We start from the raw sequence: 57,671 nt of genomic DNA, 5'->3' as shown, positions 1-57,671 counted from the left end.
CCCTCTCCGAGTTCGAACGCCTCCGCGCCGAGCAGAAGGGCACGAGCAAGACCGTCGGCGAGGTGATGGGGCGTCTCGGCGCCGCGAAGAAGGCCGGTGCCGCGCCCGAGGACGTCCACGCCCTCGAGAAGGTGGCCAACGAGGCCCGCCGCGCCGCCGGCGACCTCTCCGACCGCGTCAAGGGGCTCCAGGCCGCCGCCGACGAGGCCGAGGCCGAATTGGGCGCCCTCATGCGAAGGATGCCCAACATCGTCATCGAGGGCGTGCCCGCGGGCGGCGAGGAGGACTTCGTCGAACTCACCACCGCGGGTCGAAGCCCCCGCGACTTCGCGGCCGAGGGCTTCGAGCCCAAGGACCACCTCGAGATCGCCGAGCACCTCGGCCTCCTCGACATGGCCCGCGGCGTCAAGGTCGCCGAGTCGCGCTTCTACTACACCGTCGGCCAGGGCGCTCGCCTCGAGAACGCCCTCATGCAACTCGCCCTGCAGACCGCCTACGACAACGGGTTCACCCAGATCGGCGTGCCCACCCTCGTCAACCCGACGGTGATGACCGGCGCCGGGTTCCTCGACTCGCACGCCGACGAGGTCTACAAGCTCGGTACCGACGACCTGTACCTCACCGGCACCTCCGAGGTCGCGCTCGCGGGCTTCCACGCCGACGAGATCATCGACCTCACCGACGGCCCGCTTCGCTACACCGCGCTGTCGACGTGCTACCGACGCGAGGCGGGCAGCTACGGCAAGGACACCCGCGGCATCATCCGCGTGCACCAGTTCCAGAAGGTCGAGATGTTCGTCTACTGCCGTCCCGAGGACGCCGAGGCCGAGCACGAGCGGCTCCTCGAGCACGAGCGCGGGATGCTCGACGCGATGGAGATCCCCTATCGCGTCATCGACGTCGCCGCCGGCGACCTCGGCGGCCCGGCCGCCCGCAAGTTCGACTGCGAGGCGTGGGTCCCCACGCAGGGCAAGTACCGCGAACTCACCTCGACGTCGAACTGCACGACGTTCCAGGCCCGCCGGCTCGGCACGCGGGAGCGCACCGAGAACGGCACCCGCATCGTCGCGACCCTCAACGGCACCCTCGCGACCACCCGGTGGATCGTCGCCCTGCTCGAGAACCACCAGCAGGCCGACGGCACCGTCCGTGTCCCCGCCGCCCTCGTCCCCTTCCTCGGCACCGAGGTCCTCGTTCCCGACGGTCGCTGAGGTGCGGCGGGTCGATCGGGACGAGGCCGGACAACTACTCCGCGAGGAACGCCCCGGTGCAGCGGTGCACGAGGTGATCGTCGGGCAGATCCGCCCGGATCTGCGCGATCGACAGGTGCCCGGTGCGCAGGAGCCTCCCGACGTGCACGAGTACGCCTACACCGACGGCGGGGGCTACTCGTGGAGCTGGGCCACGCCGCAGCTCATCCGTGCGGGCAGTCGGCTGTGGTGCACCACTCCCGTCGACGACGAGGTTCTGTGCGTGCGCGGTGAGACGGCGCTCGGGACTCCCGAGGTCCTCCGGTCACGACGGGGCACGCTGGCCCTCCTTCGCAGTCGGTTCAGCACGCCGCAACCGACCCTCGTCGACCCCGCGGTCGTCGCCCCCGCCGACCCCACCCACGGGACGGCGATGACCGAGGAGGAGGCGCTGCTCGTCCTCCGCAGCCACCACGCCGGACTCACGCGCACGGGTCGGGCGTGGGTCGGCGCCTCACTCGCCACCGTCCCCGTGGTGGCCAACATGTTCAGCGTGTGGGTGGGGTCGGGAGGGGGGACGGCGTGGGTCGCGCTCGGACTCCTCGCCCTGGGGCCCGTCGCGCTCGCCTCGGCGATGTACGCCGGGCCCGGACGCCGTCGTCGCCTGCGCCTGACGAGGCCCGTCGCCGAGGGATTCCTCGACCTCGTCGATGTCACGACGTGGACGGACGCCGTCGTCACCGTCACGGATGTCGACGGGCGGCGGTGGAGCTGGCAGGTGCGCCCCGAGTCCGACACCCGGCTGCCGGAGGGCGCCAGGGTCTGGGCCACCCCACTTCGCGAGGGCGGGTTCGTGCATCTCGTCGGGCAGCGCGCGAGTGACGGCGTCCCTCGAGTCATCGAGGCCCGCTCATCCGCCTCGATCGTGCTCCCACCGCGTTCGGAGATCCAGGACGTGCTCCGTTCCCGCTGAGGGGTGAGATCGCCACGGGGCCGTGCGGCACGTGGCCCGCACCCGGCGCGGGCGACGGACGTGACCCCCGGGTAGGGCGCGGGCCCCGATGACGAGCCCGCGACGAGGGTGCGCGTTGTTCAAGAAAGGCGTTCGACCTGGTCGCGGATGTGCCCAACTGGACGCAGGACGATCGCACGACTTGAATTCCCGAGCCTCGGCGAATAGAAGTCATACGATTGAGAACCCTTGTGGCACAGGGCATTTGAGGAAGCGGCGAGACTTCTCGCGAGAGGTTTCAGAATAGGTGTAGAAAGGTCGTCGACGGGCGATAGGGAGAGGGCCGAATAAGCTACCGCTCCGCCACCGCACACGAATGGGTCTCAAGAAAGGTCAGGGGTCGTCATGGATGACGCACGGCACAGCTCGACGGATCGCTTGAACTCCACCGAGCACATGAGGGAGTTCGCCGACCTCTACTCGCACCACCTCTACCTCGCGGGCTTCGTGCGCGAGTGGGCCGAGGCGACCAAGCGCGACGCCGAGGCCGAGAAGGGCATCCTCGAGGCGGAGTACCTCGAGGGCTACGCGAGGGCGCTGCGCGACATCACCGAGCACCTCGAGGCCGGAGAGGCTCTTCCCGGGGGACCCCTGTACACCCGGGTCGTCGAACGCATCGCCCAGGGCGAGCGGTACGCCTGAGCGGGCACACCGCCGGAGCAGACACCGCCTGAGCAGGACACGTCTCGGCGTGATGCTCACGCAGGGATGGGATGCTGGTGCACGTCATGGAGACGATCACCAGCCCCGCCAACCCCCGCCTGCGCGCCCTCGTCCGCCTGCGGCGACGCCGCGACCGTGACGCCGCGGGCGTGACGCTCGTCGACGGGGTGGAGGAGACGAGTCTCGCGCTGCGTTCCGGTGCCCGTGTGCGCGAGGCGTACTGGTGCCCCGATCTCGACGACGGCCGCGCCGCGCCCCTGATCGACGACCTCACCGACCGGGGGGTGCCGCTGATCCGGCTCTCCCGGGTCGCCTTCGAGAAGATCGCCTACCGCGAGGGCCCGGACGGCATGCTCGCGGTCCTCGAGACGCCGGGCCGGACGCTGGCCGGGTTCGAACCGCCCACGCCCGCGTTCCTGCTCGTCGCCGAACACGTCGAGAAGCCCGGCAACCTCGGTGCGATCCTGCGCACCGCCGACGCCGCGGGCGTGGACGGGGTCATCGCCGCCGATCCGGTGACCGACTGGGGCAATCCCAACGTCGTCCGGGGTAGCAAGGGCGCGGTGTTCTCCGTCCCCGTCGTCTCGGCCGGCAGCGAGGAGACGCTCACGTGGCTGCGGGATCGGGGGATCGCGCTGCTCGCCGCCACCCCCGACACCGACGTCCTGCACACCGAGGCCGATCTCACCGGCCCCGTCGCGATCGCCGTCGGCGCCGAGAAGGAGGGGCTGTCGGAGGCGCTGCTCGAGGCCGCCGACATCCGCGTCCGCATCCCGATGGTGGGACGCGTCGACTCCCTCAACGTCGCGACCTCCGCGGCGATCCTCCTGTACGAGGCGGTGCGTCAGCGGGCCGGCGCCGAACGCTGACGGGGGTCGGCCACTCGGTCCGGCGTGGCTCGCCGAGGGTGGTGCCCTTCGTCCCGGCCGCCGGGGTCTCGTGGTCGGAGGCCTGCTCACGCTGTGCCACCATGAGCGCATGCGAGTCGACCATGTCTCCTATGCCGCCGAGCAGGACGGCCTGCGCGCCACCGCGGACCGGCTGGCCGAGAAGCTCGGTGTCCGTGCGGTCAACGGCGGGGTGCACCCCAGCTTCGGCACGCGGAACATCATCCTGCCGATGGCCCACGAACGGTACGTCGAGGTCGTCGAGGTGCTCGACCACCCCGCCTCGGACAAGGCCCCGTTCGGCCAGGCCGTCCGGGCGGCCTCGGCCCGGGGTGGTGGCTGGATGGGCTGGGTGCTGCGGGTGGAGGACCTCGAACCCGTCTCGCAGCGCCTGGGTCGCGAACCGGTGCCGGGGTATCGCCGGTTCCCCGACGGACGGGAACTGCGCTGGCGGCAGCTCGGGGTCAACGGACTCATCAACGATCCCCAGCTGCCGTTCTTCGTGTGCTTCGAGAACCCCGAGCTGCACCCGTCGGGGGCGATCGGTGAGGTCCCCAGGGTGAACATCTCCGGGCTCACGATCGCGGGCGACCCCGATCGTGTCTGCGAGTGGCTCGGCCTGTCGCCGAACCAGACCTCCACGGTCATCGACTTCACGTTCATCGCGCCGCACGGCACCGCGGGCCTGCTCTCGGTCACCTTCGACGGACCCGACGGCCGCATCACCATCTGAGCGCCACCCGACCCGCCCCACCGACCCGCCGCGGTCCGTGGGGCGTCGTCGTCGGTGCCGGCCGGGGCGGCGGGAGACATCGGCGGCGGACATCGGGGGCGGGACCGGGAGCCCCGGTCGTCACCCTCGTACCGACCCGGCGGGTTTGCGGGGGGACGACCGAACCTGAGAGGATGGCGACGACTTAGGTGAGCCTTCGCTAAGTGTGCCGCTGTTCGACGATGTCAGGAGACACATGTCCATTCGCCTTCGCCCCCTCGCCACGCTCTCGGCCCTGGCCACCGGCGCGACCTTGATGCTCACGGGGTGTGGCACCGGCGAATCGGCGCCCGCCGACACGGCCGCGGCCGGCGGCACCTCCGCGGCCGCCGACCACAAGGTCGTCCTCTACAGCGGTCGGAACGAGAAGCTCGTCCGTCCGATCCTGGAGAAGTTCACCGCCGACACCGGCATCCAGGTCGAGGCCCGGTACGGTTCCACCGCCGAGATGGCCGCCCAGATGATGGAGGAGGGGGACCGCACCCCGGCCGAGGTCTTCCTCGCCCAGGACGCGGGCGCCCTCGGCGCGGTCGCCCGCGAGGGCCTCGTCGCCAAGCTCCCCGCGACCACCCTCGACGCCGTCCCCGCCGACTACCGCGACGACGAGGGCCGCTGGGTCGGCGTCACCGGCCGCGCGCGCGTGCTCGTCTACGACGGCAAGGCGCTGAAGTCCGACCAGCTTCCCCAGCACGTCGCCGAGCTCACCGCCCCGGAGTGGAAGGGCAAGGTCGGCGTCGCGCCCACGAACGCCTCGTTCCAGTCCTTCGTCACCGCGATGCGCGTCACCGAGGGGGAGGACAAGACCCAGGCGTTCCTCGAGGGCCTCGCCGCGAACGAGCCCCAGATCCGCGAGAAGAACGGCCAGATCGTCGCCGACGTCGACGCCGGCAAGATCCCGGTCGGTCTCGTCAACCACTACTACCTGGGCGAGCTGGCCAAGGAGAAGGGGGCGAAGGTCGAGGACCTCAACGCCAAGCTCCACTTCTTCCCCGGCGGTGACCTCGGTGGTCTCGTCAACGTCTCGGGGGTCGCCCTCGCCACCCACCAGCCCGACGAGGACGGCCAGAAGCTCGTCGACTACCTCCTCTCCGCGGAGGCGCAGAAGGCGTTCGTCGACGAGACCAGCGAGTACCCGCTGGTTGCAGGCGTCGAGGGTCCTGCGGGCCTGCCCGCGCTCAAGGACCTCACGCAGCCGGACGTCGACCTCAACGACCTCGACTCCCTCGCCGAGACGGTCGACATGGTGAAGAAGGCGGGTCTGAGCTGACCAGGGCCACGCCCGTCCTCTCCCGACGTGGTGGGCAGGGCCACCGCCTCCTGACGCTCCTCTCGTGCGTCGCGGTGGCGGTGGCCCTGCTGCCCGTCGTCTACCTGCTCGTGCGCGCGGCCGAACTCGGCTGGAGCGACGTGCTCGCCGAGTTCGCCACGCCGCGCATCGCCCGCCTCGCCGCGACGAGCCTCGCGCTCGCCGCCGTCGTCACGGCCGGGTCGCTGCTCCTCGCGGTGCCCCTCGCGTTCCTCCTCACCCGCACCGACCTGCCCGGACGCCGCCTTCTCGCCGTCCTCGCCGCGCTGCCCCTCGCCGTCCCGAGTTACGTCGCGGCGCTGTCGTGGCTCGTCGCGGGTGACGCGGTCGGGGTCCGCGCCGAGGGCTTCGCCGCGGCGGCCCTCGTGCTCGTCCTCTACACCTATCCCTACGCCTACCTCACGGTCGTCGGGGTGCTCGCCCGGACCGATCCCGCCCAGGAGGAGGTCGCGTGGGCGGCCGGGCGCGGACCGTGGCACACGTTCGTCACCGTGACCCTCGCCCAGGTGCGTCCGGCCATCGGCGCGGGCGCGCTGCTCGTCGCCTCGTACACGCTGTCGGACTTCGGCGCCGTCTCCATCCTGCGTCTCGACACCTTCACCCGCGCCGTGTTCACCGCCCTGCGGGTCGGCTTCGACCGCACCGGTGCCCTCGCGCTCTCCCTCGGTCTCCTCGCCGCCACGGCGGTGCTCCTGACCGGCGCCCACCTGCTCGGCCAGCGCGCGGCGCGCTACGGCATCCGCGAGGGTCGCACCCCGCGCCCTCAGCCCGTCATCGGTCTCGGCCCCTGGCGTCTTCCCGCGTTCGTGGGGGTCGTCACCGTCCTTGCCGCCGCGCTGGGCGTGCCCGCCTGGACGCTCCTGCGGTGGACCCTCGACGGCGTGTCCCGCCCGGGGGCTCCCGCGGAGATCGCCACCGCGGCCGGATGGACGCTCGCCGCGGGGCTCGGCGGCGGCGCCCTCGTCGTCGTCCTCGCCCTGCCCGTCGGGGTCCTCCTCGCGCGCACCCACGGGCCGCTCGCGCGCCTGCTCGAACGCCTCACCTACCTCGCCCACTCCCTGCCGGGGGTCGTCGTCGGGTTGTCACTCGTGTCGTTCGGCATCGCCGTCGCCCCCGCGCTCTACCAACGGTGGCCGCTCCTCCTGCTCGCCTACGCGACCCTGTTCCTCCCCCTGGGGATCGGGGCCGTGACGGCCGCCGCGGACCGCGCCGCCCCCGTCCTGCACCATGTCGCCCAGAGCCTCGGGGTCCACCCCCTCCTCGCGTGGTGGCGGGTCACCGTCCCCCTCGTGCTCCCCGGCGCCGCGGCCGGTGGGGCGCTCGCAGTGCTCGCGGTGATGAAGGAGCTCCCCGCCACCCTGCTGCTGCGGCCCACCGGTGTCGAGACCCTCGCGACCCGTCTGTGGACCCACACCGACGTCGGCGCCCACGCGGCCGCCGCGCCGTACGCGGCCCTGCTCGTCGCGCTCGCGGCCGTCCCGACCGCGGTGCTCGTCCTCCGCTCGGGCATCCTGGCGGCGACCCCGTCCGCCCGCGCGGACGGCTCGTCCGCCGCGCGCCCCACCCCTACCGACACCACCCTCACCGACACCCACGCCGAAGGAGACCGATCATGGCGGCCCATGTCGAGATCGACGGTCTGACCAAGCGGTTCGCCGACGTCACCGCACTCGCCGGGGTGGACCTCACCGTCGAGGCGGGACATCTGCTCGCGGTCCTCGGCCCCTCGGGGTGCGGCAAGACGACGCTGTTGCGGATCGTCGCCGGCTTCGAACGCGCCGACGCCGGTCGGGTCAGTCTCGCCGGGCGGGAGGTGGACGGTGCGTGCGTCGTGCCCCCGCATCGCCGTGGGGTCGCCGTCGTGCCGCAGGAGGGCGCGCTGTTCCCGCATCTGCGGGTGGGGGAGAACGTCGGATTCGGGTTGCCTCGGGGGCGCGAGTCGGCCCGGCGGGTCGAGGAGGTCCTCGAGCTCGTCGGTCTCGTCGGTCTCGAGAAGCGCTACCCGCACGAGCTGTCGGGTGGCCAGCAGCAGCGGGTCGCGGTCGCGCGGGCGCTCGCCCCTCGGCCCACCCTCGTCCTGCTCGACGAGCCGTTCGCCGCGCTCGACGCCGCACTCCGCGCCGACCTGCGGGCCGACGTGCGGGCCGCGCTCGCCGAGGACCACGCGACCGCCCTCCTCGTCACCCACGACCAGGAGGAGGCGCTGTCGATCGCCGACGAGGTCGCGGTGATGCGCGACGGACGCGTGCGGCAGTGCGCCGCGCCGGAGCTCGTGTACCGGCAGCCCGTCGACCCGTGGGTCGCCTCGTTCGTGGGGGAGGCCACGGTGTTCCGAGCACGCGTGCGCGACGGTATGGCCACCACCGTCGTCGGGAACGTCCCGGTGCTCGACCCCGCCCGTGGCACGGACTCCTCCGCGGGTCCCGACCGCCGCGTTCTCGTGCGCCCGGAGCAGGTGATCCTCGGTGACCACGGGACACAGGCCGTCGTCTCCGAGGTGACCTACTACGGCCACGACGCCACCGTGGTCGCCCGCCTCCTCGACGGCACGCCGATCATCGTCCGCGTGCAGACCGGCCATCGTCTCCCCGTGGTGGGGCAGCAGGTGCAGCTCCGCATCGAGGGCGCCGGTCATGTGCTCGCCGACGACCCCGACGCCACTCCCCGGTCATCGGGGCTCACGGGTTCACGGGGCTGACGAGTTGACGGCGTCACCGACTCAGGTGGTCGCCGGATCGGCGCCGCGGGCGTAGCTGCGCGGACGGAGCGAGTTGATCGTCACGAGCACCGGCAGGGCGGCGCCGACGAGCGCCGCGACCTCGGGGCGCACGAGGTCCGCGACGGCGCCGAGGAAGCCGAGGATCCCCACGACCGCCGCGAGCAGCACCGACTGCATCGAGACGCGTGACGCCTTGCGGGCGAGCCCGACCGCACGGAGCGCGCCGCTCAGGTCGCCGTTGGCGGTCCGTAGGCCCTCTGCCGGGCCGCCCTCGCGCATCCCGCCCGCAGGAGCGAGGGGTGCCGCGGGCGAGAGTCCGGGGGGCTGGGACGCCGGGTCGGAGGTCTCGTCCCCCGCACCGTGCGACCGGGACGCAGACGCGGACAGGGGTGGAGCCGCCGACGAGTCGTCGTGACCCGCAGACGCGGACGGGTCGTCGGGCGTCGCACCGACCACTCGGTCGGCGCCGGACAGCCCGGATCGGACGACGATGACGGAGCGGTCGGCCACGACGGGCACGGCGTGACTCACGGGCTGAGGGCGGTCCGCGTCCCGAGCCTGCGCTGTCGGGCCGTCCGCCGTCGGGCCGTCCGCGTTCGAGTCGCCCGCGTTCGGGTCGTCCGCCGTCGGGTCCTTCGCCCCCCGGCGGCGCGCCAGGACCTGCGAGACCTCGGCGCCGAGGCCCAGGGAGTCGGTGAGCGGGGAGTCGAGCACGAGGACGACGCCGTCGGCGGCCTCCTGGGCGAGAACGTCCGCGAGCGTCTCCTCGCCCAGGTCACGGCGGTGGCGAGGCGGGATCTCGAGGGTCTCACCGACGTGACGGAGGTCGGCGGGGACGTGACCGACGAGGATCGGTCGGAGTCCGAGTGCGTCGAGGTCGGAGCGGTCGGCAAGTGCCTGCGACCGGACGAGGGGCACGAGGTCGAAGCCGGCACGGGCGATCCCGCCCCACCCGACGTACATCTGGTGGCCGGAGATCTCGTCGGGGACATCTTCGACGTCCTCCGCACGTCCGAGGGTGACGACCGTGCCCTTGATCGCGGCACTGCGCGCGGGGGGAACGCCGTCCGCGGGGCACACCGACGACGGTGAGGTCTTGGGGGCCGCCGTCGTCGGCCGGAGCACGAGACCGCGTTCGCGCGCGGCGCGGGTGATGGCCCGGTGGGCGGGCGCCTCGCTGCCCGCGGCGACGGAGGCGGCCGCCTGGAGTGCCGCCGTGACCTGGAGTCGACCCGCGGGGTGGATGCGGGCGAGTCGCGGCTGCGGGTCGCAGACGGCTTGGGGGGTGAGGACGACGCTCGTGACGCCGGCCACCTGCCGCAGGTCGACGCCGTCGTACCCGACACCGAGGTCGCGGCCCCGGTCGCGGGCGGCGCGGCCGGGGAGGTCGCGGGCGATGTGGAACGCCGCCGGGGACGCGACGAGGAGGGCGGCGAGCGCGCGCGACAGCCCCTCGGGGGCCGTGCCCACGTTCGCGAGCACGAGGACGACCGACGCGGCCGCGGCGCCGACCGCGAGCGGCACCCACCCTCGGGCGCCCCAGTCGGCCCAGTGCCGGGGGCCGCGCCGGTCGGCGGGAGGCGGTGGGTCCGGGTCGCCGCCCGGCAGGGCGCTGAGGAGACTGCGTGAGACGCGGCCCGCGACGAGGTGCACACTCACCGCCAGGCCGGTCGCCGACACGAGGGAGGAGATCCCCCACTGAAGGAGCGCCCATGCGCCACCGACGAGCCCCACGATCATCGCCAGGGTGAGGATGAGCGCCCCGCCGGTGTGCTGGTCACGACCACGGCCGTCACGACCGCGGAGTCCGCGCAGGAGGCGACGGAACGTCGGGGTGAACCCGGTGACGACGGCGACGAACGGGAGGGCGAGGAGCAGGCCGACGCGCCACACCGACGGGACGGGGTCGCCGACCGGAGTGGCGAGGACGGGCGCGGCGAGGCCCGTGAGCACCGCCGCCCACCACTGCCACGCCGGCATCGCGTCGACGACGTCTCCGGGCTGTTCACCGGCTCCCGTGACGACGGACCGCTCGACCATGTGCGTCGCGCTCCTTCGGCTCGTGTGCGGAGAGGTCAGAGGTGGCGGCGGACGAGGTCGGGAGCGAGGCCCACGTAGGTCTGCGGGGTGAGGTCGAGCATGCGCGCCTCCACCTCGGCCGGCAGACCGAGACCGCGGACGAACTCCCGCAGGTCGTCGCCGGTGATGCGCCGACCCCGGGTGAGCTCCTTGAGCCGCTCGTACGGGTTCTCCATCCCGGGCACGCCCTGGGCACCGAGCGCGCGCATCGCCGACTGGATCGGTTCGCCGAGCACCTCCCAGTTGGCGTCGAGGTCGGCCGCCATCGCCTCGGGGACGGGGTCGAGGCCCGCGAGACCGCGCTGGACGTTGTCGAGCGCGAGGAGGGAGTGACCGAACGCGGTGCCGATGTTGCGCTGCATCGAGGAGTCGGTGAGGTCGCGCTGCATCCGGGACTGCACGAGGGTGCCGCCGAGCACGTCGAAGAGGGCGCTGCTCACCTCGAGGTTGGCCTCGGCGTTCTCGAAACGGATGGGGTTGACCTTGTGCGGCATCGTGCTCGAGCCGACCGTGCCCTGCCCTCGCACCTGCGCGAAGTAGCCGAGGGAGATGTAGGTCCACATGTCGGTGCAGAGGTTGTGGAGGATGCGGTTGAAGCGGGCGACGTCGGCGTAGAGCTCGGCCTGCCAGTCGTGGCTCTCGATCTGCGTCGTGAGCGGGTTCCACGTGAGTCCGAGGCGGTCGGTGACGAACGTCTGCGAGATCGCCGGCCAGTCGGCGCCCGGCACGGCCGCGACGTGCGCCCCGTAGGTGCCGGTGGCGCCGTTGAGCTTGCCGAGGTACTCGGCCCCGGCGATCCGCCGGACCTGACGCCGCAGGCGGTGGGCGAGGACGGCGATCTCCTTGCCCATCGTCGAGGGGGTGGCCGCCTGACCGTGGGTGCGGGAGAGCAGAGGGACCTCGGCGAGGTCGTTCGCCATGGCCGTGAGCTGGTCGAGGAGGTCCTCGGCCGCGGGCAGCCACACGGTCTCGACCGCGCCCTTGACCATGAGCGCATAACAGAGGTTGTTGACGTCCTCGCTCGTGCAGCAGAAGTGGACGAGTTCGGACAGCTGCGCGGAGTCCTCACCGAGGATCGCGGGCATGCGGCGCTTGAGGTAGTACTCGACGGCCTTGACGTCGTGGACGGTCTCCCGCTCGATCTCGGCGAGTTCGGCGATGTCCTCGGCGCCGAACTCCGCGACGATGGCCCGCAGTCGGGCGATCTCGGTCTCGGTGAGCTGTCGGACGCCCGGCACCACCCGACGGTCGGTGAGGTGGATGAGCCACTCGATCTCGACGTGGACCCGCGCCCGGTTGAGCGCCGCCTCGCTGAGGTGGTCGACGAGCGGGGCGACGGCCTTGCGGTAGCGGCCGTCGAGGGCGCCGAGGGCGATCGGAGGGGTGATGTCCGCGAGCGAGGTCATGCCCGGCATTCTGTCACTCGCGGCCGACGATCCTTCCGCCGTCCCGTCCGGCCCCTCGGGGGCGACGACCCCGTGCGACGCCGGACGCACCCACGCGCGACGGACGTTCGGGCTCAGCGCTGTTCGAGCTCTCCGCTGACGAACTCGACGATGCCGTCCGCGGCCGCCTCGACCTCCGCGAGGCAGCGGTCGAAACCGGCGTCGTCGCCGTAATAGGGGTCGTCGAGGTCGAGCGTGCCCGCCTCCACCGCCGCCGGGTCGAAACCGCGCAGCAGGCGCACGTGGGTGGTGTCGGTACCACGGGCGAGGCGACGCACGTCGCGCAGGTGGCCCGAGTCGGCGACGAGCACGAGGTCCCGGCCGCCCACCCACGCGTCCTCGAACTGGTGGGCGCGGTGGGCGGATCCGTCGTAGCCGGCCGAGCGCAGGGCCCGCACGGTGCGCGGGTCGGCGCCGTGACCGACGTGCCAGTCGCCCGTGCCCGCCGAGTCGACGATCACGTCGTCGGCGAGGCCCGCCTCCTCGAAGCGGCGTCGCAAGACGATCTCGCCCATCGGGGAGCGGCAGATGTTGCCCGAGCACACGACGCAGATGCGATAGGGATCGCTCACGACTCCTCGCCCGCGCGGTCGGGACCCGTGCCGTCGTCCTCGTGGCCGTGGGTGAGCGAACCGTCGCGGCGGCGCCGGATGCGGGGGATCGGGCCGGTGAGATGGTTGCCCGGGGTGCCCCAGGGGGCGGTGACGACCGGCCACGACGAGGAGACCGGCTCCTCGACGAGGGTGCCGTCGCGGTCGGTGCGACCATCGGGCGTTCGCGCCGGCGTGGCCGTGGGATCCACCGGACCCTCCGCGCCGGGGATGGGCGATTCGGCGTCGGACATGGGACCTCCAACCTGATTCGGGCTCCGCCCACTGTGACACAGCACGGTGCAGGTGGGCGTTCGCCGTGGATGTGACGTCCTCGGGCGACGGGTGGTGACGCAGGTGAGCGGACGCGTCGACCCCGGGCTCGGTCGGCGCGTCGTCGCGACTGGGCGATCATGGACGACGACCCGGTCACACGACCGGACGGCCGCGGCGATCGACGGGAGGACACGGTGCGGGTCCTCGTCGTCGACAACCACGACTCGTTCACGGGCAACCTCGTCCACGACATCGCCCGGGTGACCGGCCGGGTTCCGGACGTCGTCCTCGCCGACGCCACCCCACCCGACCCCCTGGAAGACTGGCTGGGCGGCTACGACGCGGTCGTCGTCTCCCCCGGCCCCGGCACCCCCGAGAACCCGGCCGATCTGGGCCTGTCCGCCGCCGTCGTCCGCCAGGCCGAGGTGCCGGTCCTCGGGGTGTGCCTCGGGATGCAGGCCCTCGCCCACGCGGCCGGCGCCCGCGTCGTCCGCGCCCCCTCGCCCGTGCACGGCGAGATCGGGGACGTCCGTCACGACGGCTCGGGCCTGTTCGCCGGGCTTCCCGACCCGCTCCCGATGGTGCGCTACCACTCCCTCGTCGTCACCGACCTGCCCGAGACCCTCGTCGTCGACGCGACCTCCGACGGGCTCGTCATGGCGCTCCACCACCGCGACCGGCCGCTGTGGGGCATCCAGACCCACCCCGAGTCGATCTGCTCCGTCGGTGGCCGAGACCTCATGCGGACCTTCCTCCAGCTCGCCGATCGCTGGAACGCCGATCGTCGCCGGGGGACCCAGGATCGCGCGGGCACCGGGAGCGGCGCGGTCGAGGGGGATCGCTCGACCGAGGGGGAACGCTCGACCGAGGCGGACCATTCGTCCCCGCAGGAGCGGTCGCTCACGACTACGGGCGGAGGCCCGTCCGGGGCCTCGGTCCCGGCCCCGTCCCCGGGCCGCCGATGGCGGGCGGTGGCGACACGGGTGGGCTTCTCCGGTTCCGCCGAGGCCGTGTACGACGCGGTCTTCCGAGGTGAGGCGTACTCGTGGTGGCTCGACTCGGCGACAGCCCCCGGCGTCGGTGGTGTCTCCGCCTGCGGGTCCGGTTCCGGACCGCTCGCCCGGATCGCGACCGTCGACGGCGACGGCCACCTCGTCGTGCACGACGCCTCGGGGGTGCCGTTCGCGGACGTCGGCGACGGAGACGTCCTCGACGTCGTCGCATCCGACCTCGGTGTCCTCGAGGTCGAAGTGGTCGACGTCGAGGTGGTCGACGTTGCGGACGGGGCGGAGCCGCGGGGCTTCCCTGATCCGGACACCCGCGAGGGCGGCGCCGGCTTCCCGCTCCCGTTCCAGCCGGGCTGGGTGGGGTACATCGGCTACGAGGAGGCGTGCGCGATGCTCCTTCCGGGCGACGCCCCGGCGGTGGACGCCGGAGGTCCGCCCCGGGCCGTCCTCGTGCGCACCGATCGCCTCGTGGCCCTCGACCACGTGGGCGCGGCCTGGGTCGTCGCGCTCGTCGACGCCTCGTGCGAGGAGCAGCAGCGGGCCTGGCTGCGGGCGACCGCCGCCAGGCTCGACGCGCTCGTCCGGGACACGACGCCCGACGACACCACGCCCGACTGCGCCGACGTCGTCGCGGTCGCCGAGGCCGACGCCGATGCGGACGTCGACACCCTGGCCTCCGTCGACGTCGTCGACGTCACGCTGCGGCACGACCGGGCGGCCTACCTCGACCTCATCGCCCGGGCGCAGGAGTTCATCGCCGCCGGTGAGAGCTACGAGCTGTGTCTCACCAACCGCATCGAGGTCGACGCCGCGCCCGACCCGTTCGCCCTCTACCGGCGCCTGCGGGAGACCTCGCCGCGCCCGTTCGCCGCCTACCTCGACCTCGGCGGGACGCAGGTCCTGTCCGCCTCCCCGGAGCGGTTCCTGCGGGTCCGTCCCGAGGGTGGCGTGCGCCGCGTCGAGGCCAAACCCATCAAGGGCACGAGGCGGCGGGGAATCACGCCCGCAGAGGACGCGGCGCTCGCCGAGGAGCTGCGCACCGACGTCAAGGAGCGGGCCGAGAACCTCATGATCGTCGACCTCCTGCGCCACGACCTCTCCCGGGTGTGCACCCCGGGCACCGTCGAGGTGCCCCTGCTCTTCGACGTCGAGACCCACGCGGGGGTGCATCAGCTCGTCAGCACGATCACCGGTGACCTCGCCGCCGATCGGACACCGGTCGACGCGATCCGTGCCGCCCTGCCCGGCGGGTCGATGACCGGCGCGCCGAAGGAACGGTCGGTGCGGCTGCTGCGTGAGCTCGAGGGGGGACCGCGGGGGGTGTACTCCGGGGTCCTCGGGTACGTGTCGGTGACGGGGGTGGTCGATCTGTCGATCGTCATCCGGACCGTCGTCGCGCACGGCGGCCGGCTCACCTACGGCGTCGGCGGCGCGATCACGGCGCGCAGCGACCCGGCGGCCGAATGGCACGAGACCTCCGTCAAAGCCGGCACCCTCGCCCGGGCGCTCGACGTCGACCTCGGGCCCGTCTTCGAGGAGGATGCCGCGTTCGGAGCGCCGGGCGTCACTCCCGCCGCTCCCGACGACGACCCCGACGGAGGCCCCTCGCTCGACGAGACGAGCGAGGGGAGACCCCGGTGAGCAGCCATCGCTGGGACGGGTCACGTTTCGTCCCCCTGCCGGGTGCGGTCGACGAAGCGCGGGTCCTCGACGTGCTGCTCGCCGAGTCGTGGCGCGAGGTCGACGGCCACGTCCGGGCCCTCGAGGCGCACCGGGATCGGTTCGCCGCCTCCCTCGCGGGCCGTGCCTCGGATGCCGTCGGTGCCCCGGCCCTCGGCGGTGGCGAGGGTCTCGATGCCGCAGCGATCATCGACGCGGCCGCGGACCTCGCCTCCCTCGACGGCGAATGGTTCCCCCGTGTCCGCATCGTCGTGCGCGACGCCGGTGACGAGACCGGTCGGGAGCCGGGACGCGAGGGGGACGCGACGCCGATCCGGGAGGTGCTCCTCGACGTCCGGCCGGGTCCGCCGCGGCAGGCCGAGGTCGCCGTGGCCGTGCGCGACCCGGGCGACCCCCGCAGGCGCCCGCGCCACAAGGGCCCGGACCTCGCCTGGGCCGGGCGGCAGATCGCCTCGGTCCGTGAACGGGGCGCCGGGGAGGTGTTGGTGCGCGACGACGCGGGGGCCGTGCTCGAGGCGGGGTGGGCCTCGGTCCTCTGGTGGGAGGGCGAGGATCTGTGCGTTCCCGACCCCGGGCTCCCCGTGCTGCCGAGCATCACGCGCGCCCTCGTCGAGGAGCGTGCGCGGGCCGAGGGACGCACGATCCGGCCGGTCCGTGCCCTCCTCGACGCCCTCGACGGGCGGGAGGCCTGGCTCCTCAACGCCTACCAGGGACTTCGGCCGGTGACGCGATGGGTCGGGTCGACGATCACGCCGGGCACCCCGGTCCGGGCCGCCGAGTGGCGCGCCTGGCTCGACTCCTGCTGACCACCTCGTCGTCGGCCGAGACGCGCCATCACTGCCGGTGGCGGGCCGCGGCGGTCGGTGCCGGGACGCTGAGTGTCGGCGGGCCCAGGGGCGTCGGGTGTGCCGACACCGGAGCAGTGAAGGGCGGTCGTTCGGGCGCACCGAGGTGGGGACGACGCCCTCGTCCCCACCGCTCCCCGCCCCACCCGCGTGTCGGCCCGGGTGGGCGGACGGCGCGGAGGGCGGGACGGGAAGCGGTCGGGTTCGGCCGAACTCGGTCAGCCTGCTCGGCCGGACTGCTCGAGACCGGGGACGCGGACCTCGACCTGCGCCCACGGAAGGTCCGCGCTGTCGACGAAGGCCTCGATGAGTTCCTCGGTCATCTCGGGGTGTCGGGCGCGGGCGTGGGTGGCGACGACGACCTGGTCGAGGGTGATGCGTCCGTCGTGGGCCGAGCCGGCGGCGAACCCGACGAGCAGGCCGTCCTCGCTCATCGTGAGGAGTCGGAATCCGGGCTTCTCGACGCAGGAGACCAGCCAGGTCTGGGTGTCCGGCGGTGTCGCGGACCCGGTGGCGGGGACGCGGGCGTCGACGAGCTCGAGGTGGGTGAGCTGGTCGGTGATGTGGAGGGCGCTGTGCCCGGGGTAGAGCACGAACCGCACGCCGTGGCGGGCGGGCAGGGACAGGGTGTTCACGGAGATGACCTCCCGGCGATGAGGCCCCGCGGGGTGGCCGAGGACGCCGCCGCGGACGAGAGAACCCACCCGAGGGGGTGTCCTCGCCCTCCCTCGGGGCGTGGGACACGGGCGCACCGCACGGCGTGCGGTGCACTGGCAGGTCTTCGGACTCGTGGGCGCCGGGGCGTGGTGCCCCCCGCGGCGCGAGGCCGCGGTGTCCTTCACCGGCGCTTCCCAGGTGGTCGTCCCAGTGCGTCTGCCGGTGTCGTTCCCACTCACCGCTGCGGGGCAGTCCCGGATTCCCACCGGGTTCCCTCTTTCCCCTCCCGGATGGACCGGGAGGACCAGCACCGCCACCGTAGCGCGCCTACCGTGGAGGCATGAGCGACTACCTCTCCCTGCCCGGAATCCGTACGCGCGAGCACGAGATCGAGGTGCCGCTCGTGCACGGGGACCCCTCACGGGGGAGCCTCACGGTGTACGCACGGGAGGTGGCGGCACCCGACGGTCCGGACCGTCCGTACCTCGTCTACCTGCAGGGCGGTCCCGGTGGTGAGGCCCCGCGTCCGAGCGGGGTGCCGTGGGCCCCGGGGTGGCTCGAGCGGGCGTTGAAGGACTACCGCGTCCTCATGCTCGACCAGCGGGGCACCGGACGCTCGACGCCGTTCGGCGAGGCCGACCTCCGGGCCGACGCGACCGGCGACTCGGGTCACGACGGGAACCCCGTCGACACCGCCACCCTCGCCGAGCGCCTCACCCACCACCGCGCCGACGCGATCGTCGCCGACGCCGAACTCCTGCGCGAGCACCTCGGGGTGGAGCGGTGGAGCCTGCTCGGGCAGAGCTTCGGTGGGTTCACGGCGCTCGCGTACCTCTCCCGGCACGCCGACCGCCTGTCGGAGGTGTACTTCACCGGTGGCCTGCCGCCCGTCGGGCGGGGAGTCGACGAGGTGTACGCCCGGACGTACGAGGCGTTGGCGGCGAAGTCCGAGCGTTTCTACCGCCGCTACCCGGGCAGCAGGGAGCGGATGCGGGCCGTCCTCGCCGCCTGCGAGGAGGGCCGGGTGCGGCTGCCGAACGGCGACGTCGTCACGCCGCCGTGGTTCCGCACCCTCGGGCACCTGCTCGGTGGGTCGACGGGGGCGGCCTCCCTCGCCCACCTCCTCGAGGGCGACGTGCGGGCCCCGTGGTTCCGCCACGACCTCGCCTCGCTGCTGCCGTTCGGGGGTCGCAACCCGCTGTACTCGGTCGTCCACGAGTCCTGTTACGCCGACGGCGGATCCACGCGCTGGTCGGCGGCGCGCACCTACCCCGAGGCGTTCCTCGCCGACGACACCCTCCTCACCGGTGAACACGTGTACCCCTGGCACTTCGAGGTGAGCAGCGAGCTGCGGCCGTACGCCGAGCTCGCCGAGGCGATGGCGCAGGTCGAGTGGCCGCGCCTCTACGACGCCGACGCGCTCGCGAACGCCGACGTCCCTTGCGCGGCGGCGATCTACGCCCGCGACGCCTACGTCGACCCCACGTTCAGCGTCGAGACCGCCGACCTCCTGCCCCGCATGCACACGTGGATCACCGACGAGTACGAGCACGACGGCCTGCGCGCCGGGGGTGGCGCGGTGCTCGACCGCCTCATCGCCCTCGCGACGGATCGCGCGCGCTGACGTCACGCGGGCGACGACCGGGGGGCGCGACGAGAGGCACATACCCATCGGGGTATGTTGAGGTCGGCCGGCTCGCGACGTCGTTCGCCCTCGGTGGCTGACGTCGTCGGCCGCGCCCGTTCCGACCGCCCCGACGGCACCGACGGCCGGCTCACTACTCCTGCGGCGCTTCTCGGCGGCAGGCCTCCCGGCCTCGCGGCTGTGAGGATCGTCGGATCGCCCCACGCACGCCCGTCCCCGTTCCGTCCTGCCGACCCCAAGGAGAACCCCATGACCCGACCCACCGACCTCTCCGTCGCCGAGGCCCGCGCGTGGCTCGGCGACGCCGACGCCCCGGTCGTCCTCGACGTGCGCACGCCCGCCGAGTTCGCCGGGACGCACATCGACGGCGCGCTCAACGTGCCGGTGGACCTCATCGAGCGATCCGCGGCGGAGATCGGATCGCAGCTCGAGGGCGAGGTGCTCCTCGTCTGCCGTACCGACCGCCGCGCCCACGAGGCGGCCCGCCTGCTCGCCCCGACGATCGGGGGCCGCGGGCACGTGCTGGTCGGCGGCATGACCGACTGGGACAAGGCCGGGCTGCCGGTCGAGCAGGGGGAGGGCGGCCCCTGGGCGATGGAGCGGCAGGTCCGCACGGTCGCCGGCGCGCTCGCGCTCACCGGTGTCCTCGCGAGCACCGTCGCGCCCAGGGCGAAGTGGCTCTCCGGCGGCATCGGCGCCGGGCTGCTGTTCGCCGGGCTCTCCGACACCTGCGGGATGTCGAAGGTCCTCGAGAAGATGCCGTGGAACCAGCGCGACGAGGCCCCCACGGTCGAGTCGGTGACCCGCGAGCTGGCCCAGGGCGCCGCGTCCCACTGACTCCCGTGGTCGGCCACGCACGGCCGACCCGATCGACGGCCGCGCATCCCGAATGGGGTGCGCGGCCGTCTCTGCTCAGGGGGTGTGCGCCGACGACCTGCCGCCCTCATCCCCGAGTGGCCCACGTGCGCGGCGTCGGCCGCGGTGGGCGCCCGCTCCTACGATGGGAGCGTGCCCACCGACGACACCGCCGCCCTGTCCGAGGCCATCCGCGGCGTCGTTTGGGATGCGACCAGGCGCCTGCGACAGGAGTCCGAGGGCGTGACCGACGTCCCTCTCGCCCAGCAGGCCGTCCTGCGCCGGCTCGACAGCGCGCCCGGCCTCACGAGCGCCGAGCTCGCCCGCGCCGAGTTCGTGCGGCCCCAGTCGATGAACGCGACCGTCGCGGCGATGCGCCGGCAGGGGCTCCTCGAGTCGCGAGTCGGACAGGAGGACGCGCGCCGGCGAGAGCTGCGACTCACGACCGAGGGCCGCGCGGCCCTCGGGCAGGTCCGGGCGACGCGGGCCGACTGGCTGCAGGTCCGCCTCGAGGAGACCCTCACCGCGACGGAGCGCGCCGCCCTCGGGGAGGCCATCGTCCTCCTGCGGCGGGTCGTCGACGACGCGCCCTCAGGCGATCAGGGCACCTGATAATCAGATAAACTGATGAGGTAGCCTGATCGACGCGTCGGGCCGGTCCCGGCGCGTGCCGCGTCACCCCGGCCGGGCTGCCGTCGCCTCGCGGTCGACACGTCGACACCGCCGTCACGGTCGTCTCGTCGCGCCAGGCCGTGCGGTGTCGCGTACCCCGTCCGACCGAAAGGCCCCCCCATGCGCCGTGCCGCTCCCCAACCGGTCCCGATGAGAACCGTCGTCTCGCACATCGTGCCGCCCATCCTCATGGGCCTGATCATGGCGCTGGCCTACCTCGGCGGCTTCCACAAGCCCGACCCGCACGGGATCCCGGTCGCGGTCGTCGGCAATGCCGCGACTGCGGGGCCGATCGCCGCGCGGATCCAGAGCGCCACCGGTGACATGCTCGACGTCCGCACCGTGCCGAGCCGGGAGGCCGCGACGGACGAGCTCTCCTCGCTCCACCTCGCAGGGGCCTTCGTGCCGTCCCGCTCGCATCCGACGCTCCTCGCGGCGAGCGCCGCCGCCCCCTCGACCGCCCAGGCGGTGCAGGAGGTGTTCACGAAGGTCGCCGCCGCGCAGGACAAACCCCTCACGGTCTCCGACGTCGCCCCCCTGACCAGTGAGGATCCGCTCGGCCAGAACGCGTTCTTCTTCCTCGTCACCCTCTCGGTGGCCTCCTACGCGACCGCCATCGCGATCGGCGCGGCCGGGGCGACTCGCCGCTTCCGTGAGCGCCTCGGCCTCCTCGTCGCCGCCGCCGCCGTCATCGCCACGGCCCAACTCGCGGTCGCGATGGTGCTCTACGACATGTTCGCCGGGCACGGCGGCCCCGTGTGGGCACTCTCGTTCCTCTACTGCCTCATCGTGCTCGGTATCGGCGTGGGGCTGCACACCCTCGTCGGCCGGTTCAGCACCCTGTTGTTCTCGGCGGTGTTCGTCGGGCTCAACTTCACCTCCTCCGGCGGTGTCCTCGCCGCCGAGATGCAGCCCGGATTCTTCGGGTGGCTCCACGCCTTCTGGATCGGTGGCGGTTTCCTCGACGTGATGCGGCACATCGTCTACTTCCCCCACGCGACGGTCTCGCACGGCGTCGGGGTGCTCACCGGGTGGTTCCTCGCCGCGTGCGGCTGCCTCGCGCTCTCGCACCACATCCACTTCCGTCGCGAACTCGCCGAGCGGACCGCAGACGATCACGAACGCCTCCGCGAGACCCTCCGTCGGATCGGTCGCGAGGGTCTCAGCGACGAGGAGGCCCTCGCCCTCGAGCTCGAGGAGGACGTGGCGGTCTGAGCGTGTCGCGGCGCCGGCCCACCGCTGCGCCGCCGAGGCGCCCCACTCACGGTGTCTCGTCCCGACCCACGATGTCCCGCGTGCACCCCGCGCGCTGGGTGCGCAGGGAACGCCGTCACCCTCGGGCTCGCGACCGCGTGAGCACGGGGGTGACGGACGCTCAGCGACCGGGTGCGGCCTCGAGGGCGACGACGCGGGTCGCGTCGGCGAGGCCCTCGGTCCGGTGGGTGACGAGGACGACGCCGCGGTCGCGGGCCGCCGTCACGAGGTCGCCGAGGACGGCGACGGCGGTGGGGTGATCGAGGTGCGCGACCGGTTCGTCGAGGAGCATGACGGGGCGCTCCGAGAGCAGCGCGCGGGCGATGCCGAGCCGGGCGCGTTCTCCGCCGGACAGGCCCCGCCCGCCCGATCCGAGTCGCTCGTCGAGGCCGTCGGGGAACGCCGCGACGAGGTCGCCGAGGCCGGCGAGGTCGAGGGCGGCGTGGATCTCGTCGTCGGTCGCGTCCGGCCGGGCGAGTCGCAGGTTCTCGCGCAGCGAGGAGGCGAAGACGTGGACCTCGTCGTCGACGATCGCGAGGTGGGTGCGGACGTCGGCGGGGGTCTGCGCGAGGGCGTCGACCTCACCGAGGTGATAGGTGCCGTGCGTCGGGTCGAGGTGGCGCGCGAGCGTCGCGAGCAGCGTCGACTTGCCCGACCCGTTCGGCCCGACGATCCCGACGACCTCCCCGGGGGCGACGTCGAGGTCGGCGCCGGTGAGCGCGGGTCGGTGACCGTCCCAGGAGGCGCCCAGCCCGCGGGCGTTCACCGTCGGGTGGGGGCCGGGGTCGGGAGCGTCCGGGTTCGGGGGCGCGTCGGAGTGGGCCGCGGCGGGGGGCTGACCGAGCAGAGCGCGCAGCCGTGCCGAGGCCCCCTGCGCCCGGGCGAGGGAGCCGACCGCGTCGGGGATCGCGCCGATGACCTCGCCCAGGGCGATGGGGGTGAGGACGAGCAGGGCCGCAAGCGGGGTGCGGAACCCGACCTGCACCCACGGCTCGACGAGGAAGGCCATCCACACCGCGTGCCCGACCGCGACGAGCGGCATGAGTCCGACGCCGACGGCCCGACCCCACGCCTGGGCCCGGACGGCCCGGGAGAGGCCGCGTTGTGCCTCGTCCAACCAGGTCGCGGCCCCGGCGTGCGCGCCGATCGCGGCGAGCTCGGCGCCGTCGCGGGCGAGGGTCGCGGCGACGTCGGCGACGCGGGCTCGGGCCGTGACCACGGCGTCCTGGGTGCGGTGTTCGATCCACCAGTCCAGCGCGCCGACGAGGAGCGTGACGACGATCGTCGACACGATGACGGGCACGGCCGGGAGGAGGAACACCGCGTCGATGAGCACGGCGGCCAGCCCGGTGATGCCGAGCGCGACGAACGGGACGACGACTCTGACCTGGGCGTACGCGACGTCGTCGAGGTCGTCGACGACCCCGGTGAGGACGTCGCCCCGGCCACGGGCGCCGAGGCGCGCCGGGGTGAGCGGGACGAGGCGGTCGTAGACGCGGCCACGGTCCTCCGCGAGGGCGGCGAGGGCGGCGTCGTGCGAGGCCACCCGCTCGACGTAGCGGAGCACCGGCCGGGCGATGCCGAACGCACGGACGGCGACGATGACCGCGAGGAGCGTGAGGATCTGCGGTCGGAACGAGGCGGCCGTGATGAGCCATCCCGACGTCGCGGTGAGCGCGACCCCCGAGGTGAGCGCCAGCCCGCCGACGACCGCGGCCGGGAGGATCCCGGGGACGAGGCGACGGGGACGCCACGACGTCGACGACGGTGACGTCTCGTGCGGGGCGTCGGCCTCCGGGGCGGTGGTGGTCGCGGTCTCCGACGTCGCGGCGGAGGAGCCGTGGCGCGTCATCGCGCGTCTCCGATCGAGGCGGGGGTGAGGTCGAGCCGGTCGTCGGCGAGGTCGAGCAGGTGGCTGCGGTGCGTGACGGCGACGACGGTCCGGTCGTCGGCGAGGCGACGGATCACGGCACCGATGCGTTGCTCGGTCTCGGGGTCGAGGTGGGCGGTGGGTTCGTCGAGGAGGACGACCGGGGCGTCGCTCAACAGCGCACGGGCGAGGGCGAACCGGGCACGCTGACCTGCGGAGAGGCCGAAGCCGTCGTCACCGAGGAGGGTGTCGAGCCCGCGGGGGAGGCGGGCGAGCAGGTCATCGAGGCCGACGGTGTCCAGCGCGGCACGGAGATCGGCGTCGCTCGGGTCGCCCGCCGCGCCGAGGCGCAGGTTGTCGCGCATGGCCGCCGGCGCGAGGAAGGGGCGCTGGGTGACGAGGTGCACGCGGGGTGCGCTGACGGTCCCGCTCGTCGGGGTGCGCAGGCCGGCGAGCAGTTCGAGCAGCGTCGTCTTGCCGACCCCCGAGGGGCCGACGAGCACGGTGAGGCCGGGGCCGATCCGCGTGCTCACGCCGCGGAGGACGTCGGGCAGGTCGGGGTCGTAGCGGAACGAGACGTCCCGCACCACCACCGTGCCCTCCCCGTGAGCTGTGCTCGGCCCGGGCTCGCGACCCGCGCGCGCCGGGTCGGCGGGGGTGTCGGCTGGGGCGTCGGCGGAGGCCCCGTCGAGGACGGCGGCGATCTCGTCGAGGGCCGCGGCGCCGTCGGCGGCGTTGTGGAACTCGGCCCCGACCCGGCGGATCGGCCAGTAGGCCTCGGGCGCGAGGAGGATGAGGGCGAGGGCGACCTCGAGCTCCATGTGCCCCTCGGCGAGGGCGACCCCCGCGAACACCGCGACGATCGCGACACTGATCGTCGCGAGGAACTCCAGGGCCGCGGAGCTGAGGAACGCGATGCGGAGGGTCTCGACCGTGGCGCGTCGATGGTCGTCGCTCACGGCCCGGATCGTCGCCGACTGCCGATGCGCGCGGGAGTACCCGACGAGGGTCGGCAGGCCCTTCATCACGTCGAGGAAGTGGACCGCGAGCTGCGACAACGCCGCCCACCGACGGTCGGTGGCCTCACGCGTCGCGTGGCCGATGAGCGCGGCGAACAGCGGCAGCAGCGGCAGGGTGAGGACGGGGATGAGGGCGACCCGCCAGTCGAGGACGGCCATCGCGAGGACGGCGGCGACCGGCAGCACCGTGGCCGAGACGAACGCCGGCAGATACCGCGCGACGTAGGGTTCGACCGCCGTCGTGCCCTGGGTCATGAGGGTGAGCGCAGCGGTGCCGTCGCGGCGTGTCTCGAGGCCGCCGGCCAGCACGCGGTCGGCGAGGCGACGCCGCAGCTCGGTCGACACCGCGACCCCCGTGCGCGCGGCGAGGATCTCGGTGGCGGCCTGGGCGAGGCCCCGCACCGCGAAGGCGCTGAGCGCCCACACCGCGGCCGTCTCCAGGGGTTGGGCGCGCACGAGGACAAACACGAGGTGGGCGACGGCCAGTGCCTGCGCGATGGCCGCGAGCCCGGTGATCGTGCCCAGCACCGCGAGCCCGACGATGCCCGGCCGGGCGCCGGGGGCGAGCCGGAGAAGTCGCTGGTCGAAGGGCCTCATGTCCTCAGTTCATCACGGGTCGTCATCGTCTCGTCAGAGCCGTTGCGCCCCAGGCGAACCCCGCCGGCGGTGGCGTCGGCGGCGGGGTCGGCAGGAGCGTCCCCCTCGGGTGGACGAGAAAGAACCCCGAGCCGCGGGGGAGCCGACGTCGGCCTCCTCCTGCCCCCCGCCGCCGGGCCGGTGCCGCGGTGCGTGAGGTGCTCATGCCGTGAGCAGCGCGAGGACGACGAGAGCGGCGAGCGCCATGGCGGCGCGGAACGGGGTGCGGCCCGAGCCGAAGAGGGTGAGGGCGCTGAGCGCGGCACCCAGCAGGCCGACGACCAGGCCTGCGGCCGGCGTCATCCCCCCGACGGCTGCGGCGAGACACCCGCCGAACAGGCTCACCGCGGCGAGCAGACGCGCCCCCCGCTCGCCGAGGGCATGGGGGAGACCGCGGACACCGGTGGCGGCGTCGTCGGCGAGATCGGGCAACACGTTGACCGCATGCGCCCCGACACCGAGCAATGCTCCCGCCCAGAGCATCCACAGCGGAGGCAGGGTCGGGGGAGTCGCCGCTAGGGTGGGCACGGTCGGGAGCGCGCCGAACGCGATCGCGTACGGCACGAACGACACCAGGGTGCGCTTGAGAACGAGGTCGTACGCCCAGCCCGACCCCACCACGAGGACGACATGGACGACCGCGGCAGGCAGTCCCAGCAGCATCGACAGGACGAGAGTGCCCACGCCCGCGACGGCGATGGCCGTGGCGACCACGGCAGGGGAGAGGGCGCCGTCGGCGAGGGGCTTGTCGGCGCGGCCCGCGGCGCGGTCACGGCCGGCGTCGAGCAGGTCGTTGCCCCAGCCGATGGTCAGCTGCCCGCAGAACACCGCCGCCACGACCAGCGCCAGGGTGAGCGGCTCGAGCCCGGCGCGCCCCCCGAGGCCGGCGGCCAGCGCGGTGACGACGACCGTGGGTCCCGGGTGGCAGGCCCTGACCAGCGCGACGAGGGTGGACACGTCGCGAGCCTACGCACGCGTGGTTCCCTCATCGCCGCCGCGCGAGGGGTGCTGCCGCCGCACCGCTACGAGCAGGACGAGATCACCGACGCCCTCACCCACCTCGTCGGTGCCCGAGGCACCGACGAACTCCTCCTGCGCCGCTTCCACCGCAACGCCGGCGTCGAACGCCGCCACCTCGCCCTCCCCTTGGAGCGGTACGCCGACCTCGGCGGGTTCACGGCCGCGAACGGGGCGTTCATCGAGGCCGCCGTCGAGCTCGGCTCCCAGGCCCTCGTCGAGGCCCTCGACGCCGCCGGTCTCACACCCGAGGACGTCGATCTCGTCGTCACCGCGACCGTCACGGGCCTCGCGGTCCCCTCCCTCGACGCACGCATCGCCGCCCGGGTCGGATTGAGGCCCGACGTCAAGCGCCTGCCCGTCGTGGGACTCGGCTGCGTCGCCGGGGCCGCCGGCATCGCCCGGGTGCACGACCACCTCCTCGGCCATCCGCGCGACGTCGCCGTCCTCGTCGCGGCCGAGATGTGCAGCCTCACCCTCCAGGCCGACGACACGAGCACCGCCAACCTCGTCGCGAGCGGCCTGTTCGGCGACGGCGCCGCCGCCGTCGTCCTCACCGGCGCCGAACACCCCCTCACTGCCCGCGCCGTCGGTGGGGCGGACGTGGGCCCCTCGACGAACGACGCCCTGCCGAACGGGGCTCCTCCGGACGCCTCGGAGGTGGCCGTGTCGGCGACCGGCGCGTTCGCCTCCGCGACGTCGCCCGGGTCCCGCGGGCGCGCCGTGACCGTGGCCGAGCACGCGGTCACCCCCCGGGTCCTCGCGACCCGGAGCCGCCTGTACCCCGACACCGAACGGGCGATGGGGTGGGACGTCGGCACGACCGGCCTCCGGATCGTCCTCGGCGTCGAGGTCCCCGGCCTCGTCGAGACGCACCTCCGCGACGACGTCGACGGATTCCTCGCGTCCCACGGCCTCGGCCGTGACGACATCACGTGGTGGGTCGCGCACCCCGGCGGTCCGAAGGTCCTCGAGGCCCTCGCCGCAGCGATGCAGATCGAGCGGGACGCCCTCGGGGTCACGTGGGACTCCCTCGCGACGATCGGCAACCTGTCCTCGGCGTCGGTGCTGCACGTCCTCGCCGACACGCTCGCCGGTCGCCCACCTGCGCCGGGCAGCCTCGGCATGATGCTCGCGATGGGGCCGGGATTCTGCTCCGAGATGGTCCTGCTGCAGGCATGAGCAGCGCCGCGTGGTTCACCGTCCTCATCGGTCTCGTCGTCCTCGAGCGCCTCGCCGAACTCGTCGTCTCCCGACGCCACGCCGCGTGGGCGTTCGATCGGGGCGGGCGCGAGTACGGCCGGTCCCACTACCCCGTCATGGTCGTTCTGCACTCCGGCTTCCTCGTCGGGGCGCTCATCGAGGTGTGGTGGGGTGGACGTGACTTCCCCGCGTGGGGGTGGGCGATGCTCGCCCTCGCCGTGGCGACGCAGGCGTTGCGGTGGTGGTGCATCGCGACCCTCGGGCCGCGCTGGAACACCCGCGTCATCGTCGTGCCCGGCCTTCCCCTCGTCACCGGCGGGCCGTACCGCTTCCTCTCCCACCCCAACTACGTCGCGGTCGTGCTCGAGGGCATCGCCCTGCCGCTCGTCCACGGGGCGTGGGTGACGGCGCTCGTCTTCACCGTGCTCAACGCCGCGCTGCTCATCGTGCGGATCAGGGTGGAGAACGCCGCGCTCGCCGAGGCGTCGTCCACGAGCGCGTCGGCCGCATCCGGCGCCCCGACCTCACCGCCGGGGTGAGGGGGTGATGCTCGACCTCGCCGTCGTGGGCGGCGGGCCCGTCGGACTCGTCGCCGCGCTGGCGGCTCGCCGACGTGGGTTGGCGGTGGCCGTCGTCGAACCCCGCCCCGCCCCCATCGACAAGGCGTGCGGCGAGGGACTCATGCCGGCCGGTCTCGCGGCCCTGCGGCGCCTCGGCGTCGATCCCCAGGGCCTGCCGATCCGTGGCATCCGGTACCGCGACGACCGTGGTCACGAAGCCCGTGCCGTCCTGCCGACGCCGGGACGCGGGGTGCGTCGCACGACCCTCCACGCCGCACTCACCGCTGCCGCGGCGGAGGCGGGGATTCCTGTCCATCCCTGGGCCGCCGCCCCGGCGGTGCAGGGGGCGGATCGGGTGATCCTGCGCCCCGGTCGCGGGTCGACGCGGGCGCCCTGTCCGCCCGGCTGCGAGGCCGACACGGCCGCCGGTGGTGGCCCGGCCGGTGCCGAGCTTCACGCGAGGTACGTGATCGCGGCGGACGGGTTGCACTCGCCACAACGTCGCGCCCTGGGACTGGACGTCCCTTCGCCGCCGTGGGCACGGCGCGGACTCCGGCGTCACTACCGCCTCGCCCCGTGGGGCGAGGACGTCGAGGTCCACTGGGGTGACCCGGGGGAGGCGTACGTCACGCCCGTCGCGCCGGGCCTCGTGGGTGTCGCCGTGCTCACGGCCCGGGTGGGGTCGTTCGAGCAGCACCTCACCGGGTTCCCGGCGCTCGCGGACCGGCTCGCCGTGGCCGAGCCCGATGACCGGGTCCTCGGCGCGGGGCCCTTCGCTCGGCGCTCCCGAGCGCGGGTGGCCGGTCGGGTGTTGCTCGTCGGTGACGCGGCCGGGTACGTCGACGCCCTCACCGGCGAGGGCCTCGCGCTCGGGTTCGCCCAGGCGGAGGCGGCCGTGGCCGCCGTCGCCGCCGACCGCCCGTCCCGGTACGAACGCGCGTGGTGGCAGGTCTCGCTGCCCGCCAACCTCCCCACGGCCGCGCTCGTCGCGGTGACCCGCGTGCCCGGCCTCCGGCGGCACGTCGTCACCGCGGCGACCCGGGCCCCCCGGGTGTTCACCTCCGCGGTCGCCCACGTCTCGGCCGCGGGGTCCTGACCCCGACGGTACCTTTCGCCCGATACACCCGATTCCGGTCTCGTGGTGTGCTCCCGGGCGGTGACGGATGACTCACCCGGGATCGGGAGGATCGGCGGCCCCGAACGACGTTCTCCCCCATGGCCCGTCATCGTCAGCAGCGGTGTGCCGCGTCGTTCGCGGCCGCCGGGCGCTCCTGGGCCCGCGGCGTCCTCGGGACGCTGCGCAAGCAGGGCCGGTCCCGGCATGGGACCGACCCACGTCAACGAAGCAGGAGCCCCCATGGTCGACGTGTCCGCCCTCTCCGCCGAGGAGAAGGCCAACCTCGAACTCGCGCACGAATACATGCGCATCGCCTACACCCCTGGCCTCGGCAGCGGTGAGAACGTCGCGCACCTCTGCGCCGCCGACAACTCGTTCGTCGGCCCGACGACGTTCCCCGGCACCGACACCCTCGAGCAGTACGCCGACGCCCACGGCGAACTCATGACGAAGCTCGACGACCTGCACTTCGTGAGCTTCGACATCGAGATGGTCCAGGGCGACCGCGTCGCGTTCCGTTACACCGCGACGGGCACCCACAAGGGCGCCCCGCACGGTGACATCCAGCCCACCGGCAAGCAGGCCACGTGGACGGCGTCCGCGCTGTTCCGGTGCGAGAACGGCAAGCTCGTCGAGTTCGTCAAGGAGTGGAACAAACTCCCGATGTGGGAGCAGCTCGGCTGGCCCGTCGAGGAGTGCCTCACCTACACGAACGCCTGACGTGACGACGACGGCCCCCGCGCAGGCGGAGGCCGTCGTCGTGAGTGCCGTGAGCGGGTCAGCTGTGGACGCGCTCCCGCACCCCGGCGACGTCGGGGATGTGCGACGTCGTGAGGCGGCGGCGGAAGACCCAGTACGTCCAGGCCTGGTAGCCGATGACGATGGGGGTGAAGATCAGCGCGACGACGGTCATGATGCCGAGCGTGTGATCGCTGTTCGCGGCGTAGAACCCCGGGCCGTCCCGCAGCGTGGTGAGCGTGGCGGCCGGGTCGAGCGTCGAGGGCATGACGTCGGGGAACAGCATGAGGAACAGCGCGCCCACCGCGAAGAGGGTCGCGAGGAACGTGCCGAGGAAGGCGAAGCCCTCACGGCCCATGCGGTTGAACACGAGCCCGGCGACGAGGGACACCGCCGCGAGCAGGGTGACCACCCAGGCGGCGATCTTGTTGCCGGTGATGATGTTCGTCCAGGTGAGCCAGACGACGGCGACGGCGGCGGAGGCGATCCCCACCTTGCCGGCGAGGGCGCGGGCGTCGTGACGCACGTCCCCGTCGGTCTTGAGCGCGATGAAGATCGCGCCGTGGGTGAGGAACAGCAACAGCGTGCACAGCCCACCGAGCAGGGCATGCGGGTTGAGCAGCGTGAACAACGTGCCCTGGAACTCGACTCCGCTGCCGAGCGTGGTCTCGACGACCTCGAGCGGGGTGCCGGCGACGATGTTCGCGAACGCGACGCCCCACAGCAGGGCGGGCAGGAACGAGCCGATGACGATGGCGAGGTCCCAGTTGCGGCGCCACTGCGCCGAGCTGCCCTTGCCGCGGTACTCGAAGCCCAGCGCCCGGACGATGAGGGCGACGAGGACGAGCAGCAGCGCGAGGTAGAACCCGTCGAACAGGGTGGCGTACCACTCACGGAACGCCGCGAACGTGGCGCCGCCGGCGGTGAGGAGCCACACCTCGTTGCCGTCCCAGTGGGGGCCGATCGTGCCGAGCATGACGCGCTTACGACGCTCGGTGTCCTCCGCGTCCTTGCCCTTGCCGAGGATCGGCAGGAGCATGCCGACGCCGAAGTCGAAGCCTTCGAGGCAGAAGTACCCGATCCACAGGACCGCGATGAGGATGAACCAGACGACTGCGAGATCCATGACGAACCCCCTCTCTCAGTAGGTGTAGACGAGGGGCTGACCCTCGCTGACACCCTGGGTGACGGCCTCGGTGGGTTCGCCGATGTCCTCGGCGCCGAGCTTGATGTACTTGAGCAGCAGCTTGACCTCGACGACCGCGAGGGCGCCGTACAGCAGCGTGTAGACGACGAGGGAGGTGAGGACCTCGCCGGCACTGGTGCGGGGGGAGACGCCGAACTGCGTGAGCATGACGCCGTTGACGACCCACGGCTGCCGGCCCATCTCGGTGAAGATCCAGCCGAAGCTGTTGCCGATGAGCGGGAACAGGGGCGAGCCGATGATGAGCCAATGCCACCACGCGGGACGCAGTGCGCCCTCCGGCGCACCCTTGCGGGTGGCCCACAGCACGAGGATCGAGCACAGCGCGCCGAGCATGCCGATGCCGATCATGAGGCGGAACGTCCAGTACGCGACGGGCACGTACGGCGTGTAGTTCCTGACGGTGTCTCGGGTGAGTGCCGAGTCGGCGTACTGCTGCGCGTACTGGTTCTGCAGGTCGTAGACGCCCTTGATCTCTGCGTCGAAGTCGCCCTTGCCGAGGTAGCTGAGCAGACCGGGGATCTGGATGAGGTGCTTGGCCTCGGTGCCCTCGAGGTTGCCGACGGACAGGATCGAGAACGGCGCGTGCGAGGTGGTGTGGTAGAGCCCCTCCGCCGCGGCCATCTTCATGGGCTGGACCTCGGTCATCACCTTGCCCTGGAGGTCGCCGGTGATGGCGACGCCGAGGGAGGAGACGAGCGTGATGATCGCGCCGACCCGGGCGGCCTTGCGGTACATCGCCATGTGGGTGTGCGCGTCGGCGCGCACGGCGCCGCCCTGCTCGTCGGCCTCGACGCGACCGTCGGCACGGGCCGCGACGCGGGAGCCGACCCCGGCGGGCACGATGCCGTCCCGGGCCCCGCGGCGCAGGTGCCACAGGGAGACGGCCATGACGAGCGCCCCACCGGTCATGTAGGCGGCGGTGAGAACGTGCGGGAATGTGACGAGCTGCACCTTGTTTGTGAGCACCGCCACAAAATCGGTGAGTTCGGCGCGACCGTTCTCCGGGTTGATGCGGTAACCCACGGGGTTCTGCATCCAGCTGTTGGCGGCCAGGATGAAGAAGGCGCTCATCACCGTGCCGATGTGGACGAGCCACATCGAGGTGGCGTGGAGCTTCTCGGGGATGCGGCCCCACCCGAAGATCCACAGGCCGATGAACACCGACTCCAGGAAGAAGGTGAGAAGTGCCTCGAGTGCGAGCGGCGCGCCGAAGATGTCGCCGACCATGCGCGAGTAGTCGGACCAGTTCATGCCGAACTGGAACTCCTGCACGATGCCCGTGACCAGGCCGAGCGCGAAGTTGATGACGAACAGCTTTCCGAAGAAGCGCGTCAGCTTGTACATCTGCGGGTTGTGCGTGCGAACCCATGCGGTGTGGAAGCCGGCCACGATCGCCGACAGTCCGATGGTGATCGGCACGAACAGGAAGTGGTACACGGTGGTGACACCGAATTGCCATCGCGCGAGTTCTAGCGCGTCCATTCAAAGCCCCTCTGGTTCATGCCGGGACGGCTTTGCGACGCGAGTGGGAACTCCCCGGCGCGGCGCCCTTTCCCCGGGGTGGCCGAACTGGACGGCTGGTGCCGTCCGCCACCCCAATGATCGGCACGCTACCCCCGGGTACGTAGGGACCTAGGTCCTTCAGCACATCGCGCGCGGGATGTATAAGCGATTTCTCTGCGCCGCAATGGAGTTCACGTATCGCGATAACGCTGGTCGCCCGGGGAGGGATGGGCGAGGATGTCTCTCGACCGAGCCGGACCGGAGGAGAACACATGGACGCGGCAGACTGGGACACCCGCTACACGACCGAGAGTCTGGTCTGGGGCACCGACCCCAACAGGTGGGTGGTCTCCGAGTTGGGTGTCCTCAACCCCGGCAGCGTCCTCGACCTCGGCTGCGGCGAGGGGCGCAACGCGATCTGGCTCGCCGCGGAGGGCTGGCGGGTGACGGCCATCGACTTCTCCGCCGTCGCGGTGGACCGGGCGCGTGATCTCGCCAAGGAGACCGCCGAGCGGCTGCAGCGCGACCTCGACATCACCTGGCGGGTCGAGGACGTGACCACGGCGGAGGTCGAGCGGTCCGCGTTCGACGCGGTCCTCCTCTCCTACCTGCAGCTGCCCTCCTACGAGCGTCGCGACGCCCTGCGTCTCGCCGCCCGCGCCCTCGCCCCGGGCGGGGACATGCTGATCCTCGCGCACGACACGACCAATCTCACCGAGGGGTACGGCGGCCCGCAGGACCCCGAGGTCCTCTACTCCGCCGCCGACGTCGAGGAGGACCTGCAGGACTACCTCTCCTCGGGTGCTCTCGTTCTCGAACGCTCCGGCCGTGTGGCGCGTGAGATCACGGACGAGGAGGGCGTCACCCATTACGCCTGGGACCTCCTCGTCCACGGCAAGGGCCGCGACATGCACAAGGGCGAGGTCACCTTCGGCTGATCACCGGCCCGTCCTCGTGAGGACGCGCGTGCGTCCAGTCACTGCGCACCGGAAAGCTGCTCTTCGCACCAGAGGATCGGGGAGTGATGCGGTGGTATCCGGTGCCAGGTGGCGCTCTCGGTGCGGAGTGCAGGGCAATGGCGGATGACGGGGCCCGGCGGGGTCAGGCCTCGAGCTCGGAGGCGACGGCCGGACGCAGGACGAGCCGGGTCCAGGCGCCGACATAGATGCGGTCGTCGGGATCGATCTCGGTGCGCCCCGAGATCGGTGTGGTGGGCAGCGGTCCGATGGCCGGGGCGACCCAGGTGCCGTTGCTCGAGTCGAGGTCCTCGACCCACCAGCGTCGTCCGTCGCTCGTGAGCAGGGCCTGGCGGCGGCTCACGGCCGAGTCGACGCCGCAGTCGACGTCGGGAACGGAACTCCGGCTGCGGCGTCCGACGAGCGCGTCCGACCCGCGCAGCCGCATGATCTCCGGGGGCGCCGGAGACGGGCACGTCTCGTCGGTGTCCTGTTCGGCGAACCAATCCGGGTCGATCCACACCTCGACCACCCAGTCGCCGGCGACCTCCCGCGACGGCGGCCGGTTGACGGGCTTGGCGGTGCTCGCGGGCGGCAGGGGGTCGGTCGTCGCGGGCGCGGTCGACCCGGGAACGGGTCGTGCATCCGGGGAGGGGGTCGAGTCGTCGAGGCGCGGAGCAGCCGCCGCCTCGCCGATGTCGTCACCCTCGCCGATGTCGTCACCGACGTCACCGACGTCACCGGTGTCGTGATCTCGGGTGTCGTGATCTCCGGTGTCGCCGTCGTCCGGGTCGCCGTTCCCATCGCCGGGGGCGAGGTCGGGGCCGTCGCCACCCGGGCGAGCCATCCGGGAGTGCCGTGGTGCGGCGGGCCCGCCTGCAGCCGGGTCGTCCGTCGCGCTCTCGCTCCTCCCGCCGTCTCCACCGAGGGACCGGCCACCGAGCGCCTGCCCGGAGTCGGAGTCCTCTGTTTCGTCGCCCGGCGAGGTCCCGGGCTGCGAGTTCTCGGACCGGGAGGGCGGCGCGGGGGCCGTCGAGCCCTCACCCCGTGAGTGCGTGTCCCCATACGCCGCGTCCCCCGACGCCGTGTCCCCCGACGCCGTGTCACCGGAGGGAAGGACGCCGGCGGGCGTGCCGTCGACGGGCTCCGCGAAGGAGTCCGCGCCACCGGCCGCCTCCATGTCGGAGACGTCGAGCCCGAGGACGGGCGCGGAGGGTCCACCCGTGGCGACGTCCCCGATCCCGGCCTCGTCGGCGGGGGATCGCGACGGATCCGGGGAAGGGCGGACAGGGTCCGGGAGGTCGAGGTAGGAGGGTTCACCGCCCTCGACGCGGGGCATGACGCCGGTGGTGAAGTCGAAGCCGCACACCTCGCAGAAGAGGTTGTCCGCGGCGTTGTCCGCGGCGCAGTTGGGGCACGTCTGGGTCGCGGCCCGCGAACCGGCCGAGGGTTCGCCGGAGCCCCCGACCGTCCGGCTGCTCTCCCCGATCCCGTGGTCCCCGACCCCGAACGACGGGGCCCCGGTCGGGGACGCGTCGACCGAGGACGTCCCGACCCGCGGCGTGGGCGAGGCGCTGCTCGGCGAGGTGCCGGTCATCGGCGCACCACAGGTGTCGCAGTAGTCGGTGGCCGTGCTGTCGTGGCCCTCGGGACACTTCATCGTTTGACCCTCGTCGTCTTCGTCGAGGCGGTGTCGAGAGCCATCTCGTCGAGCTTGTCGATGCGGTTCTTGAGCCGGACGCGCCCGGTGCCGGCGTCGTCGATGTCGACGACCCGCGACAGGCGATCGGTCGCGTCGTCGTTGCCGGTCTCGGCGGCGAGCTGGACGGCACGACCGAGGCGGGTGGTCGCGGTGACGTCGTCGCCGATCGACTTGGCCGCGAGACCCTCCTGGATCGCCCGGGCGAGTTCGGTCTGGCCGGTGTAGTGCGCGACCTCGGGGCTGATCCGGGCCGTGAGGGAGTCGTCCGCCGACCAGCGGGCCTTGACGAGTCCCTGGGCGACGACCTCGCCGCCGACGGCGAGCTGCACCCGTGCCGCGAGCTGTTCGGCCCCCACGGCCTTGGCCGGCAGACGCACCGCGACGTGGTACTCCCGGGTCTCGTCCGACCACGCGCCCGTGGGATAGCCGCCGGTGAGGGGGTTGACGGTCGTGCGGCGCGCGGTGAGGTCCTCCAGGCGCGGGGCGACCTGGCGCACGAACAGCACCTCGGCGCCCTGCGGCGCCCACACCCGCAGCGTCGCGTCCGAGACGCCGCGGGCCATCGACGCCCGCATGATGCGGTCGAACTCCGCCGCCATGTCCTCCCGGCGCGGGATGAGGTCGACGGTGCCGAGCAGGGCCTGGGCGATGCGGCGGACCTCGTCGACCTGCCACGCCGCACCGAGTCCGCGGCAGTCGGCCTGGAAGAGCCCACGCACGCGCTCGATGGCCGCGGTGAGCTGCTCCGGGGTCTCGTGCTGGTTCTCACCGTCGGTGAGGAGGATGACGTGCTTCTGCGACAGCGACGGCACGGTGCCGAAGAGCTGGGCCGCGGCGAGGAGCCAGGTTCCCATCGCCGTCCCCCCGTCGGCGTACAGACGACCGAGGGACCGCTTGGCCTGGGTGCGGGTCGTCGGTGACATCTGCACCATCGCTGCGGTGTAGCCGTCGGGGTAGGCCAGTCGCGCCTCGTGGTTGCCCGCGATGACGGCGAACCACACGCCGTCGAGGATGCGGTCGAGGGCCGCGGCCGCCGCCTCCTGCGCGGCGCGGACCCCGGCGGCCTCCATCGACCCCGAGGTGTCGATGACGATGATCTCGCCCGCGTCGCCGCCCGCGTTCCGGCCCGCCTGACCTGCCCCGGAGCACGTGATCGACACGATCGAGTGCACGTCGGTCGCCCCGGTGGCGAGGAACTCGTTCTGGTGGACGGTGGCGTGGAACTCCGCCATGTCAGGCCTCCTGGGTCGGTGCGTCCGGGGTGAGCCGGGCGGCGATCACCGTGATGTTGTCGTGTCCGCCACGCGCATTGGCCCATTGCACCAGACCACGCGCCAACGCGAGCGGGACACCGGCCTCGCCGGTGCCGGGTCGCTCGGCGTCGGTCACGGGCGACCCGGGCGCCGGCGCGGCCGCCCCCGTTCCGGGGTGCGCCTCCGTCCCGGCCGGCGCGTCGACCTCGGCCTGCGGGTCGCTGTCGACACGCCGGTCGCGTGCGGCGTCGGCGACGTCCGTCTCGGCGGTGGAGGTGGCGTCGGTCGGGAGCCCCCGAAGGGTGTCGGCCACGACCTCGGCGAGAGCCGCCGGTTCGCTCGCGTAGTTCCACAGCCCGTCCGAGCAGAGGATGAGCCAGCCGGGCGCCTCGATCGTCATCGACGTGGTGCGGGGGGTGTCGTCGTCGCAGTCGATGCCGAGCCACCGGGTGATCGTGTGGGCGCCGGGGCCCGACTCCGCCTGCTCCCGGGTCGCCCCGAGGGCGATGCTCTCCTCGGCCCACGAGTCGTCGACGGTGAGGCGCCGCGCCTCGCCCGCGTCGGGGAACCAGTAGGCGCGGGAGTCGCCGACCGACCCGATCACGACGTGTCCCGCCTCGACGATCGCCGCGACGAGCGTGCACGAGGGGTTGGCGTGGTGGAACTCGCCCTCACGCCCCCCCTCGATCCCCAGTTCGCGGTGGACCTGGGCCGTGACGGCGGCGACCGCGTCCGCGGCGGCCTCACCGGCCGTCTCGAGTCGCGCGACGAGAGCCGGGACGAGGGAGGAGGGCACCCCGATCCCCGTCGAGGTCGCATGGGAGAGGACGACGACCGCGGCATCCGCGGCGGCCTGGCTCGCCTCCTCCGACCGCAGCGCGGAGGAGACGCCGTCGCAGACCACGAGGGCGGCACGGGACGGCTCGGCCGAGAGCGCCATAGCGTCCTGGTTGGACTGATGGCGAATCCCGATGTCGCAGACGCCCGCCACCCAGGGGGCGGGCGCGTCCTCAGTGTGGGCCCGGGCCGCCGGCAGTGGCGATCCGCACTGCTCGCAGTACCCGTCGGCGTACGTCCCCCCACATGCGCAGTGCGGTTCGTCCCCGGGCGCCGGGGTGGGCTCGGTGGGGTCCTCGACCTCCGTCGGCAGACCACCGAGCACGAGCATCCCCGCCTGCCCGGGAGTCGCGCCCGGCCTGTCTCCCGTGCTCGGGGTGACCGGAGCGTCCGGGTCGTCCGGGGTGGCAGCGGGAGCCGCCGGTGATCCGGGCGATCCGTGGCCCAACGCCGTGGAGCCGGTCGACGGCGTCTCGGCGACGGAGGTCTCGACGACCGGGGTCTCGTGCGCCGGGGTCTCGGTCACCGAGGGGCTCTGAGCCGACGTCACGGAGGCATCGCGGCCGGTGGTCCCGGGTGCCTCGGCAGGAGGTGGCACGGGGGATCCGATCGCCGGGTCGTCGGTGGTGCTCGTGACGCCGGAGAGCGCCGAACCCGCAGTCGGTGCCGCCCCCCCGAGAGGAGCCTCGCCACCGGCCGCCCCGAGGTCGACGACGGCTCCGCCGGCCCGCTCACCCTCGGTCCTCGCGGTGGCCTCGCCGGTCCTGTCGCCCACGACCACGCCGTCGGCCTCCTCGGCGGCAGTCGGCATCTCGGCACCGCAGTTCTCGCAGTAGCGCCCCACGCCGGTCGTGCGGCCGCAGGTGGGGCAGGACCGCAGCTCCTGGGTGGGGGACTCCGAGGTCACGGGGTCGCGGTCGTCGGGGCTCGGGGGCGTGGCGGGCGAGGTCATATCAGGCTCCAGGGTCGGATGCGGTTGGCCTCGTCGACGAGCAGATGCCGCTCGGCGGGGTCGGGGGTGAGTCGGGCGAGGTCGCGGTAGGCCGACTCGAGGGAACGCCGCAGCGTGGCTTCGGTGGCGGCCTTGCCGTCGAGGGTGGCGTCGCGGTCGTCACCGGCGAGGCGGGCGGCGAGGGCGGTCTCGAGCACCTGCACCGCGAGCTGCGCCCGCGTGCGCGGTTCGAGGGTGATGCGCCGGCTGTCGGCGAGGACGTCCATGAGTGCGGGGACCCCGGCGCCGGTCCGCGTCTGCAGGTCGGCGCGCATCCACCTCGCCCGGGAATAGGCCCCGGATGTCGGCGGGACGGCGCTCACGGCCTCGACGGCCCCCGCGTGGTCGCCGCGGGCGGCGCGGGTGCGGGCGATCCCGAAGGCGGAGGCGACGACGTACGACCCGTCGGTGCGCAGACATGTCGTGAAGGAGGACTCCGCGAGGCGGAGCGACCGGCCGTCCCCGGCGGCCTCGTGGGCCGCGGCGAGCGCGAACCGCGGCGCGATCTCACCCGGGAGTTGGGCGTAGACGGCCTGGAACGAATCGACGGCCGCCCCTCCGTCGCCCCGCCGGAGCGCGTCGAGGCCGAGCAGCCACACCGCTCGCCAGTCCCAGGGGTCGTGGGTGAGCAGGGAGTCCGCAGCCTGGGCCACGGCGTCGCCGTTCTCGGCCCGCAACGCCGTGCGGCCCATCTCGAGGATGACCTCCGGGGTGTGCTGCGGGGCCTGCCGCAGGGCCACGAGGCGGTCGGCGGGGTCGTTGGTCTGCAGACCGCGCAACCAGGTGTTCATCGGGTCCTGCTCGTCGGGCCGCAGGCCGGGCAGCTGCCACCAGTCGAGGGTCTCACCGGTGACGACCGGTGCCTCGAAGAACGCCGACGGCGGCGCCTGGGTCGTCATGCCGGCACCGGGCCGATCGGCGACGACCTGACGGAGCACCCCGAGCATCTGGACGCGGAGCTCCTCGATCGAGACGAACCGGTCGGCCGGGTCGGGTGCGCAGCAGCGGGCGACGAGTCGGTAGAACGGGTCGTGCTCGAGGAACGCCGGCGTCTGGGTGAGCGGCGGGAGTGAGTCGACGAATCGCGTCTGGTAGCCGCGGAACTCCGTCGTGAGGACGACGAGCGTGCGCCCGATCGTGTAGACGTCGCTCGCGATCGACGGCCCCATCTCGGCGACCTCGGGCGCCTGGTACCCGATGGTGCCGTAGATCGGGGAGGTGAGGTCGTCGATCTCGCGCATGCCCCCGAGGTCGATGAGTTTGACCCCGTCGGCGACGTGGATGAGGTTGTCGGGTTTGAAGTCGCAGTAGAGCAACCCGTGATCGTGCAGGTAGGTGAAGGCGGGCAGGATCTCGAGGACGAACGCGAGCGCGACCTCGACCGGCAGCGGGTCGTACTCGCCGCGGGCCATGAGCCGGTCCTTGAGCATCTGCTTGAGGGAGACGCCTCCGACGTACTCCATCACGGTGTACGCGAGTCCCTCGTGTTCGACGACGTTGTAGACCTCGACGATCTGGGGGTGTTCGACCTGGGCGAGGAACTGCTGCTCGGCGATCGCGGCGGCCACCGCGTCCTCGTCGCCGGCGTTGAGCAGACCCTTGAGCACGACCCAGCGGCCCGAGACGTTGCGGTCGCGCGCGAGGTAGATCCAGCCGAGACCACCGTGGGCGATGGGCCCGGCGACCTCGTACTGCCCGGCGACGAGGTCTCCCGGCGCGAGCTTGGGGGTGAAGGAGAACGGGTTGCGGCACTGGGGGCAGTAGCCCTGCGTGCGGCCGGGGATGCCGTCGTGGCCGCGGCCCACGGGTGCGCCGCAGGAGGGGCAGATGCGCCGTTCCTCCGGCACGATCGGGTCGTCGAGGACGACGGTCATCGGGTCGGTCTCGACCGCGGGCGGCACCTGGGTGAGGCCGGCGCCGAGGCCTGACCGGCGGGCCCTGCGCTGGCGGACGTGCCGTCGCGCGCCGCCGCCGCGGGCGGAGCCGAGCGGGGTGATCGCCCGCGCCGACGCCGCGGCCGACTCGACGGGTGACTCCGAACCCGTCACCCTCTCCGGCATGGCCGAGGCGCCCTGGTCGGCGCCGCCCGCACCGGCCGTCGCGCCGGTCGCGCCCCCGCCGCCGGTGGTGCCCGCCCCCGTGCCCGTGACGTCCGTCCCGGTGCCGGTGCCCCCCGTTCCGGCTGCCCCCGTGCGGGGCTCCGCGGTACCGGGCGTGGGTCCCGTCGGTGCGGGTGCGGGGCGTTCGGGCATGCCGCACCAGTCGCAGTAACCGTCGACGTAGCGGCCCGGGCATCCGGTCTCGCGGCAGGGCGTCATCGTGCGGCCCCGAGGTAGGCGGTGAGCGCGGCGACGAGGGCGGCGAGATGACCGACGTCGGTCGGCGTCCGAGAGATCTCATGGGCGCGCCGGGCGAGGGTCTCGGCATCGGGTCGGTGGGCCGGGGGGATGTCGCCGATGCCGACCTGGACCCGCTGCAGCTCCTCGAGGAGGTCGGTCCGGCGTTCGAGGGCACCCGCGTACGTGCTGCGGGCGACCTCGAGCGCGCGACCGACCCGGTCGAGGCGCGCGGCATAGGCGTCCAGTTCGGCCGGCTCGGAGGGGGGTTCGCCGAGTGCCGTGACGTCGGGGACCGCGAGCACCGGTGCCGGGTGGACGGTCGCGGCGGCCTTGGCGGCGAGGGCCCGCACGGCCTCGCCCTTGGCGGTGAGGTCGGCCACGGTCGCCGCGATCCCGGTCACGCGGTCGCGGGCCCGAGTTCTCTCGGAGGCGGCGACGATGAGATCGCGCTCGGCCGTCGCGACGGCGAGTTCGAGCGGGCCGACGAGCCCGCCCACGTCGGCGCCGCGTCGCAACCGCTCCGAGACGTCCACGAGCCTCCGGTCGAGCCCGACGAGCACCTCCTGCGCCGACCCCGCGCGGCGGGCCGGGATCTGGGCGACGAGGTCGCGGATACGTTCGACGGAGGCCCGGAGCTCGCGCACCCGGTGCTCCATGCCGGCCATGTGTCCGTCGAGTCCGAGCGTGCGGCGCAGGCTCGCCGCGAGGGAGTCCGAGAGGCGGCACGCCTCCGGCAGTGACACCGCGAGCGCCGAGGACTCGCCGGCCTCCTGGTCCAGCCGTCCCCAGACGAGGGTGGTGAGTCGCATGCGGTCCTGCGCGAGGACCCGTCCGGAGTCCCACGCGGCGACGAGGAGGTCGTGGCGGTCGGCGACGGCCTTCCACAGCGTCATCGACAACAGGATGTCGTTCGTCACCGCGGCGCGCTCGGGGGACCGGAGTGCGGCCTCGTCGAGCTCGTCGAGCTCCACGCGACGCCGGTCGCGCCATGTGCCGAGGGCGTCGAGGTAGGCGAGGAGCTCGCCGGCCGGGACGTCCGCGCCGAGCGAACCGGGCGCCGTGGGCGCGGTCACCGGGCCGGAGGAGGTGGGGGTGCTCATCGGTACTCCTTGAGACGCTGGTCGAGGCCCAACCACACGAGCCCGGCGGCGGCGAACCCGCCGACGAGCAGCAGGGGTCCGGCGCCGGGAGTGACGACGGTGGCCGAGCCCAGTTGCGAGAACGCGTACCCCGACACGGCGCCCGAGGTGACGAGCGCCCCGAAGAGTCCGGGGTTGACGACCCGCTTCGTGCGGCTCGCGAGCCAGCGCGATCCCCCGAGCAGGGTGATCAGCGTGATGAGCGAGGTGAGCCCGAGGCCGCCCATCGTCACCCAGGCGAGGGTGCGGGCCTCCGAGCTGCGGTCGGTGTTCTGCGCACGCAGCTGCGCGAGGGTGGGGTCGAGTCGCGTCGTGCGGATGGTCTCGCCCTGGCGGTAGCGCTCGGCGGCGACCGTGCCGTCGGCGGCGCGGCCGCTCTCGAGGAGGGCGACGTAACGGGTGTAGTCCGCGGAGAGGGCCGTGAGTTGCTCGGTGTCGTCGGCGAGCCCGGCCGGCCCGGTCGCCGCCCGCGCCGTGACCGAGGCGAGGCGCGACGACGTGGTGCTCACCGTCGTGAGGTACGCCTCCTCGCCCGGGCCGCCCACCGGTGTCGAGCGTGCGGTGGCGCCGAGGGAGTCGATCGCCGTCGTGACCTCGCCGAGTTCGGTGGCCTGGGCCGTGGCGACGGACTGCACGCGTGCGGCGTCGGTGGAGACGACGCCGTAGGCGGCGAGGCCGTTGAGCGAGCAGGCGAGTACGCCCGCGGCGGTGAGAGATCGGAGTCCTCGCGCGAGCGGACGCCGCGGCTTCTGCGCGATCGTGCCCGCCGCGGCGCCCGTCTCACCGGCCACCTCGACGGGCGTCGCCGAGGACGTCGCGGACGAGGGTGTCGCCGACGTCGCCGGGGACATGGACGGGGAGGCTGCGGTGGCCGTGTGGGCCGACGTGGCGGCGGGCGTGCGCGATGACGGGACGGCGGTCGCAGCCTCGCTCGGCGCGGCGGCCGTGGCGCCGGTCGTCGTCCCCGACCTCCTCGATCGGCCCGACCTGCTCATTCCTCCTCCTTCGGCTGCTGACGGGTCATCGCGTGGTTATCGGGGCCGTCGAGGACCCCCACGACCGCGTCACCTCCGCCGTCGACGCCGCCGGCCTCGACGCCGTCGGCGACGTGGGCATCGACACGGCCGCCGGCTTCACCCCCGACACCGTCCCCGCCTTCGACGAGGCCATCGACCTCGTCATCGGCACCATCATCGACATCGCCGCCCAGCGTGCCGTCGCCGTTCGAGCCGTCGGCCTCGCCGACCGGCGAGCCGGTGGACGTCGTCGTGGCCCCTGTGGCCCCGTCCCCTCTGTCGGAGGCGGGGCTCCCGGTGTCGAACGCCACGCCGTGCTCGGGCTCGTCGTGCCGGTCCTCGAGGTCGATCCGATCGAGGGTGCGCAGGTCGTCGACGCTCGGGTCCGGCAGATCCTGCACGCGCCAGGCGTGTCGACCGATCGCTCCCTCGAGCATGTTGCGGGCGAAGCGTCCGTTGCCGAAGGCGTCGTCCCGAGGGGTGGCGGCGAGGATCTCCCGGAACCGTGCGGTGGCCGCCTCGGTGAGGACGTAGTCGTTCCGCTCGGCGAGGGTGTGGAGGATCGCGGTGATCTCGTCGTCGGTGTAGTCGTCGAACGTGATCGTCGTGCGGAACCTGCTCGCGAGGCCGGGATTGGTGTCGATGAACCGCGCCATCGGCGCGGGATAGCCGGCGACGATGACGACGAGCTCGTCGCGCTTGTCCTCCATCTCCTTGACGAGGGTGTCGACGGCCTCCTGCCCGTACTGGTCGCCCGCGAGGGTGTAGGCCTCGTCGATGAACAGCACACCCCCGACCGCGGACGCGGCGACCTCGGCGGTCTTGACGGCGGTCTGGCCGAGGTAACCCGCGACGAGCTCGGAGCGGTCGACCTCGACGAGCTGTCCGGTGCTGAGCAGCCCGAGCGCGTGGTAGATCCCGCCGACGAGACGCGCGACGGTCGTCTTGCCGGTGCCGGGGTTGCCGACGAACACGAGGTGGCGCGTCATCGACGCCGATCGGAGGCCTGCCTCACGACGCTTGGCGTCGACCTTGAGCATCGCGACCTGCTGATGGACCTCCCGCTTGACCCGGCGCAGCCCGATGAGGTCGTCGAGTTCGGCGAGGAGTTCCTCGACCGACTTCTCGTGCTCGGCCGGCTCGGGCGGCGGGGTCGGGTCGCCGGAATCCCCGCCCGCGTCCGGCGCCGCCACAGGTCCCCGACCGTCGACGGGTGCGCCGGGCACCGCACCGGGACGGGGGCCCGGCGCTCCGCTCGGATCGGCGAGGTCCGGGGTGGGAAACCCCGGGACGCCGGAGACACCCGGCGTCCCCACCTGGTCGGGCGGCACGTCGTGAGTTCCGCTCCAGAGGTCGCGGGTGGCGCGGGTGATCGCGCCGAGCTGGTCGAGGACCGACTGGGACGTGAGCCTCGCCTCGGGCAGGTCCGTCGGCGTCGAGCCGGGCGCCGTCGGCAGGCCGGGGAACGCCCCGAGGCCGCCGTCGAGGACGCTCGCCCCCGGCCCGCTCACCGGCCCTGATCCCGAAGCGGGGTGCCCAGCCGCGGCGCCGGGACCGTGGATCCGACCCGCGGACCGGGCTCCGGCAGCGGCGAGCTGACACTGCCCCGCGGTCGTCGCCCGACCCGCCGCAGACGGGTCGGCGCCGGGAACGGTGCACGCGGCGGTGGCGACGTCGACGAGCGCGGAGGCGTACTCCTGCGCGCGGGCGGGGGTCTCGGTCAGGAGGTGGGCGAGCAACGGAGTCGGCCCGGAGGCGAACCTGCGGCCCTGTGAGGCGGCGAGGAAGAACTCCTGGGTGGTGCCGCCCATGACCTCCCGCCACCCCACGTGCGCGTGGGAGGGGCCGGATGTCGCGACGACCCCCGCGGCGAGCCGGACGCCCTCGGCGCGCACGGCGGACTCCTCGAGCCCGGCGGCGGCTCCGGTGCGGACGAGGGCGTCGAGGGCGCTCGTCAACGGGTTCGGCGGGGTGGTCATGAGGCGATCTCCGGGTGGTTCGGCGACGGGCGGCGCGGGCGGAGGCGCCGCGGGCGGGGGGCTCCGATCGGTCGGGGCCTCATGGGTTCGGGGGTGCCAACGGTGGGAACCGGGTGGCGGATTCCCGCCCGGTGTCCGAGGGGGTCGTCGACGGGGGCGCCGTGGGGCCGGGGTGGGGGGCGTGGTCGTGCGTCGAGGCGTCGGCACCGGCACCGGCACCTGCGCCCACACCACCTCCGGGTGGGGGGCCGACCTCGGCCTCGTCGTCGGTGCGGGAGGGGCCGGCGCCCGGGTCCGACGTCTCGTCCGGCATCGCCGGAATCGCGGCCCCCGACCCTGCGAGGTCGAGGCCGCCGCCGGTGCTCGCGTGGCCGAACTTCGCGTCGAGGAATCGGGCATGGGCGACGAGCGCGGTCGCGTCGTCACGGCAGACGGCGTCGAAGACCCGGTCCATCGTCGCGCCGAGGAGGTCGAGTTGGTCGACGAGCACCATGAGTGAGGTGCGGGGGCCGTCCACGGGACGCGTGTCGGCGAATCGCCTCGGCAGGCGCAGGTATCCGTTCACCGCCTCGGGCAGGTAGTCGGTCGCGGTCGCCATGACCGAGTAGCCGTGGTCACTGCCGAGCCCGACGACGTCGAGGCGGGGGAGTGTGTCCCGCACCGTGGCGGTGACACGCCGCACCCGCGCGGCGACGACCGAGGGGGCGGCACCGCCGTCGACGAGAGCCTCCGCACGGTCGAGGGCGGTGCGCAGATCGTCCGCGGTCGGGGGCGCAGGTGTCTCCACCTCGGGCTCGGCCTCAGGGCGCTCGCGGCCACCGAGCCGCGAGAAGAACTCCCCGATCGACATGACATCCCCTGCTCTCGTGGTCGTGGCCGTCCGCCGCTTCGGACCCTGGGGCCGAGACGGCGGACGGCGTGCGGCAACCCCGTCGCGACGGGCGGGATGGGCGAGACGGGTGTGACGCGGCGGCTGCGCCCCATGCCCGCCCCGAGGATCACAGCCTCGGAGTGTTTCCCAGGTCGAACGCACCGGCGGCACGCCTGGCCTCGCTCGCCCGCGCCCGGTCCAGGTAGGACTGCGACTTGGTGACCTCGGACTCGAGCACGCCGATCGTCTGGGCCATCGAGTCGAGCGCGCGCACCTTGAACTCGTCGATGGAGTCCATCGTCGCGTAGATGTTCTGGAACGCGGCCTGCAGCTGCGGCAGCCCGATCGAGGCGCTCGCGGCCTGCTCCTGGATGGCGCTGGAGTTGTCGCGGAGCATGACGCTCGTGCGCTCGATGAGGTTGCTCGTCGTCGTGTTGAGCGCGGTGATCTGCTCGAGCACGAGCTTCTGGTTGTTGAGTGCCTGCGCGACGACGACGGCCGTGCGCAGGGCCGAGATCGTCGTCGTCGTCGCACGGTCGACGCCCTTGATGAGCTCGATGTTGTTCTTGATGACGATGTCGATCGCCAGGTAGTTCTGGATCGACACGGCGAGCTGGGTGAGCAGGTCCTGGTGCTTCTGACGGACGTAGAAGAGGACGTCCTCGCGCATCGCCTTGGCCCGGTCGGGGTCGGTGGCGTCGAGCTCGGCGATCTGCGCCGAGAGCTGCGCGTCGAGGCGTTCGGCGATGTAGACGTACTGGTTGAGCCGGGCCATCGAGCTCCACAGCTGCTGCTTCTCGAGGTTGAGTGCGGCGTTGTCGCGCTGGAGCTCGTCCTGCCCGCTCTTGAGCGCGTGGAGGATGCCGTCGATGTGCTTCTGCGCGGACTCGTACTTGCGGAAGTAGTCGGTGACCTTGTCGCCGAAGGGGATCACGCCGAGCACCCTCTTGGCACCCTTGGCCTGGCTGGGGTCGAGGTCCTCGACCGTTCGCCGCAGGTCGAGGAGCGTGGCCCCGACCTTGCTCTCCTTGCTGACCCCACCGGACTTGAGCGCCTTGACCGGCGACGTGAGCAGGCGGTTGCTCGTCTCGGCGGCGGACCGGATGTCGGCGTCGCCCATCGTGCGCACGTCCGCGGCGCGGCGCTCGAACTGGGGGCTCTTGGTGGCCGCCTGCGTGAGTCCGTTCAGGTACTCCTGCACCTTGGCGTCGAGCACCGGGACGGCCTCGGGTGAGACCTGCGGTGCCATCGACGGGGCCGCCGTGGTGGGCACCGGCTCCGACGGCGCGGGCGCCTCGAGGGTCAGCGGCGGCGCCTCGGCCATCCCGGAGGGCGGCTGCAAGGGCTGGGTCATGTGAACTCCTCGGCTCGTCGGGCGGACCGTTCCATTGCAACCCGACATCGGGTGCCGGTCCAACCCTCCCACACAGGTCTCGGGCAGGGCTGTGGACAACGTGAACGGCGGCTCCGAGATCGTCCCTAGCCTGCGGGGCATGCCTTCCGTTCCTGTTCCCGTCGCCGGGGTGACGACCCGGGTCACGACCGCGTCGACATCCGTCGTCCCTGGGATCCCGCCGATCCCCGTCGCGCTCCTCGTCGACCTGGCCGGACTCGGCGCACGGGTGGACGCCGTGGCCGAGGACCTCACCCGGCGTGGGCGGGCCGCGCGCGTCGGGTTCGGCGCGGTCCTGTGGGACGCCTCGGCCCGCGCCGCGCTCGACGCCCGTCTCGACCGTCTCGACGAGGAGCTCGCGGGCCTCGTCGCCGAACTCCGGGAGTGCGGAGTGTCCGTGCGGGAGCCGGGGCGGCCGTGAGTGGCGTTCCCGAGCCTGCCGGGCTCGCTCCGCCACCCGGCCTCCTGCGTCCGTTCGGGTCGCCGGGGAGGCGCACCCCGGTCACCGCGGTGGGCGGATCGGCGGACCCGCAGAGCGCGGTCGTCGCCGACGTCGAGGCGGTGCAACGCGCGGCCGTGGCCTACCGCGTCCACGCGGAGGCGATGGCCCAGCACGCCGCGACGCTGCGGAGCCTCGATCTGCAGGTCATCGACGCGACGGCCGGCGTCGGCGGTGTCGGTGGTCCTCGTGATGTCGCAGGCGTCGGCGACCTCGTGCGGCGTCCCGTCGCGGCCTGGCGACTCCGACACCTGGCCCACCGCCTCGACACCCACGCGGAGGCGCGTGTCCAGCTCGCCCGGCGGGCCCAGATCGCGGTGACCCTCTACCACGACGTCGACGCCGCCAACGCCGCCGCGTTCGACGCACTCCTCGCCCGGGGCAGGCTGGATCCGCGCACCCCGCCGCCGTTCGTCCTCGAACGCTCGGGAACCTGTTCCTCGCCCGGTCCGGGTGCGGAATCCGCACGACTGCCGGTCTGTCCCGGCTACGAGTGGGTCGCCGCGGTGCGGCCCGAGGACGTCCTCCGCCCCCAACGTCTCTCCGTGGTCGCGGTCCGGCCCGTGCCCACTCCCCGTGGCCAGCGGCCCGGGCTCGCGGGAGCGATGCAGGCCGTGCGTGACGGGTACTCCGCCCCCGGGTCCGCGGGGGCCGGCGAGGCCGACACGATCGACGTGCGGCGCCACGTCCACCGCGAGCAGGGGGCCGATGGCGACGGGCCGACCCGCGAGACCTACGTCGTCACGCTGCCCGGGACGTCGGGGTGGGACCTGCTCACCGTTCGTGGCAACCCGGAGGGGCCCAGGACGCTGCGCCCCAACATCGAGGGGGCGCTGGGCCGGGCATCCGCGGAAGCGCGCCTGCTGCCGGAGGTGCTCGAACGGGCCGGGGTGCCGCCCGGGGCACCGGTCCTGCTCGCCGGGCACAGCCAGGGTGGGATGACCGCGATGTCCGCGGCCGCGCTCCCCGCGATGAGGCGATACCGTCTCTGCGTCCTCACCGCGGGATCGCCGGTCGGTCGGATGCCGGTGGCGCCGGAGGTCACCTACCTCCACGTCACCAACCCCGGCGACGCCGTCCCTCGCCTGGAGGGGGCGTCCAACCGCCGGTCCCGCAACCAGGCCACCGTCAGCACGGGCAAGCCCGTCACCTCTCCCGGTGACGATCACGACGTGGGCCGCTACGTCGAGGAGTCGGAGCGGCTGGACCGGCTCGAGGGCGACCGCGGCGGGCCGAGCGGTGCGCCCGGCGTCGACGTGCCCCCGGCGCTCTCCGAGAAGCTGAGCGAGTTCCGCGCCGCGGGCCATCTGCGCGGGGAGGAGCCGGGTGACGTCGTCGAGACGACGCGGGTCTGGGTGCGGACGCGGTGACGGGACCGGAGTCGGTGGACGCGTGGGGGTCCTCACCCGCCGGCCACCGAGCCTCGGTAGGGTCCGGTCGGCGGGCGAGAACGACCCGCCGAACGGACACCGTGGTCCGGGTGTCGACGGCTGCGCGGCCGCCGGGTGAGCGTGGGGTCGGATCGACGACCCTCAGCCCACACCGTGCCCTCACGCAGCCCCGACACAGGCGATGGCGCCACGTTTGGAGGCGTGCCCAGGGGTGCTCTGGGCACGCACCTGACGAAGAGTTGACCAAAACCGTTGCGCGCCAACGCCCCTTGGGACTTCGAAGGTGGCAATTCTGTCCTCAGGCCGGGGGATGCGGTGCCGATAGGTGGCGCGAACGACGGCCTGAGGATCGACACGGCCGAGCGAGGGAGGGATGACGATGACGAACGTCGACGGGTTCGATCTGTCGCCGCTCATCCAGGCCGCGTCCGGCGACCTGGGAACGGTGACCTGCGAGGCGCGCTGGGCGCGTGCGGGGGCCGCAGAGCTGGCGGGCCTCACCGATGCCGACCGTGAGCTCATCGCGGTCGTCACCGGTGAACGTGTGCCGTCCGAGGTCGTCGGGGAGCTGCCGGTGACGTTCTTCGTGCTCCAGCTCGCAGCGGATCGCCTGGTCGGCCCGCTGCGTGGAGGTGACGACGTGCCGATCGCCTACATGGAGGACGTGTACACCGCGTACAAGGACGACCCCGCGGGCACCCCGGTGTGCGGTGACCACCTCGACCTGGCCCTCGCCTTCCTCGCCGGGCGTGAGCTCGCCGTCCTCGGCCCCGACTACTCCTGACGCCCGCGACGACGGTTCCCCCACCCGTCACTCCTGACATCACGAGCCGGCCGCGGGATGACGCGGCACCGACCCGGTGTGGGTCCGCATCGCGAGGACGACCGGTCGCACCCACCTCGGCGTGATCGGCACCCGAACCTCGACCAGGGTGGAGAACTCGACGAGGCCCGACGCACTCGAGGCGGATTCGACCTTGATGCGGGTCGCCGCGGTCTCGAGGCCCGCCTCGGCGCGGCGCATCGGCTCCGTCCACGCGTGTCGACGGTGAGCGGCGAGGCCTCGATCGTCCGGATCGTGGCCTGCGCGGTGGCCAGGTGCGCCGCGGCCTGCACCTCCGGCTCGGCCGCGAGCCTCGGCCGCCTCCCACCCGTTCCACGTGGGCCACGTGCCCCGTCGGCAGGCCATCGCGCTTCCGGACGCCTCAGCAGGGCCGATCGACAGAGGGCGCCGCGGTCGATCGTGCACGCCTCGCCGGCGCCCTCAGGGCCGAGTCGGCGGACCGCGGTCCCTTTCGGCCGCCAGAGAGCGCGGACCACGGGAACGACTGACCGACGTCGCTGTCGCACCGGCTCGCGCGCTGGGGGTCCTGTAGCGCCGGGAGTCCTGACGTCCCGCACGCTCTGCCCGGTGAGGGCCGTTCGATGAACGGACGCCGTGGGGTGGGTCGATGCGCGCCCGATGATCGTCGCCCCCGGCTGTAGGCCCCGCCGTCGTCGTGGGTGTCGGTGTGGGCGAGGCGTGTGTGTTCGCTGCGGGAGCGCCCCGGGTCCTGAGTTCCGCCTGTGCAGCGGCCCGCGTGTCGGCGGGGCGGTCACCGTCCCCGGTGTCGGTGTGGGCGACGCGCACCTCGCCCGACGAGGGCGGCCCTCGTCCTGAGTTCCGTCCGATCCGCGGCCCGCGGGTGGACGGGCGGCCACCGTCGCCTGCGTCGGTGTGGGCGACGCGTGCCTCGCCCGACGAGCGCGGCCGGCGATGCCAGGGAGGGTGGGGCGGCCGACCTGTCAGGAGGGGTCGTCGGCGTCGTGGCTCTCGATCCGGTCGAGGCGGGTGTCGCGGACGGCTCCAGGCCTCTCGGAGGAACGGCCGGTGCTGTCGTCCTTCGTGCGCTCGCGCTCGGCGACGGCGCGCTCGGCCGGGGAGAGCAACTCGCGTCGGGGGATGGCATGGAGGAACGCCGCCTCTGCCGCCGCCCGCCGGGCCTCGAAGTCCTGGATGAGAGCAGCCCGACGCACCTCCTCCGGCGAGGGGGGAGCGCGCCAGGGGTCGCGGCCGTCCTCGCGAGCCTCTCGCGCGCTGCCTGCCGTTCCGCCGATCCCGGCGTCGCCGCCCCTCGTGCCTGAGCGTGCCGCTCTCCGCGCCGTTGTCACCGGGGCGCCGCCGAGCGTCCGGCCGGTCGGCCTCCTCACCCGCGAAGTCGTGTCCCCACGGAGGTCGTCCCCGTCGGCGCCCGGGTCGTCTTCGTGGGTGGAGTCGGGGGAGGGCGGGTGAGGTGGGTTCGTGATCGTGCGCGTCGGCTGCGGCCCGCGGTGCCGACCGCCGCCATGTCGATCACTCTCCGGATCCTCGGAGGCGTGGTCGAGGGTCCGCGCGGCGAGCACCACCGTCCCGACCGCGGACGCCGCCAGCCCGGTGAGACGTGCCCAGGGCCGTCGCCGCCGACGCGCCGCAGCCCGGGCACGGCGGGTCCCCGGCTCCGTCCCCTCGGACGCGCCGGCCGTGCCGGAGGTCCGCAGTGCGGACGCTGCAGACGCGGACGCGGATTCCGACGCCGCGGACACGGAGGTGGGAGGCGTGGCCGCCTCAACCGACTCCAGCTCGTTCGACCCGCGCTCGTTCGACCCGCGCTCGTTCGACCCGCGCTCGGGCGGTGATGGGGCAGGCGTGGTTGCGGGAGCCGGCGTGGCCTGCGTCGGCCCTCCCGAGGTCGGTCTGCCCGCGGAGGCCGCGGAGGTTCGGCTGGTGGATGTGGCGGTGGTGGCCGGTCCGACCGCAGGCGTCGACGTGGCCGGAGGGGCCGGCGGTGCCGCGTCGGCCCGATCTCCCGCGTCGAGACGGCCGGCACCGGACGCACCGAGATCATTCCGCGCGTGGGTGACCTCCTGAGCAGGCGCGCGGGAGGCGACCGAGGGGCGAGGTCCGACGGGTGCCGAGCCCGGGGGAGCCGGATCGACCCCACGGCCCACAGCCGCAGGGCCCACAGTTGCAGGGCCCACGAGCGGAGCGAGCACATCCGCGGCGTCGGCACGCTCCACCGTGTCCGTCGCCGGGAGCGAGCGATCGGTGCCGGTGGGCACGGCGGCCGCTTCGCGCTCACGGGAGCGACGGGCAGCCTCCCCGTTGGTCTCCCCGTGGCGCCTGCGCTCGGCGGCGCCGTCGTCCCGCCCGAGGGCGCCGTCCGCGCCGGTGCCGTCGTCGGTGTCGAGGTAGGCCGCGGCCAGCGCACGGCGGGCGGCGGGGCCGGTGACAGGGGCGGATGCCGCCCGCGCGCGGGCAGAGGGCGCGTGGGGCAGGGTGCCGAGGTCGCGCGGCTCCGCGGCCCCGGGGGCCGCGAGTGCCGTGGAGGCATGACCGGAGCGCTCGCGGACGGCCAGGGCGGTCGAGGCGAGGGGCGCGGTGGCGGACGTCCGGTCCCGTCGCCCCCACCACGTGCGGGCCGGGCGGCGGGCGTGACGACCGCGGGTGCGGCGAGTCGCGCGGAGCTCGAGGCCGCACCAGAGCAGCATGAGGGCGCCGAGGCCACGGCCCCCCCACATGCGGTGCTCGGCGGGCAGGGCGCCGTACACCCTGCCCGCGGCGGGGAGTCGGTACCGCTCGACGGCCCGCACACCGCTGGTCGGGGTCGTCGTGGGCCCCTCCGCGGAGGTGAGCCTCACGGTGTCGCCCGTGACGCCGTCGACGCGGCCGAGGGCGAGGCGGTCACCGCCGGAGGTCACCGCGACGATCGACCCCGCCTCCACCGTGGGGGGCGTCTCGACGGGCTCGACGATGGTGAAAGATCCCGCCGCCACCCCCGGGAGCCCCTCGTCGGCCGGCAGAGGGACCCATCCGCACACCGCCGGCGGCCCGAACACCACCACCGCGACGACCGCGATCACCGTCGCGACGGCCCGCCCGAGCATCACCGCCCACGACGTCACCGCTGACGCCGACGCCACCCGACCCCGGCCTGTCGCCGGGCTCACGACGTCCTCCCGGCCGGCCGACCGGCGTCGGCGCTCGCCCCACCGTCCGGGGCCTGCCCGCCGGTCTCGGGAGCGATGACGCGCAGGACGCCTCCGGTGCCCTGAGTGCGGAGCGCGACAGTGGCGGCGAGGCCGGGGCGGTGACCGGCGGCGGCCCGGAGGGGAGCACCCCGGGTCACGGGTGCGCCGGTGCGGGCGGTGCGCTCGGGCGAGGTGACCTCGCCGGGGACGGTTCCGCCATCGATCGTGGCTCCCCGGGACGCTGCGATCACGGCCTGGTGCCACGCCGCATATCCCGGTGTCGAGGTCGTGAGCAGCGCGCCTGCCGCCGCGGCCGCGAGAGCCGCCCGCACGTAGGGGGCCACCACGCCGACCGTCCCGACGCGTCCGCTCCGGCCGGTCCCTCGTGATCTCATCCCGCGATCACCCGTGCCCGAGGCCCGGCGCCGCTCGTCTCCATGACTTCTGGAATCGGTCTGAACGCCCTTCAACTGAGCCGAAACTCGTCGTGTTCACCCGGTGGGCGACGCCCCGTCCGGTCGGAGGGCGGTCTGTGGCGCCGCGCGGTCCGGCGCTCGACCCGGGGAGGCGACCGACTCGCGCCCTCGCTCCCGCTCGCGCACACCACACCGGAAACCGCGTCTCCGCACCCCGTCGTTCCGGAGTGGAGAGGCGGTTTCCGGTGTCCTGTCGGCGTCGTCGGCCGCGTGTCGACGGCGGAGAGTGGCGCCGATCACCTGGTGAGCAGGGCTCTGGTTGCCCCTTGATGGTTAGGTTAGGCTGACCTGGTCACAAGGGATCGTCTATCGCGGCGATCGACACCGTCTGTCACGAACCGGCTTCCGAGCCGGCACGAGAGAAGTCGCCATGTCTGCCATCGCCACGGTGTTCGCGCAGCGGGACGTCCCCGCCGGTGCGCCCACGGTCCTCGCCGTCCCCGCCTCCGTCGAGCTTCGCCCCCGTGTTCGTCGGCGAGAGTCGTGGTGGGGTCGTCGACGAGCGGCCGAGGACACCCTCGCGGCCCAGGCCGTCGGCACGCAGGCGGTCGTCACCGGTGTGGGCGGCGACCTCGACCCGGCCGCGGCCCGGCGTCTCGTCGATCTCGGGTTCGCCCCCGGCGCCCACGTCGAGGTGCTCCGGCGGGCCCCGATGGGTGACCCCACCGTGTTCCGCGTGGCCGACACCGAGATCGCCCTGCGTCGGCGCCACGCCGAGGGCATCCGCGTGCAGCAGGACCTCCGCGTCGTCCGCTGATGTCGGACCACTGCGCGGCAGGCGGGGGAAGCACGACGGTCGCCTCGGACGAGCTGCGGCTCGCCCTCGTCGGAAGTCCCAACGCCGGTAAGACGACCCTGTTCAACGCCCTCACCGGGCTGCGGGCCAAGACCGGGAACTACCCCGGCGTCACCGTGGCCCGATTCGAGGGCCTCAGTCGGTGTGGCGACCGCGACGTCGTCATCGAGGACCTCCCCGGCACCTACAGCCTCGACCCGATCAGTCCCGACGAGCACGTCGTCACCGACGTCCTCGACCCCGAGCACACCGCCACGAAGACCCCCGACGGGCTTCTCGTCCTCCTCGACGCCACGTCGCTGCGCCGCTCGCTCGCGCTGCTCGCCCAGGTGCTCCAGCTCGGGCTGCCGACCGCCGTCGTCCTCTCGTTCACCGACGACCTCGCCCGTCGAGGCGGCGCCGTCGACGTCGCCGGGTTGCAGCGGGCGCTCGGTGTCGACGTCCACGTCGTCGTCGGCGGAGGGCAGGGACTCTCCGAGCTGAGGGAGACGCTGCCGCACCTCGCCGACTGGCGCACGCCGCCGCTCGCCCCGCCCACCGACACCGCCGAGACCACCGCCTGGATCGACTCGATCCTCCGCGCCTCCCGGTACGTCGTGCCGCAGGTCGACATCCGCACCCGCCGCATCGACGCCGTGCTGCTCCACCCGGTGTGGGGGACGCTCGTCTTCGTCGCCGTGATGTTCACGTTCTTCCAGACGATCTTCACCCTCGCGGCACCGCTGCAGGACGCCGTAGAGGCCGGGTTCGCGAGGCTCGGCGAACTCGTCGCCGCGCACGTCACCAACCCCTGGCTGGCCTCGTTCCTCGGCGACGCGCTCATCGGGGGACTCGGTGGCGTCGTCGTCTTCCTCCCGCAGATCGCGCTGCTGTTCCTGCTGGTCTCGCTCATGGAGTCGGTCGGGTACATGTCGAGGGCCGCCTTCCTCATGGACCGGGTCATGGCCCGCGCCGGCCTCGAGGGGCGCGCGTTCGTCGCCCTGCTCTCGAGCGTCGCGTGCGCGATCCCCGGCATCATGGCCACCCGCACGCTGCCCTCGGCGCGCGACCGGCTCGCGACGATGATGGCCGCGCCGCTCATGACGTGCTCGGCCCGGCTTCCCGTCTACGTCCTGCTCATCGGCATGCTCGTGCCACGCGAGTCCCGGGTCGGGCCGTTCGGGGCGCAGGGCGTCGTCATGTTCGTCATGTACCTCGTGGGCGCGTTGTCGGCGATGACGATGGCGTGGATCTTCAAACGGATCGGTGATCGCCGCGGCCCGATCCTGCCGTTCTACATGGAGATGCCGAGCTACCGCTGGCCGAGCTGGCGATCGGTCGCGCTCGCGGTGTGGGACGCCTGCCGCGCGTTCCTCCGCAAGGTCACGACGATCATCCTCGGCACGACGATCATCCTCTGGCTGCTGCTCAACCTGCCTCTGCGCAGCGACGCCGACCTCGCCGCCGCCGGCGTCGACGTCGGTGACGACGTCGCGGTGAGCTCCTACGTCGTCGACCACTCCTACGCGGCGGACCTCGGCCGCGCAGTGGGTCCGGTCTTCGAGCCCCTCGGGTTCGACTGGCGCATCAACGTCGGCATCCTCGCCTCCCTCTCGGCGCGGGAGGTGTTCGTCGCGACGCTCGGCCAGGTCGCCGCAGCCACCGACCCCGAGGCGCCCACGGCGGCGCTGTCGACGATGACCCGAAGCGAGGGCGAGCACGCGGGCGCCCGGCTCTTCGACGCCCCGACGACCGCCGCGCTCCTCGTGTTCTTCCTCTACGCACTGCAATGCATGTCGACCGTCGGCGTCCTCCGCCGCGAGACCGGCACGTGGAGGTGGCCAGCGATCGCCTTCACCTACATGTTCGTGCTCGCGTGGACGATGGCGTTCCTCACGCGTCACGTCGTCATGGCGGTGACGTGAGACTCCGTCGCCCACTCGGTACGCCCCGCGAGGAGTCCTCGCGCGAGGTCGTGACGGGCGGGGTGAAGGGCGGAGAAACGACGGCCCCGTCAGGGAGCACCACCGGGGCGACAGGGGCGACGGCGGCCCCGGCGGGGGCGTCCGGCGGCGGTGCGGTGCCGCTGCACCCCGAGGTCGTCGACGGCGACCCTCTGGTCCTGCGGTGGGTGATCCCCCCGGGAACCCTCGCCGTCCGCGGCGTCGTCACCGGCATGCCTGCCCCTCTCGCCGCGCTCGTCGAGGCGGGTGAGGTCGCGAGTGTCGAGGTCGACGCGCAGGCGGTGGCGGTCCGTCTGTCCGGAGGGCGGTCCTGGCGGGAATCCGGGTCCCGGGTGCGCTCGGCGCTCACCGCGGCGCTGCGCGATCCCGACGCGTGGGTGGCGGACGCCGGTCGCATCGAGGGCCGCGACGCCGCCCTCGTCGAGGCCGTCACCGCGGCCCTCGCCGGGGAGGCGGGTGACTACATCCGCTCCCACGGCGGCGACATCGCCCTCGTCGGGGTGCACGACGGGTGCGTCGACGTCCGTCTCGGTGGGGCGTGCGGCCACTGCCCCGCCGCCACCGCCACCCTGCGCTTCCGCCTCGAAGCGGCCGTGCGGCAGACGTGTCCCGACCTCGTCGCGCTCCGCCAGGTCTCCTGACGTCGCCACGGTCAGCGATCGATGTGGCAATACCAGCGGAGTCGAGGGTGCCCGCCAGGTAGCGCATCCGAAGAACTGCTGGTCACAGCCTGGGCGCGGCCGAGGGCTCGGTATCGACTCCGCTGAGATTGCCACATCGTCTCCGTGGCCTCGCCTCGCGATGCCCGGGCGATTCAGCGGTCGGCGCGCTCCCGGGCGACCGCAGCCCGGCGTGCGACCCACGCCGCGAGGCCGACGACGGCGACGAGGACGAGGATGACGACGAGGTCGGGGATACCACGGCCCGCGGTCAGCATCGCGGTCTCGAGCCGTTGCTGGGCGCTCACACCGAGGACCCCGCTCATCGACGCCGTGCCCTCGGTGAGCAGGAGCAGCGCGCCGACCAGCACGAACAGCCCTCCGGAGACGAGGTTGCCCACGGTCGTCGAGATTCGGCCGAGCTGCACCGGCCGGGGCCGGAGCCAACGGGCGGAGCCGAGGTCGAGGCGTGTCCACCCCAACGCGAGCAGCAGGACGGGGACGACCATCCCGCTCGCGTAGACGACGAGCAGCATGGCGCCGTAGAACGGCTCGCCCCCGAGAGCGGCCACGGTGAGCACCGAGCCGAGGATCGGTCCCGAGCACACGCCGGCCACCCCGTAGGCGAGGCCGAGGGAGTAGATCGCGACGGGGCTCGCGGAGTCCGCGCCGCCGCGACGGGTGAGGCCCGGTAGGGGGATGGCGAGCATCTGCACGACCCCGAGGGCCATGACGACGATCGCGGCGGCGCCGACCACCCACGACCGGTTCGTGAGGAACAGGGCGCCCACGCCTCCGGACAGTGCGCCGAGCGGCACGAGTGTCGTCAGCAGTCCCGCGTAGAAGACGAATGTCCGGCCCACGAGCGTCGTCGCGGACGTGAACGCGTACGCGAAGAACGCCGGCAGCAGCATCGCGGCGCACGGGCTGAGGATCGTCGCGATCCCGCCGACCAGCGCGACGGCGTATCCGATGTCGGTCATGGTCGCGTGGGCGTGGGCGTGGGCGTGGGCGTGGGCG

The 57,671-nt window shown here is 73.5% G+C and carries 48 protein-coding genes and 1 riboswitch (1 of these 49 running past the window's edge); of the genes, 25 read left to right on the top strand and 23 right to left on the bottom strand.

Annotated features, from left to right (window positions below):
* The 8 genes from serS to RT054_RS08120 all read left to right on the top strand — a co-directional run.
* Positions 1-1,211: the 3' portion of a serine--tRNA ligase gene (gene serS, locus RT054_RS08155; RefSeq protein ID WP_312718329.1), read on the top strand. 121 nt of this gene lie to the left of the window's left edge; only the last 1,211 of its 1,332 coding nucleotides appear in the window; its start codon lies off the left edge, out of view; its stop codon occupies positions 1,209-1,211.
* 1 nt (position 1,212) lies between these two features.
* Positions 1,213-2,163 carry a hypothetical protein gene (locus RT054_RS08150; protein WP_312718330.1) on the top strand — a complete coding sequence of 317 codons (951 nt, stop codon included), beginning with the start codon at positions 1,213-1,215 and terminating at the stop codon, positions 2,161-2,163.
* A gap of 417 nt (positions 2,164-2,580) precedes the next feature.
* Complete coding sequence (locus tag RT054_RS08145; protein ID WP_313023009.1) at positions 2,581-2,844, top strand: hypothetical protein; 264 nt, start codon at positions 2,581-2,583, stop codon at positions 2,842-2,844.
* Positions 2,845-2,915: 71 nt separating this feature from the next.
* Positions 2,916-3,734 (top strand): RNA methyltransferase, encoded by an 819-nt coding sequence (locus RT054_RS08140; RefSeq protein WP_312719453.1) that lies wholly within the window; start codon positions 2,916-2,918, stop codon positions 3,732-3,734.
* 109 nt (positions 3,735-3,843) lie between these two features.
* Positions 3,844-4,485 carry a VOC family protein gene (locus tag RT054_RS08135; RefSeq protein ID WP_312719451.1) on the top strand — a complete coding sequence of 214 codons (642 nt, stop codon included), beginning with the start codon at positions 3,844-3,846 and terminating at the stop codon, positions 4,483-4,485.
* A gap of 235 nt (positions 4,486-4,720) precedes the next feature.
* The gene (locus tag RT054_RS08130; protein ID WP_313023007.1) at positions 4,721-5,791 is read left to right on the top strand and encodes an iron ABC transporter substrate-binding protein; all 1,071 of its coding nucleotides are present in this window, start codon (positions 4,721-4,723) and stop codon (positions 5,789-5,791) included.
* Positions 5,792-5,871: 80 nt separating this feature from the next.
* Positions 5,872-7,473, top strand: coding sequence for an ABC transporter permease subunit (locus tag RT054_RS08125; RefSeq protein ID WP_313023006.1), 1,602 nt, complete (start codon positions 5,872-5,874; stop codon positions 7,471-7,473).
* On the top strand, positions 7,443-8,528 hold the full coding sequence (locus RT054_RS08120; protein WP_312719447.1) for an ABC transporter ATP-binding protein: 1,086 nt from the start codon (positions 7,443-7,445) through the stop codon (positions 8,526-8,528). The genes RT054_RS08125 and RT054_RS08120 overlap by 31 nt, the downstream gene beginning before the upstream one ends.
* A gap of 21 nt (positions 8,529-8,549) precedes the next feature.
* On the opposite strand, the gene RT054_RS08115 is transcribed toward RT054_RS08120, so the two are convergent.
* The 4 genes from RT054_RS08115 to RT054_RS08100 form a co-directional block, all read right to left on the bottom strand.
* Complete coding sequence (locus RT054_RS08115) at positions 8,550-10,589, bottom strand: hypothetical protein (protein WP_313023003.1); 2,040 nt, start codon at positions 10,587-10,589, stop codon at positions 8,550-8,552.
* Positions 10,590-10,624: 35 nt separating this feature from the next.
* Complete coding sequence (purB, locus tag RT054_RS08110; protein WP_313023002.1) at positions 10,625-12,034, bottom strand: adenylosuccinate lyase; 1,410 nt, start codon at positions 12,032-12,034, stop codon at positions 10,625-10,627.
* 113 nt (positions 12,035-12,147) lie between these two features.
* The gene (locus RT054_RS08105; RefSeq protein WP_312719442.1) at positions 12,148-12,645 is read right to left on the bottom strand and encodes a low molecular weight protein-tyrosine-phosphatase; all 498 of its coding nucleotides are present in this window, start codon (positions 12,643-12,645) and stop codon (positions 12,148-12,150) included.
* Positions 12,642-12,917, bottom strand: a complete 276-nt coding sequence (locus RT054_RS08100; protein WP_312719440.1) for a hypothetical protein — start codon at positions 12,915-12,917, stop codon at positions 12,642-12,644. The genes RT054_RS08105 and RT054_RS08100 overlap by 4 nt, the downstream gene beginning before the upstream one ends.
* 159 nt (positions 12,918-13,076) lie before the next feature.
* On the opposite strand from RT054_RS08100, the gene pabB reads away from it, so the two are divergent.
* Positions 13,077-15,587, top strand: a complete 2,511-nt coding sequence (pabB, locus tag RT054_RS08095) for an aminodeoxychorismate synthase component I (RefSeq protein WP_313023001.1) — start codon at positions 13,077-13,079, stop codon at positions 15,585-15,587.
* On the top strand, positions 15,584-16,432 hold the full coding sequence (locus RT054_RS08090) for an aminotransferase class IV (RefSeq protein WP_313023000.1): 849 nt from the start codon (positions 15,584-15,586) through the stop codon (positions 16,430-16,432). The genes pabB and RT054_RS08090 overlap by 4 nt, the downstream gene beginning before the upstream one ends.
* A gap of 257 nt (positions 16,433-16,689) precedes the next feature.
* On the opposite strand, the gene RT054_RS08085 is transcribed toward RT054_RS08090, so the two are convergent.
* Positions 16,690-17,106: a hypothetical protein gene (locus tag RT054_RS08085; protein ID WP_313022997.1), complete on the bottom strand. Its 417-nt coding sequence runs from the start codon at positions 17,104-17,106 to the stop codon at positions 16,690-16,692.
* Positions 17,107-17,225: 119 nt separating this feature from the next.
* A riboswitch (cobalamin riboswitch) is annotated at positions 17,226-17,452 on the bottom strand.
* 16 nt (positions 17,453-17,468) lie between these two features.
* On the opposite strand from RT054_RS08085, the gene RT054_RS08080 reads away from it, so the two are divergent.
* The 4 genes from RT054_RS08080 to RT054_RS08065 all read left to right on the top strand — a co-directional run bounded on the left by RT054_RS08080 (position 17,469) and on the right by RT054_RS08065 (position 21,515).
* Positions 17,469-18,752: an alpha/beta fold hydrolase gene (locus RT054_RS08080; RefSeq protein ID WP_313022995.1), complete on the top strand. Its 1,284-nt coding sequence runs from the start codon at positions 17,469-17,471 to the stop codon at positions 18,750-18,752.
* 270 nt (positions 18,753-19,022) lie between these two features.
* Complete coding sequence (locus RT054_RS08075; RefSeq protein WP_313022992.1) at positions 19,023-19,610, top strand: rhodanese-like domain-containing protein; 588 nt, start codon at positions 19,023-19,025, stop codon at positions 19,608-19,610.
* Between the two features lie 171 nt (positions 19,611-19,781).
* Complete coding sequence (locus RT054_RS08070; protein WP_313022990.1) at positions 19,782-20,240, top strand: MarR family transcriptional regulator; 459 nt, start codon at positions 19,782-19,784, stop codon at positions 20,238-20,240.
* A 210-nt stretch (positions 20,241-20,450) separates the two neighbouring features.
* Positions 20,451-21,515: a hypothetical protein gene (locus RT054_RS08065; protein ID WP_312719431.1), complete on the top strand. Its 1,065-nt coding sequence runs from the start codon at positions 20,451-20,453 to the stop codon at positions 21,513-21,515.
* A 160-nt stretch (positions 21,516-21,675) separates the two neighbouring features.
* Here the strand turns inward: RT054_RS08065 and cydC are convergent, their stop codons facing one another.
* The 3 genes from cydC to RT054_RS08050 form a co-directional block, all read right to left on the bottom strand.
* A complete protein-coding gene (cydC, locus tag RT054_RS08060; RefSeq protein WP_313022988.1) occupies positions 21,676-23,406 on the bottom strand; it encodes a thiol reductant ABC exporter subunit CydC in 1,731 nt (576 codons plus the stop codon).
* Positions 23,403-25,040 (bottom strand): thiol reductant ABC exporter subunit CydD, encoded by a 1,638-nt coding sequence (gene cydD, locus RT054_RS08055; RefSeq protein ID WP_313022986.1) that lies wholly within the window; start codon positions 25,038-25,040, stop codon positions 23,403-23,405. The genes cydC and cydD overlap by 4 nt, the downstream gene beginning before the upstream one ends.
* Before the next feature lie 201 nt (positions 25,041-25,241).
* Complete coding sequence (locus RT054_RS08050) at positions 25,242-26,036, bottom strand: UbiA family prenyltransferase (RefSeq protein WP_313022985.1); 795 nt, start codon at positions 26,034-26,036, stop codon at positions 25,242-25,244.
* On the opposite strand from RT054_RS08050, the gene RT054_RS08045 reads away from it, so the two are divergent.
* From RT054_RS08045 to RT054_RS08030, 4 genes are all read left to right on the top strand, one after another.
* A complete protein-coding gene (locus RT054_RS08045) occupies positions 26,001-27,278 on the top strand; it encodes a 3-oxoacyl-[acyl-carrier-protein] synthase III C-terminal domain-containing protein (RefSeq protein WP_313022984.1) in 1,278 nt (425 codons plus the stop codon). The two genes, RT054_RS08050 and RT054_RS08045, sit on opposite strands and share 36 nt — an antisense overlap.
* Positions 27,275-27,838 carry an isoprenylcysteine carboxyl methyltransferase family protein gene (locus RT054_RS08040; protein ID WP_313022981.1) on the top strand — a complete coding sequence of 188 codons (564 nt, stop codon included), beginning with the start codon at positions 27,275-27,277 and terminating at the stop codon, positions 27,836-27,838. The genes RT054_RS08045 and RT054_RS08040 overlap by 4 nt, the downstream gene beginning before the upstream one ends.
* Positions 27,839-27,845: 7 nt before the next feature.
* A complete protein-coding gene (locus tag RT054_RS08035; protein ID WP_313022979.1) occupies positions 27,846-28,955 on the top strand; it encodes an FAD-dependent monooxygenase in 1,110 nt (369 codons plus the stop codon).
* Positions 28,956-29,216: 261 nt separating this feature from the next.
* Entirely contained in the window at positions 29,217-29,696 is a 480-nt protein-coding gene (locus RT054_RS08030; RefSeq protein WP_313022978.1) for an ester cyclase, read from the top strand.
* A 58-nt stretch (positions 29,697-29,754) separates the two neighbouring features.
* Here RT054_RS08030 and cydB read toward each other — a convergent pair whose 3' ends face one another.
* Both cydB and RT054_RS08020 read right to left on the bottom strand, forming a co-directional pair.
* On the bottom strand, positions 29,755-30,840 hold the full coding sequence (gene cydB / locus RT054_RS08025) for a cytochrome d ubiquinol oxidase subunit II (RefSeq protein ID WP_313022977.1): 1,086 nt from the start codon (positions 30,838-30,840) through the stop codon (positions 29,755-29,757).
* A 15-nt stretch (positions 30,841-30,855) separates the two neighbouring features.
* Positions 30,856-32,403 (bottom strand): cytochrome ubiquinol oxidase subunit I, encoded by a 1,548-nt coding sequence (locus tag RT054_RS08020; protein WP_313022976.1) that lies wholly within the window; start codon positions 32,401-32,403, stop codon positions 30,856-30,858.
* A 293-nt stretch (positions 32,404-32,696) separates the two neighbouring features.
* Here RT054_RS08020 and RT054_RS08015 point away from each other — a divergent pair, with 293 nt between their 5' ends.
* A complete protein-coding gene (locus RT054_RS08015) occupies positions 32,697-33,362 on the top strand; it encodes a methyltransferase domain-containing protein (protein WP_312719418.1) in 666 nt (221 codons plus the stop codon).
* A gap of 163 nt (positions 33,363-33,525) precedes the next feature.
* Here the strand turns inward: RT054_RS08015 and RT054_RS08010 are convergent, their stop codons facing one another.
* The 9 genes from RT054_RS08010 to RT054_RS07970 all read right to left on the bottom strand — a co-directional run bounded on the left by RT054_RS08010 (position 33,526) and on the right by RT054_RS07970 (position 46,861).
* Complete coding sequence (locus RT054_RS08010; RefSeq protein ID WP_313022974.1) at positions 33,526-35,040, bottom strand: FHA domain-containing protein; 1,515 nt, start codon at positions 35,038-35,040, stop codon at positions 33,526-33,528.
* A complete protein-coding gene (locus RT054_RS08005) occupies positions 35,037-36,314 on the bottom strand; it encodes a VWA domain-containing protein (protein ID WP_312719415.1) in 1,278 nt (425 codons plus the stop codon). Before RT054_RS08005 ends, RT054_RS08010 begins: the two co-directional genes overlap by 4 nt.
* Position 36,315: 1 nt before the next feature.
* Positions 36,316-38,124 (bottom strand): protein phosphatase 2C domain-containing protein, encoded by a 1,809-nt coding sequence (locus RT054_RS08000; protein WP_313022972.1) that lies wholly within the window; start codon positions 38,122-38,124, stop codon positions 36,316-36,318.
* On the bottom strand, positions 38,121-40,481 hold the full coding sequence (locus tag RT054_RS07995; protein ID WP_313022971.1) for a tetratricopeptide repeat protein: 2,361 nt from the start codon (positions 40,479-40,481) through the stop codon (positions 38,121-38,123). Before RT054_RS07995 ends, RT054_RS08000 begins: the two co-directional genes overlap by 4 nt.
* The gene (locus RT054_RS07990) at positions 40,478-41,602 is read right to left on the bottom strand and encodes a hypothetical protein (RefSeq protein ID WP_312719410.1); all 1,125 of its coding nucleotides are present in this window, start codon (positions 41,600-41,602) and stop codon (positions 40,478-40,480) included. The genes RT054_RS07995 and RT054_RS07990 overlap by 4 nt, the downstream gene beginning before the upstream one ends.
* Entirely contained in the window at positions 41,599-42,492 is an 894-nt protein-coding gene (locus RT054_RS07985; protein ID WP_313022967.1) for a hypothetical protein, read from the bottom strand. Before RT054_RS07985 ends, RT054_RS07990 begins: the two co-directional genes overlap by 4 nt.
* Positions 42,493-42,632: 140 nt before the next feature.
* Positions 42,633-44,636, bottom strand: a complete 2,004-nt coding sequence (locus RT054_RS07980) for an AAA family ATPase (protein WP_312719406.1) — start codon at positions 44,634-44,636, stop codon at positions 42,633-42,635.
* 79 nt (positions 44,637-44,715) lie between these two features.
* On the bottom strand, positions 44,716-45,486 hold the full coding sequence (locus RT054_RS07975) for a hypothetical protein (RefSeq protein WP_312719404.1): 771 nt from the start codon (positions 45,484-45,486) through the stop codon (positions 44,716-44,718).
* 148 nt (positions 45,487-45,634) lie between these two features.
* Positions 45,635-46,861 carry a toxic anion resistance protein gene (locus RT054_RS07970; RefSeq protein WP_312719403.1) on the bottom strand — a complete coding sequence of 409 codons (1,227 nt, stop codon included), beginning with the start codon at positions 46,859-46,861 and terminating at the stop codon, positions 45,635-45,637.
* Between the two features lie 139 nt (positions 46,862-47,000).
* Here RT054_RS07970 and RT054_RS07965 point away from each other — a divergent pair, with 139 nt between their 5' ends.
* The 3 genes from RT054_RS07965 to RT054_RS07955 all read left to right on the top strand — a co-directional run bounded on the left by RT054_RS07965 (position 47,001) and on the right by RT054_RS07955 (position 49,574).
* Positions 47,001-47,321, top strand: a complete 321-nt coding sequence (locus RT054_RS07965) for a hypothetical protein (RefSeq protein WP_312719401.1) — start codon at positions 47,001-47,003, stop codon at positions 47,319-47,321.
* Positions 47,318-48,769 carry a hypothetical protein gene (locus RT054_RS07960; protein ID WP_313022966.1) on the top strand — a complete coding sequence of 484 codons (1,452 nt, stop codon included), beginning with the start codon at positions 47,318-47,320 and terminating at the stop codon, positions 48,767-48,769. The genes RT054_RS07965 and RT054_RS07960 overlap by 4 nt, the downstream gene beginning before the upstream one ends.
* A 400-nt stretch (positions 48,770-49,169) precedes the next feature.
* Positions 49,170-49,574 carry a hypothetical protein gene (locus RT054_RS07955; protein WP_313022965.1) on the top strand — a complete coding sequence of 135 codons (405 nt, stop codon included), beginning with the start codon at positions 49,170-49,172 and terminating at the stop codon, positions 49,572-49,574.
* A gap of 39 nt (positions 49,575-49,613) precedes the next feature.
* Here RT054_RS07955 and RT054_RS07950 read toward each other — a convergent pair whose 3' ends face one another.
* The 3 genes from RT054_RS07950 to RT054_RS07940 form a co-directional block, all read right to left on the bottom strand.
* Positions 49,614-49,814, bottom strand: coding sequence for a hypothetical protein (locus RT054_RS07950; RefSeq protein WP_313022964.1), 201 nt, complete (start codon positions 49,812-49,814; stop codon positions 49,614-49,616).
* A gap of 761 nt (positions 49,815-50,575) precedes the next feature.
* Positions 50,576-50,806, bottom strand: coding sequence for a hypothetical protein (locus RT054_RS07945; protein ID WP_313022961.1), 231 nt, complete (start codon positions 50,804-50,806; stop codon positions 50,576-50,578).
* A gap of 1,946 nt (positions 50,807-52,752) precedes the next feature.
* A complete protein-coding gene (locus RT054_RS07940; protein ID WP_313022960.1) occupies positions 52,753-53,121 on the bottom strand; it encodes a hypothetical protein in 369 nt (122 codons plus the stop codon).
* 502 nt (positions 53,122-53,623) lie between these two features.
* On the opposite strand from RT054_RS07940, the gene RT054_RS07935 reads away from it, so the two are divergent.
* The 3 genes from RT054_RS07935 (at position 53,624) to RT054_RS07925 (ending at position 56,633) form a co-directional block, all read left to right on the top strand.
* On the top strand, positions 53,624-54,010 hold the full coding sequence (locus RT054_RS07935; protein WP_312719394.1) for a FeoA family protein: 387 nt from the start codon (positions 53,624-53,626) through the stop codon (positions 54,008-54,010).
* Complete coding sequence (locus RT054_RS07930) at positions 54,010-55,953, top strand: ferrous iron transporter B (protein WP_313022958.1); 1,944 nt, start codon at positions 54,010-54,012, stop codon at positions 55,951-55,953. The genes RT054_RS07935 and RT054_RS07930 overlap by 1 nt, the downstream gene beginning before the upstream one ends.
* A gap of 155 nt (positions 55,954-56,108) precedes the next feature.
* On the top strand, positions 56,109-56,633 hold the full coding sequence (locus RT054_RS07925) for a NifU family protein (RefSeq protein ID WP_313022957.1): 525 nt from the start codon (positions 56,109-56,111) through the stop codon (positions 56,631-56,633).
* Between the two features lie 173 nt (positions 56,634-56,806).
* Here RT054_RS07925 and RT054_RS07920 read toward each other — a convergent pair.
* On the bottom strand, positions 56,807-57,671 hold an 865-nt coding region (locus RT054_RS07920; protein ID WP_313022956.1), incomplete at its 5' end, for a cytochrome c biogenesis CcdA family protein.

This window comes from Mobilicoccus sp., from assembly GCF_032060985.1.
Lineage (GTDB): Bacteria > Actinomycetota > Actinomycetes > Actinomycetales > Dermatophilaceae > Mobilicoccus.
Note: the sequence above shows the minus strand (reverse complement) of the source record. Positions and strands in the feature narration are given on the sequence as shown.

Coding starts and splice junctions, on each gene's coding strand:
- RT054_RS08130 (WP_313023007.1), top strand. CDS start 4,721: ATGTCCATTCGCCTTCGCCCCCTCGCCACGCTCTCGGCCCTGGCCACC.
- RT054_RS07990 (WP_312719410.1), bottom strand. CDS start 41,602: ATGAGCACCCCCACCTCCTCCGGCCCGGTGACCGCGCCCACGGCGCCC.
- RT054_RS08020 (WP_313022976.1), bottom strand. CDS start 32,403: ATGGACGCGCTAGAACTCGCGCGATGGCAATTCGGTGTCACCACCGTG.
- cydB (WP_313022977.1), bottom strand. CDS start 30,840: ATGGATCTCGCAGTCGTCTGGTTCATCCTCATCGCGGTCCTGTGGATC.
- RT054_RS08040 (WP_313022981.1), top strand. CDS start 27,275: ATGAGCAGCGCCGCGTGGTTCACCGTCCTCATCGGTCTCGTCGTCCTC.
- RT054_RS07970 (WP_312719403.1), bottom strand. CDS start 46,861: ATGACCCAGCCCTTGCAGCCGCCCTCCGGGATGGCCGAGGCGCCGCCG.
- RT054_RS08005 (WP_312719415.1), bottom strand. CDS start 36,314: ATGGCGGAGTTCCACGCCACCGTCCACCAGAACGAGTTCCTCGCCACC.
- pabB (WP_313023001.1), top strand. CDS start 13,077: ATGGACGACGACCCGGTCACACGACCGGACGGCCGCGGCGATCGACGG.
- RT054_RS08065 (WP_312719431.1), top strand. CDS start 20,451: ATGAGAACCGTCGTCTCGCACATCGTGCCGCCCATCCTCATGGGCCTG.
- RT054_RS07980 (WP_312719406.1), bottom strand. CDS start 44,636: ATGACCACCCCGCCGAACCCGTTGACGAGCGCCCTCGACGCCCTCGTC.
- RT054_RS08140 (WP_312719453.1), top strand. CDS start 2,916: ATGCTGGTGCACGTCATGGAGACGATCACCAGCCCCGCCAACCCCCGC.
- RT054_RS07955 (WP_313022965.1), top strand. CDS start 49,170: ATGACGAACGTCGACGGGTTCGATCTGTCGCCGCTCATCCAGGCCGCG.
- RT054_RS08030 (WP_313022978.1), top strand. CDS start 29,217: ATGGTCGACGTGTCCGCCCTCTCCGCCGAGGAGAAGGCCAACCTCGAA.
- RT054_RS07930 (WP_313022958.1), top strand. CDS start 54,010: ATGTCGGACCACTGCGCGGCAGGCGGGGGAAGCACGACGGTCGCCTCG.
- RT054_RS08035 (WP_313022979.1), top strand. CDS start 27,846: ATGCTCGACCTCGCCGTCGTGGGCGGCGGGCCCGTCGGACTCGTCGCC.
- RT054_RS07965 (WP_312719401.1), top strand. CDS start 47,001: ATGCCTTCCGTTCCTGTTCCCGTCGCCGGGGTGACGACCCGGGTCACG.
- RT054_RS08115 (WP_313023003.1), bottom strand. CDS start 10,589: ATGGTCGAGCGGTCCGTCGTCACGGGAGCCGGTGAACAGCCCGGAGAC.
- RT054_RS08135 (WP_312719451.1), top strand. CDS start 3,844: ATGCGAGTCGACCATGTCTCCTATGCCGCCGAGCAGGACGGCCTGCGC.
- cydD (WP_313022986.1), bottom strand. CDS start 25,040: ATGAGGCCCTTCGACCAGCGACTTCTCCGGCTCGCCCCCGGCGCCCGG.
- RT054_RS07975 (WP_312719404.1), bottom strand. CDS start 45,486: ATGTCGATCGGGGAGTTCTTCTCGCGGCTCGGTGGCCGCGAGCGCCCT.
- RT054_RS08080 (WP_313022995.1), top strand. CDS start 17,469: ATGAGCGACTACCTCTCCCTGCCCGGAATCCGTACGCGCGAGCACGAG.
- RT054_RS07995 (WP_313022971.1), bottom strand. CDS start 40,481: ATGACGCCCTGCCGCGAGACCGGATGCCCGGGCCGCTACGTCGACGGT.
- RT054_RS08120 (WP_312719447.1), top strand. CDS start 7,443: ATGGCGGCCCATGTCGAGATCGACGGTCTGACCAAGCGGTTCGCCGAC.
- RT054_RS08015 (WP_312719418.1), top strand. CDS start 32,697: ATGGACGCGGCAGACTGGGACACCCGCTACACGACCGAGAGTCTGGTC.
- RT054_RS08100 (WP_312719440.1), bottom strand. CDS start 12,917: ATGTCCGACGCCGAATCGCCCATCCCCGGCGCGGAGGGTCCGGTGGAT.
- cydC (WP_313022988.1), bottom strand. CDS start 23,406: ATGACGCGCCACGGCTCCTCCGCCGCGACGTCGGAGACCGCGACCACC.
- purB (WP_313023002.1), bottom strand. CDS start 12,034: ATGACCTCGCTCGCGGACATCACCCCTCCGATCGCCCTCGGCGCCCTC.
- RT054_RS08010 (WP_313022974.1), bottom strand. CDS start 35,040: ATGAAGTGTCCCGAGGGCCACGACAGCACGGCCACCGACTACTGCGAC.
- RT054_RS08075 (WP_313022992.1), top strand. CDS start 19,023: ATGACCCGACCCACCGACCTCTCCGTCGCCGAGGCCCGCGCGTGGCTC.
- RT054_RS07950 (WP_313022964.1), bottom strand. CDS start 49,814: ATGCGCCGCGCCGAGGCGGGCCTCGAGACCGCGGCGACCCGCATCAAG.
- RT054_RS08000 (WP_313022972.1), bottom strand. CDS start 38,124: ATGACCTCGCCCGCCACGCCCCCGAGCCCCGACGACCGCGACCCCGTG.
- RT054_RS07985 (WP_313022967.1), bottom strand. CDS start 42,492: ATGTCCCCGGCGACGTCGGCGACACCCTCGTCCGCGACGTCCTCGGCG.
- RT054_RS07935 (WP_312719394.1), top strand. CDS start 53,624: ATGTCTGCCATCGCCACGGTGTTCGCGCAGCGGGACGTCCCCGCCGGT.